The organism is Pantoea sp. RCC30.1 (assembly GCF_058148845.1).
The window spans coordinates 230,687-287,167 of record NZ_JBXUHX010000001.1; the positions used below are offsets into that span (position 1 = coordinate 230,687).

Consider the following 56,481-nt stretch of genomic DNA (forward strand, 5'->3'; position numbering starts at 1 on the left):
ATCAGGCCGCAACTCAGCCGAACTAAGGAACCGCTATGTCACGCTTTTTTATTGATCGGCCTGTATTCGCTTGGGTTATCGCCATTGTCATCATGTTTGCCGGTGCTCTGGCCATTTTCAAGTTACCTATTAATCAGTATCCGAACATTGCCGCGCCGGCTATTGCTATCAGTGGTAACTATCCCGGCGCCTCGGCGAACACAGTGCAGGACACAGTAGTTCAGGTTATTGAACAGCAACTGAACGGGATGGATAACCTTCGCTATCTGAAGTCTGAAAGCAATTCTGATGGTTCGTTTACGATTACCGTCACGTTTGATCAGGGAACTGATTCTGACATTGCTCAGGTTCAGGTTCAGAATAAGCTATCACTGGCTAATCCGCTTTTGCCAGACGAGGTTCAACAGCAGGGGATACGCGTAGCCAAGTATCAGATAAATTTTCTGCTGATAGTCGGACTGGTATCTAAAGACGCACGCCTGAGCAGTTTCGACCTGAGTGATTACATGGTTTCCAGGCTTCAGGACCCACTGTCACGCGTAAGCGGTGTCGGAGATTTCATGGTCATGGGGGCTCAGAATGCGATGCGTATCTGGATGGATCCCGCGAAGCTCAACAGCTATAAGCTGACGCCAAACGATGTCTCTTCGGCCATTCAGGCGCAAAACGTTCAGGTTTCATCCGGACAGCTTGGCGGACTGCCTACAGAAAGCAGCACCGAACTCAATGCCACTATTATCGGGAAAACAAGATTTACCACTGCAGAACAATTTGAAAATATTCTTTTGAAGGTGCAGCCAGACGGTTCGCGGGTGCTGTTGAAAGATGTGGCAAAAGTTGGACTGGGGGCTGAAAGTTACACGATACACTCGAAATATAATAAAAATCTTCCCAGTACTGCGATCGCCCTGCGACTGGCTACCGGGGCTAATGCACTGGCGACGATAGAAGCTGTGCGCGCCAGGCTTGAGGATCTTAAAAGCACCTTACCGGCGGGAGTTGAAATTGTTTATCCTTACGACACCGCGCCTGTCATCAGTACCTCAATAAAGGGTGTGGTGCATACGCTGCTGGAAGCGATCGCACTGGTTTTCCTGGTCATGTTCCTGTTTCTGCAGAACTGGCGAGCAACGCTGATCCCGACCATGGCTGTACCCGTTGTATTACTGGGTACATTCGGCATCATGTCTGCCTTTGGCTTTACCATAAACATACTGACTATGTTCGGTCTGGTGCTTGCCATCGGCTTACTGGTTGATGACGCCATTGTCGTCGTCGAGAACGTTGAGCGAATAATGGAGGAAGAAGGCCTTTCACCGTTAGAAGCCACGCGAAAATCAATGGGGCAGATATCCGGAGCACTGATTGGGATCGGCCTGGTTTTGTCAGCAGTCTTTCTGCCGATGGCGTTTTTCAGTGGCTCAACCGGGGTTATTTACAGGCAGTTTTCAATCACCATTGTGTCAGCCATGGCACTCTCCGTGCTGGTAGCACTGATTTTCACCCCGGCGCTCTGTGTAACTCTTCTTCGTCCTGCAAAGAAAGGCCAGCATGAGAAAAAAGGATTTTTTGGCTGGTTTAACCGGAAGTTTGAGCGAGGAACGGTACTTTACCGTAATGGAGTGGCGCGAACGCTACGCGCACGAAAACGCGCACTGCTTATTTTCTTTGCAATTGTGGCGCTTCTGGTTGTGCTTTTTCCTCAACTGCCGACCGCTTTTCTGCCTGATGAAGATCAGGGTAACCTGTTTGTTCAGGTGCAGATGCCGGTGAACAGCAGCGCAGCCCAGACGCAGCAGGTGCTGACTAAAATTTCTGATTACTATATGGATCAAGAAAAGGACGTCGTTGCATCAACCCTGGCGATAAGCGGTTTCAGCTTTTCCGGGCGCGGACAGGGGACTGCGATGGTGTTTGTTCAGCTAAAACCCTGGAGCGAACGAAAGGGCAGTGTATTTGAGTTAGCGGGCAGATCAATGGGCTTTTTCAGCACGATAAAGGAAGCTACGGTAATTGCTTTTGCACCACCAGCGGTGATGGAGCTCGGTAATGCCACTGGTTTTAACCTTTTCCTTGAAGACAGAAGCGGCAGCGGGCATGAAAAGCTGATGCAGGCCAGAAATCAGTTTCTGGGTATGGCAGCGAAAAATCCGGCGCTTTCCATGGTCCGGCCTAATGGAATGAACGATGAGCCGCAGTATCAGGTGATAATTGATGATGAAAAGGTGCGTGCGCTGAAGCTCAGTCTCTCTGATGTTAATAACACGATGTCGGCAGCATGGGGCTCAACCTATGTAAATGATTTCAACGATCATGGACGTGTGAAAAAAGTTTATATTCAGGGTGAACCCGACTCCCGGGTATCCCCTGATGATTTTAACAAGTGGTATGTGCGAAACAGTGACGGCAATATGGTTTCATTCTCGTCATTTGCTACCGGTAAATGGATTTACGGCTCTCCAAAACTGGAGCGGTATAACGGTCAGTCGGCTATTGAAATTTTAGGTTCACCAGCGCAAGGATATAGTTCAGGCGAGGCAATGAAAGCAGTGGAAGAGATTGCAAAGCAGCTTCCCGAAGGAATACATGTATCATGGACGGGACTCTCCTTTGAAGAAAGGTTATCTGGATCTCAGGCTCCCATGCTGTATGCCATTTCTTTGCTGTTTGTATTTCTGTGTCTTGCCGCGCTTTATGAAAGCTGGAGTATTCCGCTTTCAGTTCTTATGGTAATACCACTGGGTATTATTGGTGCGGTGGCTGCAACGCTGATGCGTGGCCTCGAAAATGATGTGTTTTTCCAGGTCGGCTTACTGACCACCATCGGTCTCTCTGCAAAGAATGCCATATTAATTGTGGAGTTTGCCCGTGATGAACATGAGAAAAATGGCACCCCTATTTATGAAGCTGCTATTGAGGCTGCCAGGGTCAGATTACGCCCTATTATCATGACATCTCTGGCGTTTATTGTGGGAGTCATTCCGCTGGCCATTGCAACAGGGGCTAGTTCAGGAAGTAAACATGCAATAGGGACCGGCGTGATAGGCGGAATGATTACGGCCACCGTACTGGCAATATTTTACATCCCATTATTTTATGTTTTAGTTTCGGGCTGGCTTGGCAATAGTAAAAAAGTCAGTAACAGTAAATCTGAGTAGCAAAATACTGGCAGGGGAACCCCTGTCAGTACTTTCTGGTTTGAATGCTGAGAATGAATAGTCTGAGGTGGTAAACTGTGGTCAGGACTACGAAGATAGTAACTGATGCTACACGCAGGAAAATACTGAATGCGGCAGAAGTATGCTTTTGTCACTCAGGCATATCCAGAACCACTCTTCAGGCAGTCGCGACCCAGGCCGGGGTCACGCGGGGTGCGGTATACTGGCATTTCGTTGATAAAGAAGATTTACTAAGAGGGGTAGTTGAAAGACTATCTTTTTCCCTTCTGAGTGAGCTGAAGAGAATTAATCATGTCCATAACCAGCCTGTAACTGCCCTGCGTGATGTTCTGCTTGAAAGCCTTGCCACGGTATTAAAAAACAATCAGTTAAAACGGCTTATCAGGATTGTTTATTTCAGTGATGAATATTTCAGATTATCAGCAAGTAATGGGGTGACAGTCAGGTTCGATGAGTATGAATTTATTGAGATAGTTACCACTATTATCAGAAGATCAAAGCAATTGAATCAGACAGCATGCTGCGTTGATGAAAAGAGACAATCGTGCCTCATTTTTTCAACATATATGTCGGTTCTGAAGTACGCAGTAATAATGCCCCGGGACCACTGGATTGTAAGGGAAGGCACAGAAAATCTGAGGTGGGTTTTAAAACAGGGAAATATTATCAGGGAATAATCTGACCAAGGGTTTTTATATTCATATGACTTAATTAAAGATATTAATTAATAGAATATTTCTTCTGTAACACGTTATTTTTTAATGACGCAGCGTCATCTGTTCAGTCGGCTGTAACCAGAACACTATCTTGCGGATGAAGTTTCTTATTGCTTTTTACGATCCGTCGCATATTCCCGGCAATTGCGCTGGGTGATGCACAATTAACCTTTACTGCTGTGAAGGCAGAGGAATAATAACTATGTATGCAAGACATTTAATGTTGTTTTTATCCTGCTCAATCACAGGGTGCGTTTCACTCGATCCGCATTACGATCGTCCCATCAATGTGAGTAGTATGACAACCCCAAATGGCGATGCCTACCGAACCTTAAAAGGTGCGCCGGCTAATTATCGTGACATCAGCTGGCAGGATTATATCCTTGATGCGAAGTTGAATCAGGTGGTAATGATGTCGTTCGACAGCAGCCGCGATCTTCGTGAAGCGGTGGCCAGTGTTAAATCCGCACATGCGCAGTATGGAGAGCAGCGAGCCGATCTGTTCCCTTCTGTCAGTGCCAGTGTGAGTGGTACCCGCTCACGTGCGCTGACGGGAGAGGGGAATCAGACTGCCCTGGGTAATAATTCTGCTGCTGAAGGGAGCATCAGCTCCTTCGAACTGGATCTTTTTGGTAAGAATCAAAGTCTGAGCCGTCAGCAATATGAAAAATACCTCAGTACTCTGGAGGGGGCCCGAAGCACGCGCCTGACCGTGTTGTATAACACAGTGAATTACTGGTTACAGCTTGCCGCTGACCGAAGCACTCTTATCATTGCGAAACAGACAGCAGAAAGTGCGCGTCAGTCACTGGAGGTGACTCGTAAACGTATGCAAAACGGTGTAGGTTCGATGGTAGATATTGCGTCAGCAGAAACCCTCTATCAAACCGCGCAGGCGGACGTCGCCAGTTACACCACCAGTGTGGCTCAGGACAAGAATGCCCTTGATTTGGTGGTGGGGAAAAACGTGCCTGAGAATCTGTTACCGCAGAATATTGAGTCGATCGGTAATGCGCTACGTGAAGTACCCGCTGGAGTTTCATCGGATGTGCTAAATAACCGTCCGGACGTACTACAGGCTGAGCATACTCTCAAAGCCGCGAACGCAAATATCGGTGCAGCCCGCGCTAACTTCTTCCCGAGTATTTCACTCACGGCCAGCGGCGGTATCGGCAGTTCTGAACTGTCCTCGCTTTTCAGGAACGGAGCCGGAATATGGTCTTTTGCGCCCGCTATTTCTTTGCCGATTTTCAGCGGAGGTTATAACACCGCTTACCTTAATTATACTAAGGCGCAGAAAGATTATTATGTAGCCGGGTATGAGAAGGCGGTGCAAACGGCCTTTCAGGAAGTCGCTGATGCACTGGGTCGACGGGGTACGATTCACGATCAGCTGTCCAGTCAGCGTAACAATGTTGCTGCATCGCAGAACTATTACAATCTGGCAGATCAGCGATATCAGAATGGCGTGGATAGTTATCTTAACGCGTTAACTGCGCAGCGTTCGCTCTATGCGGCACGTACCAGTCTGGTCAGCGTTGAGCAGGCTTACTATCAAAATCTCAATACTTTCTATAAAGTTATGGGTGGTGGCACCGCGCTGAAAGAAGCTGAACTGAAACTGTAATGCTCAGGGGCAAAGTTTCTTGTACCCCGGAGCAGCCTCTTTGATTAACACAGTTGTTTTAGTGATATCCGCTTTTGACTGTGAATTCAGCAGGGCGATACAACAATATCTTTAAACGAGGAGGACGTTGCCCTGGCGAAGACTCTCTGCTTATTAATCGTCCGTTCTCATCGCGGTTTTATTTTGTCAGCTTACATTCCCAGACTGGCCAGCAGGTCGTCCACATCATCCTGACTGGCAGGGGTCTCTGATGCGGAGGCGGGTGTAGACTGCGCAGTGCGCTCGGCGGTGCTATGTGAGCCGGTATTATCACGGATGACCTGTATCAGCTGCTGTTCAGCCTGATTCAGCACGGCCATCATAGCCTGCACAATCTGTCCTGTGAGATCCTGGAAGCCCTGAGACATCATGATCGCGTGCAACTGCTGTTGTGTCAGACCCGTGACACGGGGGACGTCATTCAGCAAGGCAACGGTATCTGCAGCTAATGCCTGGGTCTGTTCTTTGTCTGACAGCGTCCCGGAAGTGGCATCCCAGCGTTGTGTGAGTTTCTCCGCTTTTTCTCCCAGCTCTGTTTGCAGAGGCTGCGTGATTTCCACGCTGTTGATCACGCCCTCTGCTGCTTCGCGGGTCATTGTGACGACATAACCCAGCCTTTCGCGGGCATTCGGGATGCTTCCAGCCACATCGGCAATGGTTTTATCAAGCCCCAGCTGTTGCAGACTGTCGCGAAGCTGCCGCAGGATGTAGCCAGCACGTGCCGTAATTTCGCCAATTTCCTGATGATTACTATGGGTGTCGGATGGTGACATGGATATTGTTTCCTGCGTACAGAGTTTCGATACATGAGGTTATCGGCAGCTCGCGGCGGTTTTTTAAATTTCCCTGGAATTTTTCTTCAAGTCAAAAGTGACATGATGTAAACAAGACGGCACAGGCTGAACGTTATCAGGTGTTGGGAAGGCAGAAAGTGTTGTGGAAGAACCCTTTTTTCAGCCGGGGAAGGTTATCAGGCATCAGGCGGCAGTTTGAAAAAAGTACACTTTGATGGATTGATCGAAGGAAGCTAAATGATTAGCATCTTCACTTTCGGAGATAGAAAATGACTGTTAACGATTCCCTCCTCGCATTCTCTCTCGCGGCACTGTTACTTACCCTGGCTCCCGGCCTCGATACGGCACTTATTCTACGCACCGCTTGTGCTGAGGGCGGCAAAAAAGCTTTTCACGCTGCGCTTGGCATTGATGCTGGCTGTTTTATATGGGGCGCGCTGGTCGCGTTAGGGCTTGGTGCTCTGCTGGCGGTTTCAGAGATGGCTTACACGGTGCTTAAAGTTTGTGGCGCAGTCTACCTGAGCTGGCTGGGCTTACAATTGCTGATTCGTCCCCGGTCATCTTTCAGTGATGGCGATGAGAACAATGATTCTCAGGGAAATTGGTTTATCAGAGGAATGCTGGGGAATGTGCTCAATCCCAAAATAGGCATTTTCTATGTCTCTTTTTTGCCGCAGTTTATACCTGCCGGCCACTCTCCTTTAATATGGACTTTCATCCTTGTGAGCATCCACGTAATCATTGGGACGATGTGGTCAGTCACACTCATTTTAACCACGCATTTTGCGTCAGCCATATTGAAGAAAAGTCGCGTTGTCAAAATTATGGACAGAGCAACAGGTGGCTTATTTTTATGCTTCGCGGCTAAACTGGCTATCAGCACGAGATAGCGTTGGGCAGGCTGTAATGTCCCAACGAGCGGATATTTACCCTGGCCGTTGCGTTGTAGGCGAATGACTGGCTTGATTAGCGCTTACCCGATTTATTCCAATGAATAACATGTCGTCCAGTTGTAGTTGACCCTCGCCAGTTTTAATTCTCCAGCAACATCGCCAAAGTTAACAGCCTGACGTTCGATAATAAACTGTCGTACGGATGCTGGTAAAAAATCGGCGCCGTAGCGCAGAAGGGTGCTGTGCCAGAAGGGGGCGGGTAATGGGCTGCCGCTGTGACGCAACTGCAACTCATCTTTCCAGTGCGAATCCAGAATCTGTTCGCAGAATGACTGGCGCATGGCTAATGCGGGACTGTCAGGGATTCCCGCAAGCAACAACTGGCTGGGCAACGCAACCAACCGAAGATCTCGTATAACGATTTTCTTCGCATCAAATTCAATCCAGATCTTCGTCAATTCTTCCACTTTTTCTGGCAGTGGATCGTTTTCGTTAAACAGCGGCGGGGTCAGGGGCAGGAAGGTAAAATGTAAACCCTCTTTTGGCTGAACATCGGCAAGGGGATCATCTTTTGTGAGCTGCTGTAATTCGCCAATAAGTCGTGAGACATCAAAGGAAACCAGTGGTTGTATGCCTGAAGCAAGAGCCAGCCTGACAGGATCGTAGTAGTTTCCTTGTTTGATTTCACCGGTTCCTGCATTTTCCGCCCAGATGGAGGCAGTGTTTTCGTTTGTTGAACGATAGAGGTTTTGCAGACTCATCGATGACATGACAGACCTTATGTCGTTGGGATAAATACAGGCTTGTTCCATGTTATTCCTGGCCGGTATTTTACGCTATTCGATTAATCCTTAAGTGACCATCTGCCCTTAAGCGGACAACAAGGAGACAGATCAGGACAACAGAAGGCGGGCGTATAGAATCCATCCACTCTCTCTGATATTCATGACGCTAAAGCACGTCTGTTGATGGAGAAAAGATGAATTTTTATAGCAGCAAGGAATTTAATGGCTCAAGGGCCTGGGACTCACAGCATATTGCCAGCTTCGACAATGTCAGCGTGAAACTTCACTGGACCGATCAGCCTTATAAGTGGCACATCAACGACGGACAGGAGGTTTTTGCTGTCATGGATGGGTGTGTGGAAATGCAATATAAGGAGAAGGGCGAAGTTAAAAGCCGGGAACTCAAAGCCGGTGATATCTTTTACGCCAGTGAAGGGACAGAGCACATTGCCCGTCCACAGGGCATCGCTCGCGTGCTGGTGATTGAAAAAGAGGGTTCGGTTTAATCAGGGGGGAGTCATTGCCTGGCCTGATAACCCGTGACAAAACGGGATATCTCTTCTCCCAGAATGAGCAGAAGCGATTCGCGTGAAGGGTGGGTGTCTGTGATGTGCGGCGGCAGCGTATTCATAAAGGTAAAATGACCGGCATCTTTAACCACGCAAACATCGGTCACCGTTCGACTATCTAATTCTGATTGGATGAACAGCGCTTGCGATGGCGGTGTGAGCGTGTCCTTCTCGCCTGTCCAGATCTTCACCGGCACTTGCACGGAGGCGAGGGCCGCTGGTGCTCTGAAAAAATCCGCTGGTGGGGCTAACAGCATCAGTTGATTCAAATCCTGACTGCCGGAATAAGTCACTTTCTCTCCGGTACGGGTCCACGCCGTCGCCCCGGCATGCATCAGCAGAATCACGGTGCCGAGGGAATGTCCGACACCGGTAATCGACGCATAATGTTGACCAAACTTTTCCTGGGCCAGGGCAAGCCTCTGGCTACGTTCCAGCAAATCAGCCTTTGAAGGCATGGGTGAGATTAACCGCTCGAAATGCGGCGCGACCACTGAAATGCCATTCCGGCTAAAGGTCTGCAAAAGCTCCAGATGACGGAGTGGACTCCCGCCAGCACCGGCCGCGAAAAGGATGCAGTGCCTGGCCTCCTTCGCTCTCAATAGCGTGACCTCAAAATCCTTACCGGCATTCCTGATGATTGAGGTTTCCACCTTCGCGCTATTAATCATAAAGCCGACTCCCTGCTACAACGTCAGTCCGGAGATACTAACCCGTTGCGGGTTAAACGATAAGGTTTTGCCCACTTCATGATCCGGACTGCCAATCCTGCCGTGCTTACTGTGATGCTTCTGCCAGTAAGGCCGCCTGCACAGCAGGGCGCGCACTGATCCTCGCCCTGTACGCCACCAGCGCAGGCCAGCGATCCAGTTCAATGTTAAAGAACTTACACCAGCCCAGTACGGTAAACAGGTAGGCATCAGCAACGCAGAACAACGCCCCCATCAGGAAGGCCTTTTCAGCCAGCGTAGCCTGCAGATAGTCGAACCGCCGGAAAAGCTTCTCACGAAAAATAGCCAGGACAGCGTCGGGCAGTGCCTTGTTGAACAGTAGCGCGGACCCCGCATGGATCTCACTGGTAATAAAGTTCAGCCACTCTTGCAGTCGAACCCGCTCCCAACTCTTTGCTGGTGGTGCCAGCCTGCTTTCCGGTTTCAGATCGGCGAGGTACTGCACAATCGCAGGCCCTTCAGTCAGTATCTGCCCGTCGTCCAGTTCCAGCGCAGCGACATAGCCTTTGGGATTGATAAGGCGAAAGTCGCGTCCGTCCGCGGTGAGCTTGTTCCTGTTGTCCACTTTAACCAGCTCAAACGCCAGTGCCAGTTCACGCAGTACAATGTGAGGCGAAAGCGAACAGGTATCCGGGGCGTAGTAAAGTTTCATCTGTTCTCCTGAGAAATTGAAAGCGGTCTGAGATTGTCCTGTCTGAATACACTGTGCTTAATCTCCATTCCACTGTAAAATTAATGCTTCAATAATTAACTATTAGCTGGGCTACTGATAATCGTGATGAATCTTCAACACTGGCGTCTGCTGGTGGCGGTGGCTGATGCCAGCAATATTTCGCGTGGTGCTGAAGCGACAGGCATGACCCAGTCCGCTGCCAGCCAGGCAATTGCACAGCTGGAGTTGTCACTCGGGTTCCCGGTGTTCGTGCGTGAGCGTCGGCACATCGGCGTCACCGCGCTGGGTGAGCGGGTGATTGAACATGCCCGAACCATGCTGGCGCAGCTCATTGCGATTCGTGAGCTGGCTGATGAGAGTCGGGGGTTACAGGGAGGACGTATCCGGCTTGCCAGCTTTCCCTCTGTGACCTCCACACTCCTGCCTGGCCTGCTGCGGAGCTTTAAGCGTCTGCATCCCGGCATAGAGATTGTGGTGCTCGAAGGAACAGACGAAGAAGTTGAGGAGTGGCTGGCAGCAGACACTGTTGAGCTGGGGGTAGTGATGAATCCCGCCCCCGGGCGTGCTGATGTGATATTAGGACAGGACGCCTGGGTCACGGTTATGCCAGCCAGCTATCCGCAGAGTGGGGTGAAAGGCATAACCCTGCAGGAACTGGCAGACAAGCCCTTTGTGCTTGCGACAGGCGGGTGCGTGGTGAATGGCAAAAGCCTGATCGAACAGGCGGGATTTCAGCTCTCCGATGTGCAGGTAAAAGTCCGCGACTGGATCAGCGCCTGTCTGCTGGTGCGAGAGGGAATGGGTGTCGCGCTGGTGCCGGAATCTGCCTTGCCAACGGAGCTGCGCGGCCTGTCTGTGGTGCCGTTAAACCCTGCGATACACCGTGAGTTCGGGCTGGTCTGTTCGCCCTCAGGAAAGGGTTCTGATGTGACTCAGGCACTGCTGAAAGGCGTGCGAAAAACGTGACCCGCTGGAACAATCGATATCGCTCAGAATTCACGTAGCTGGTCGAAAAGCGGGTAAAGACGCGGCTGATCCACAAGTGAAGCGCCTTGCTCGCCCAGCTTCTGCTCCAGCGCATTCAGGACATCGAACAGCACACTGTATATCTCTTCACGTTCCACTGTCTCGATCGCCTTCGAACGCCGGTCGATGAGATTGAAGGCTTCGGTGTAGGCGGTTACGGCGGCGGACAACAAGGCTGCCACATCCATGCTGCTATTAATATTTTGTGTCGCATCCTGCAGGTTTTTGTAAGCCAGCGCCGCTTTTTTTGCATAAGTGGCCGAAATATGTTCGCGCCCATCCCAGTCCCGGAACGGATTATGCAGGTTCTCAGCCAGCCATTCCGGCTTACGGGCTTTACTCAATGAGAGATCCAGCCCCTGAGTTGTCGCCTTTTTATAAGCGGTTCTGACGAAACTGACCACATCAAACGGGACACTGGTCATCCACAGGCTGGCGATATTCGGCAACTGTTCTGGCCGGGGAAAGTCGGCCGCGCCAAAGCCAAAAATGTCAGAGAGAGTCAGCATCTGCAACTGTGGCAGCGCGGCAATGCTCTGCATATGGCTGACCACGCCGGGTTTTCCCCAGAGGCGCAGCTCAGTCAGACAGGGAAAACGCTCAACCACTGGTGCCAGATCGATCTCCTTAACGCCCGTCAGTGACAACGCCCCTAGCCGATCCAGACCCTGCAGTAACGGCAAACCCTGCGAACATTGCAGGCAGAGGTTACGTCCTTCCTGATGCGTCTCAACCCTAAAACCTGACGAGGGCATTGCGGTGAGTGACAGAAGGGAGAGATCAGGATTCAGCCGCACGCGGCTCACGCCTTCCGGGTGCAGAATCAAGCGCGACAGTCGGGTGGCTTCAACATCGATCTTGCTGACCACGGCGGACTGCCAGTGCAGCTCGTTAATGAAGTGATGCTGCTGGATATAAGCCATCAGTTCCGGGGTGCCATGGCGGGTTTCGATGGTCATCAGGCAAGGCAGCCGATCAAGTTCAGAGAGGTCAGTCAGGCTTTGCAGGAGGCTGTCATTGATACGGGTGGTGTTCTCACGAAGTGTCTGACCGCCGACGATGACGTTGCGCGCGCCAGAGGCGGCCTTAAACTGCGCACGTTTGACGGGATTGATTTTCTCCCAGCTGCGCTGACGCGCCAGACTATCTCCTACGTCCCAGCCAAATTTATAGGTGCTGACTTCGTGGTCTGTCAGCGGCGGCAGGTTAGCAATCAACACATGTCCCGGTGGCACGCTGGCGGGAACATAACCCTCATCGAAACTCTCTTTGAGAAAATAGTAGCTGCAGCACAAAGGCAGCATACGACTGGCTTCGGTTTTGTCAGGCAGACGATCACCCGCCCAGTCGAGTTGCAGAATGGCTGCAAGAGCTTTGCCTCTGGCATTAGCAGGCTGCTGGAGGTGTGTCACCTGACAGGCGACATACTGCTGCAATTGCGGGGAATACACGCTGTAGATATCGCCGACCTTTGCCTGCACTCTCACTCCTCTCAGGATAAAATTTACGGTCAGAAAATCCCGACGAGCACTCATCGGGCTGCGCTATCCCGCCCCGGCATCCTATGGGGCGGGCAGCCAGCTTACAGGCGGTTACCGGCCTCGACCAGTTCGTTATAGGATTTTAAAACGCGCATCGGTGAACCTGATACCATCCAGCCCGAATTGCCGCTTCCTTTCAGCAGACTCTGCTCACCCGTGCTGTACGGTGTTTTATCGCGTACCCGCCGCATGCGATCCTTGCAGTCTTTCAGGAAGGTTCCGGCATTTTCCTGGAAGATGGACCAGGTTAATGGCTTACCTGCTTCGCTATCCGTTGCCTTTCCTGCCTCAGCCAGCAACGCACTGTAAGCATCAATCGCTTTTGTCATCCCGGCCACGTCGGGAGCGGGGGAGGTAAACAGGGTGGCCAGCGGTTTGGCCTGAGTGACTAATGCCAGGCGGTAATAGCGACTATGGCGGCCCTCAGACTTTTCAATCTCAACGAGTTGCGCAGCAACGACCTCATTGTTCTCTTTTTCAACTTCGGCACCGAACTGGTCGCTGGATTTCATAAAGCGGTCAAACGCCTTCATGAGCGGTTGATGCATCTGTTTGCCTTTCGCGAAGCCATCATCCTTATAATCTTCCTGACTGTAGTAAAGATGAGCCTGCGAAACCAGCGGCTGCAGCGTCGTTAAATCCGCCAGATACTGTGTGGCTGCTGCATCCAGCGCTGGCATTTTGGGACTGGCCTGAGATGCTTCATTGATAGCTTTAGTACATTTTTCCAGTTCGTAAGGTGTGACCTCGCCCAGTACGTTGACGTTGCGCTCTTTGCCGGTTGGCCCCTTTTCAGCATTTGTCATCCAGCTCACATAGCGCAGGCCACTATCGCGAACCGATCCATCCGTCGTGTTAAAGCAACCCACATAGGCGTTTAATTTTGTGGTGAGTTGCGCAGCGCTATCCTCCGCAACAGCCTGGGGTTGACTCTGCGGGGCTGGCTTTGCATCCGCTTTGTCACTGTTGTCACATGCTGCCAGCGGCAGCACAAGGGCAGTCACCAGCATCCCGGGTATCATGGCCCTGCTTGCTCTTTTAAACACAATCGTTCCTTTATTTATGTGGTCAGAAATACAGACTGGAAATGGATGTTCGCATTGGCTCCCTTATCCGCTGCGATGAGGGAGCCGATGACTTACGGGTTATGCGCTTTGCGTCGCTTCCGCCGATTCTTCTTTCAGTAACGCCCTGACTGTCTGATGACGATGCCAGTAATAGCCGAGGGTGTTTTTAAAGGCTTCTATCTCTTTCTTCAGGCCAGGCAAGGGGATCTCACTGCGCTTTTTGCCTTTAGCGTTCGGCTGCTCATGCTGCACGTAGAGCTTATCCCGGCCGAAATTACGGATAACATTGATGTTTTTAACGTTATCCCAATCCAGCAGTTCGGCGGTTTTCGGTGAGACGATGCCCTGCCAGGTGATGACAATCTGTGAGTCATCTTTCAGCGTGTAAGGCACATTGGGGAAATGCTTCAGCACCAGCGCGGTTTCCATTTCACCTTCAGGCTGATAGCGCCAGGCCAGGCTTTCCTCATGCACTGAAGAGAAGTCGCGTTCATATTTCTGCCACAGTTGCTGTTCAATTTCGTTGGCAACGGGCATCAGATCGACCCAGCTCTCGGCCGGGAAATCGGCGGCGACCGATGCATAGTCGGCTTCATCGATGTTGTACCCGACATTGCGCATCCTTTCTGCCAGCGGCGGGTGTGAATCAAACGGGTGCGGCACATTCTGTTCGCGGACAATGCTGATAAAGTCCGGAGAGGCGACATGCTCAGGCAGACCGGCAGCGATAGCTTTACTGATCCCCAGTTCATTTTCATGCAGCGTCCGGTTATTAAAGAAGTTTCGCTCAACTTCACTGCGGTAGCTGGCATAGGCCGACACTTTGATCAGCGATTCGATAATCGCGGCGGGGGAGACCAGCGTTGAGGCATTGCGATCCGCCACAAACTCGCGTTCACGGCTGTTGCGCTGCCATGCCAGCTCAAACAGCATGCGATAGAGATAGAGCGGATAGTAGACGATCAGCGTTGCCAGATTCTGACCCATCAGCTGCATGTAGAGGTCAAAGCGGTGCAGCTTCGGTCCCAGCAGTGCGCCGGAAGCGGTGTCGCCTTCATGCAGGTGTGTCAGTTCATGGACCATTACGCCATCAGCCTGCGCAACGGTGAGCTGACGCAGCAGCGGAATACTGACATAGAGCTTACGACCGGTGAGAGGATGCCCGTTTACGCTCAGCGGGGCTTCCGTCACGTAAAAGTTGGTATCGATACCCGCAACGATATGATCGGGTGGCGTGGTGCCCACTCTGGCGGCCAGCATATCAATCTGTGACCAGAGTGCCGGAGCCGCTTCGCGGGTCACAACTTCGCCTTCAATACTCTCTTCCGGTGGGAGTTTTTTGAAGATGCCTTTAATCATGTAATACATGCCAGCCAGCACCAGCAAGCCTACCGCCATAACCAGTTTTGGATAGTAGGTTTGCGTGAAGAAGGCGGTGCCCCAGAATGAGAGCCAGACCAGCATACCGCCCTGCACCATGACTTCCAGCGAACAGGCCAGCATCAGGAACTTGCGGGCCAGCGCCAGACTGATTACCTGTCCCTGGCGGCTTTTAAAGGCCAGCGCACTGAACAACAGCACCATCAGCAGAACAACGCCGCTGCCGATCAGCGTCCAGAATGCCACTTTATCCATCATGTAGAACTGCCACAGTTCGGATTGCGGTGCGCAGACGGCGTTTTTATAATCCTGCAGATTTTCATCGACCGGACCGCAGACGCTGGACGGCGGGTTTTGCTGTAAAAATGCCTGCAGTTTGCCGGTATCCTGATGTTGCTCTTGCGCATCGTTCATGAAGAACTGGGTGTACTGCTGATCGAGTTGCGCGTTGCCGTATTCAGCAAAAACCAGAGTAATAACGGGTACCAGAAACAGTGTGAACAGCAGCCAGAGAAATACCTTCAGATAACCCTTTTTCAATTCCGTTAATGATTTCAAAATAATAACATCCTATATGTCAGTGAAAGGGAGAAGCTGCTGACATCAGGAAATTCTTAAAAAGAACACCCTGGCCCCGTCTATGCTGTGGGGACACGTAAGCGAGCTTCAGCGATATTATAATTATTGCAGAGGGATTATAAGCCAGTCTCAACCCTTTTTGAAAAGGCCCGCAAAAATATTCCAGGATATTTTTTATCGCCAGTCAGCTATTCTGCGGGCGCCTCATTTTTGTTCAGGCATGACACCAGAAATTTGAGTTAATGTTCATTATTTATTTTGGACAGCCGCCTCAGGGGCGTTTAAAAAACTGCCTGTCTGCTGACGCTATACCACTTTTTATATTTCGGCAGCTGCGCTGAAAATATTACCAGCGCATCCCTTTAAAGGGATTCCAGCCGTTATCGCCTTTTCTCTCTTTCAGGTAATAACTGTAGTTCGTGCTCATGCCGTACAGGGCATTAAAGCCATAGCCCAGGCCAATCTGAAGGTATCGTGGAAATTCCATGCCCGCTATCGCTAAGGCGATGATCAAAATAGTATAAACAGCTATCATAATTAAAATAAGCATGATGTTCTTCTTCCACAGACCGAGTACAAACAGATAAATCGGACCGAAAAGGAAGGCAACTAAGTTCATGTTCACTCTCAGTTTTTGCCTGAAAGGCAATTGTTTCAATGCCTCTCTGAAGCCGGGTGTACTGGGAGCACCATGACGGTCAAAAAAATCAAAGCGGGCCTGCCACTTCGCACTGTACTTTTTAGAAGCACTGGCTTTATTAATACTTTCAAAGGGTTGATTCATATGTTCCTCTATGCCTTGCGAAAAAATCTGGCGATTCCGAAACGGTTTCATGCGGATGACAACAACTAAGTTTCTGCTTAACGCCTGCCGGAACCGCAGATGAGAATGTTCAAAGACAGTAGTGACACAGTCGCTATTCATTCGCATAGAAATAATATCGTAACGTAACAAATGGCTCTGCTGCACCCTGGGTGCAATATCAACGCTATAAGTGCGTGATTAAGCATAAGCAACAACATCAGGAAATAACCCTGGCAGCATCAGGCGCTTTATAATGAAACAGGTCGATATGCCCTGAGCGGGTCTGAGAGAATATTAGCACCAAAGAAAATATCGCCACAATGATAAAAATATGTTAATTTCCAGAAAATCATTCCTCGTTCCTAACCCATTTAAAGGATATAAAGATGATCGTCTGGAGCGGAGTCGGGTTTTTTGTCGCGCTATTAATTTGTGCCGCCTGGCTGCTGTGTAAATGGGCTCTGGATTTTTATTACTATGACGGTTTCTTTGTCGCGCATTTATGGGCAACAGGGGCGACCCTCATCATCGCGGCCCTTTTTTGTGCGGTCTTCGTCTGGGCGCTCCGGCAGGAAAAATGGCTGGATTCTATCGCAACGGCGACGAAAAGTGAGCCGATGATGGCCCCCGAAAAAACCCACAACTTCTTTTTTATCCCCGTTCTCTACTGGCCGATTATTCTGTTTCTGCTCGGCTCAGGGATCTGTATTTACGACCTGACCCGATAACACCTCTGCCTCGCTGACACCTGATGTGGTGTCAGTGGAATGGAAATATCCACTACACGAAGGAGTTCACGGTGAAATTACGTCAATCAATAAACATTATGGGTGCCCTCTGCCTGACCGCTGCTCTTGGCAGCGCCCCGATGATCGCATCAGCAGCCGAAGCGAAAACAGCACAGGCTGCAAACACGCAGACTCAGACGATCTCTTTGCTGGATGGCAAACAGACTTTCAAACTACAGGGCTATGAGAAGCAGCCTGTACCGGGCGGCGGACCAGGTACCATGTATGTGAACAAGCAGGAAAAACGCGTATTGATCATTGGCGAAGAAGAGATCCCGGTGATTGCGCGCGGTGGCAGTGACGCTGATTTTCTTGAGGGCGGGAAGTCTATCAAAGACAAGCAGAAGCAGGCTTCACCTTCCTATACGGTGATCAGTGAGAAAACTGAGAATGCCAATGGTCTGCCGGTCTATCACATTGAAGCTACTGACAAGATGGGTGGCAACGATGTGCAGCAAGCTACTCTGCTGGCGGCCGCCAACAAGAAATTCACCGTGATTCAGGTGGTTTCAAATCACAAAGATAAAGCTGGCCACCTGAAAGCGGTTAACAACATTCTTGGTAAATAAGCCGGGATAGCGGGTTAGTGAGGGAAGGGATTGCGGGTGAGTTCATGTTTTGCTCAGAACATGCCGGCAATGCCTTCTCTGTACCCACTATTATTCCAGGCCTGAAAACATAAAAGGCCGTTTCCGGCCTCTCGTTATCTCCCTCCAGACACTCACTTCAGGCCGCGCGCACCTGCGGCATCTCGATATCCGCGCTGATGCGTGCGCCATCGGCATCAAACACCATGCAGTGGTGTGGATGGAAGGTAGGACGCAGCGTCTGATAGGGACGGAAATGCACATCGCCAGGCAGCAGCATCTTGAAGCCGTCGTGGCCGTGGCTCTGACCAAAAAGATAGGTGTTGTTGCCGAGTCGCTCAACCACCTCGCAGTGGAAGTCGATGTTCAGTGGCGCATCGCCACTGATCTGCAACTGCTCCGGCCGGATGCCCAGCGTGATCTCATCACCTGGCTGCAACGGTCGGATGGGAAAGGGGAGTTGCAGCCGGTGTTCGCCGTCATTAATCACGGCGATCAGCCCGGCAGGGCCACACTGCTCAACGCGCGCGGGCAGGAAGTTCATCTTAGGTGAACCGATAAAGCCTGCGACAAAGCGGTTGATCGGATTGTAATAGAGTTCCATCGGTGAGCCGACCTGTTCCACCTTGCCGTAGTTCATCACTACAATCTTATCGGCCAGCGTCATCGCTTCTGTCTGATCGTGCGTGACATAAACCATGGTGGTTTTCAGCTCCTGATGCAGCTTAGCAATGTGCAGCCGCATATCGACACGCAGCTCTGCATCCAGGTTCGACAGTGGCTCATCAAACATAAACACCCGAGGATTACGGACAATCGCGCGGCCAATCGCAACACGCTGACGCTGCCCGCCGGAAAGTTGTTTAGGTTTACGATCCAGCAACTGCCCCAGCTGCAGCGTCTTCGCCACCATCTCTACCTGATGCTGAATCTGCGCCTTTGGCAGCCCGTTCACTTTCAGGCCGTAACCAATATTCTCCGCCACCGTCATATGGGGATAGAGTGCATAACTCTGGAACACCATCGCGACGCCTCGGTGCGAAGGCGCGACATCATTCATTACCTCATCGCCAATCAAAATCTCGCCTTCACTGATCTCTTCCAGCCCGGCAATCAGCCTCAGCAGCGTGGATTTACCGCAGCCTGATGGACCGACGAAAACCGCAAATTCACCGGCCTCGATATCGAGCGCAATATTTTTCAGCGTTTCTGTTTTACCAAAGCGTTTGGTGACGTTTCTCAATCTGATACTGGACATGCTGATCCTCACGGCAGGAGATTTGGCGGCTAAAATGTACGACGTATAACAGTTGGTCTTTTTTCACGTCAGCCCTGATGGTGCCTGCGCTGACTATAACGTTACGCCAGAGTGCGCCCTATCGCTGTTTTTGATTTCTGTAATACCGATCACACATTGGTGCAAACGGGCTGGAGCGCGACACCTGTTCCGCGTAGCGTATGGCATAAATGTGATACGTTATTCACGCTACACATGTCCGGTGATTCCCTGTTCAGCATGTGTCTGAAAAAAGAACAACAGCAAATGACAGCTTAAAATGTCATACCTTCACACGAGGCCAGCAATGAAAATTAAAATCAGCGTTACGCTACTCATGTCAGCATTGATGCTTAATCAATCCGTCTGGGCCGCTCAGCAACTCACCGTCTGGGAAGATATTAAGAAAGCAGAAGGCATCAAAACGGCGGTTGCCGATTTTCAGAAACAGTACGGCGTTGAAGTGAAAGTGCAGGAGATGCCGTTTGCACAGCAGATCGAAAAGCTGCGTCTGGATGGCCCGGCGGGAATCGGCCCTGATGTGCTGGTGATCCCCAACGACCAGCTCGGCAGCGCGGTGGTGCAGGGCTTGCTGGCACCGCTGAAAATCGACGCAGCAGAGCAGAGCGCTTATACCCCGTCGGCGATGGCGGCTTTCACACAGAACGCCGTGGTCTATGGCGTCCCCAAGGCAGTAGAAACCCTGGTGCTGATCTACAACAAAGATCTGCTGCCCGCGCCGCTGAAAACCCTGGATGAGTATCGCGCTTTCTCGCAAAAGCAGCGCGAGGCGAAAATGTATGGCCTGCTCGCCAAGTTTGATCAGATTTATTACAGCTGGGGTGTGATGGCTCCGATGGGGTCTTACATCTTTGGCAAAGACGCCAAAGGCGCGATTAACACCAAAGATATCGGACTGAACACACCGGGCAGCGTGGACGCGGTGACTTATCTCAAGCGTTTCTTCAGTGAAGGATTGCTGCCGGGCGGCATCATGGGCGACAACGGCCTTAACGCTATCGACTCGCTGTTTACCGAGAAGAAAGCGGCGGCTGTGATCAACGGGCCGTGGGCTTTCCAGCCTTATCAGGCTGCCGGGATCAACTACGGCGTGGCGCCCCTGCCATTGCTGCCAAACGGCAAGCCGATGAGCTCCTTCCTGGGCGTAAAAGGCTATGTGGTGTCCACCTGGAGTAAAGATCAGGCACTGGCGCAGAAATTCCTCACCTTTATCAACCAGCCGCAGTATGTGAAAGAGCGTTATCAGAAAACTCAGGAGATCCCACCGGTCACTGCGCTGATGAACGATCCGATTATCAAAAATGATGAGAAGGCCAATGCGGTCGCGGTGCAGGCGGCACGTGCGTCAGCCATGCCAGGCGTACCAGAGATGCAGGAAGTGTGGGGACCGGCCAATGCGGCGCTGGAGCTGAGCGTTTCCGGCAAGCAGGAGCCAAAAGCGGCGCTGGATAACGCAGTGAAGCAGATCACCATGCAAATTGAAGCAATGCAGGCCAGCAACCAGTAATGCCGGTTCGCGGGATAACCGTACAGGATAAGGATCAGGGTGTGGCGATATCTTCCGATGAACATCTGGTGACGGCTAAGCGACCGCGTCGTCATGCGACGACCGGTGCGCTGCTGGCACTGCTGCCTGGCTGCGGCCAGTTTTACCACCGTCAGTGGGCGAAAGGGTTGTGCTTTCTGATTCTTCTCAGCAGCTTTACCGGCGTCTTTCACGATTTTCTGCGTGAAGGATTCTGGGGGCTTTATACGCTGGGGGAATCGGTGCCGCGCGATAATTCCATTTTCCTGCTGGCAGAAGGGATTATCAGCGTGCTGATTGCCGCCTTCGGCGTGGCGGTCTGGGGCGTGTCAGTGCGCGACGCATGGGTCAACGGCGTTAAGCGCGATAAAGGCCAGCAGCTTAACAGCGTGCGTCAGCAGTACCAGTTACTGCTGCGCGACGGCTTCCCGTATCTGATGATTTCGCCGGGCTTTATTCTGCTGGTGTTCGTGGTGGTGTTTCCGATTCTGTTTGGTTTCGCCATCGCCTTTACCAACTACAACCTCTACCACACACCCCCGGCGAAGCTGGTGGACTGGGTGGGGTTTAAAAACTTCATCAACATTTTCACGCTGTCGATCTGGCGCTCCACTTTCTTTGACGTGCTGCAATGGACGGTGGTCTGGACGCTGCTGGCGACCACGCTGCAGTGCACCGTGGGCGTGATGCTGGCGATTCTGGTCAATCAGAAAGACCTGCGCTTTAAGCCGCTGATCCGCACCATCTTTATCCTGCCGTGGGCGGTGCCGGGCTTTGTGACCATTCTGGTATTTGCCGGGATGTTCAACGACAGCTTTGGGGTGATCAATAACGCGATTCTCGATTTCTTTGGCATCGCGCCTAAAGCCTGGATGACCGATCCGTTCTGGACCAAAACGGCGCTGATCATGATGCAGACCTGGCTCGGCTTCCCGTTTGTCTTTGCGATGACAACCGGTGTACTGCAGGCGATCCCGGATGACCTTTATGAGGCAGCCATTATGGATGGTGCCAGCGCCTGGACACGGCTGAAAACCATCACGCTACCGCTGGTGCTCTACGCCATTGCGCCGATCATCATCACGCAATACACCTTCAACTTTAATAATTTCAACATCATTTATCTGTTTAACAACGGCGGTCCGGCCGTGGCGGGATCGAATGCCGGAGGAACCGATATCCTGGTGTCGTGGATCTACAAGCTCACCATGTCGTCGTCGCAATATGCTATCGCGGCCACCATCACCATTCTGCTGTCGATTTTCGTGGTAGGTCTGGCGCTGTGGCAGTTCCGCGCGACCCGGTCGTTTAAACAAGATGAGATGGCGTAAGGGAGCAGTTATGGCGAAGTCCGGCAGTATTAAACGCGAAAGGTGGATACGCCTGTCGCTGACCTGGCTGGTAGTGCTGGTCGTCTCGACCATCATCATTTATCCGCTGGTCTGGACGGTAGGGGCATCACTGAATGCAGGCAACAGCCTGCTCAGCAGCTCAATCATTCCGGAGAATGCGTCGCTGCAGCACTACCGCGACCTGTTCAACGGCACGGTGCCTTATATGACGTGGTACTGGAACTCGATGAAAATCAGTTTCCTGACCATGGTGCTGACGCTCATCAGCGTCAGCTGTACCGCCTATGCCTTTTCCCGTTTTCGGTTTAAGGGACGGCAGAACGGCCTGATGCTGTTTCTGCTGCTGCAGATGATCCCGCAGTTTTCGGCGCTAATCGCGATTTTCGTGCTGTCGCAGTTGCTGGGATTAATCAACAGCCATCTGGCGCTGGTGTTGATCTACGTCGGCGGAATGATCCCGATGAACACCTATCTGATGAAGGGCTATCTCGACTCGATTCCCAAAGATCTGGATGAGTCTGCGCGCATGGACGGGGCAGGCAATTTCCGTATCTTCGTGGAGATCATCATGCCGCTGTCAAAGCCGATTCTGGCGGTGGTGGCGCTGTTCTCCTTCACCGGGCCGCTGGGCGATTTCATTCTCTCCAGCACCATTTTGCGTACGCCTGAGCAGTTCACGCTGCCAATTGGCCTCTATAACCTGGTGTCGCAAAAAATGGGTGCCAGCTATACCACCTATGCAGCCGGTGCTGTGCTGATTGCCGTGCCGGTCGCGGTGTTCTATCTGGCCCTGCAGAAATACTTCGTTTCCGGCCTGGCCTCAGGCAGTACTAAAGGATAAATCATGACGCCAAAAACATTGATTCTCGCCCTGGCGCTGGCCTGGGCGACACAGCTGCTCGCCGCCGATCAGCCTGCCATCCCTTCTGCCGGGCCGTGGCCAGCCGATTTTATCAAGGGTGCGGATATCTCTTCGCTGGCTGAGCTGGAGAAGCAGGGCGCGAAATTCTATAACGCGGACAACCAGCAGCAGGATGCCATCGCCATCCTTAAAGCCAATGGTATCAACACCATCCGTCTACGGCTGTGGGTCGATCCCACCGACAGCAGCGGCCACACCTACGGCGGTGGCGGCAACGATCTGGCGACCACGCTCGCGCTGGCGAAGCGTGTAAAAGCGGCGGGACTGAAGCTGCTGCTGGATATTCATTACAGCGATTTCTGGACCGATCCTGGCAAGCAGTTCAAGCCCAAAGCCTGGCAATCGCTGACCTTTCCTCAGCTGGAAACGCAGGTGCATGACTATACGCGTGACACCATCGCCCGCTTTAAAGCAGAAGGTGTGATGCCGGATATCGTGCAGATTGGCAACGAGCTTAATGGCGGCATGCTCTGGCCGGAAGGCAAGAGCTGGGGCCAGAACGGCGGCGAGTTCGATCGGCTGGCCGGTCTGCTGAAGGCAGGCATCAGCGGTTTGCGCGAGAACCTTAGCGATCCGCATCAGGTGAAGATCATGCTGCATCTGGCCGAGGGCACGAAAAATGACACTTTCCGCTGGTGGTTCGACGAAATCGTTAAGCGTGATGTCCCGTTCGATGTGATTGGCCTGTCGATGTACACCTACTGGAACGGTCCCATCAGCGCCCTGAAAGCCAACATGGATGATATCTCGCGACGCTATAACAAGGACGTGATGGTGGTGGAAGCCGCTTACGGCTACACGCTGGAAAACTGCGACAACGCTGAGAACAGTTTCCAGGCCAAAGAGGAGCAGGCGGGCGGCTATCCCGGCAGCGTAGCAGGCCAGGCGGCCTATCTGCATGACCTGATTAAAGCGGTGCTGGCAGTGCCGGACCATCGCGGCAAGGGCGTGGTCTATTGGGAGCCAGCATGGATCCCCGCGCCCGGCAATACCTGGGCCACACCCGCAGGCATGAAATATATCCACGACGAATGGAAACAGGGCAACGCCCGCGAAAACCAGGCGCTGTTTGACTGTCACGGCAAGGCTCTGCCTTCGCTGCAGGTTTTTCATTAACTATTAGCGCTAACGCTGATGTCTTCCTCTGAGGAACAGGTATGAATAAATTTCCCCCGCTCAGCGCCCGGGTTAACCGGCTGCTGCATGGTGCTGACTACAATCCGGAACAGTGGGCGCATCAGCCGGGCATTATTGATGACGACGTAGCAATGATGACGCAGGCGAACTGTAACGTCATGTCGGTGGGTATTTTCAGCTGGGCGAAGCTGGAGCCGGAAGAGGGACGCTATGAATTTGGCTGGCTGGATGAGGTGATTGATACCCTCTGGCTGCAGGGAATTTCTGTGTTTCTTGCTACACCGAGTGGCGCACGTCCGGCCTGGATGTCGCAGGCATATCCGGAAGTGTTGCGCGTGGGACGCGATCGCGTGCCGGCCCTGCATGGCGGCCGTCATAATCACTGTATGTCCTCACCGGTCTATCGCCAGAAAGTGCAGGCGATGAACAGCAGGCTGGCGGCGCGTTATGCGCATCATCCGGCGGTGATCGGCTGGCATATTTCCAATGAGTATGGCGGCGAGTGTCACTGCGATCGCTGTCAGGAGGCGTTTCGCGGCTGGTTGCAGCGCCGCTATGAGACGCTGGAGAAGCTGAATCTCGCCTGGTGGAGCGATTTCTGGAGTCACACTTACAGCGACTGGTCACAGATTGTGTCGCCTGCGCCACAGGGTGAGATGTCGATTCATGGCCTGAATCTGGACTGGCGGCGGTTTATGACCGATCAGGTGACTGACTTCTGTCGTGAGGAGATTAAACCGCTGAAGCAGGCCAATCCCGATCTGCCTGCCACCACTAATTTCATGGAGTACTTCTACGACTACGATTACTGGAAGCTGGCATCGGAACTGGATTTTATCTCGTGGGATAGCTACCCGATGTGGCACAACGAGAAGGATGAGACCACGCTCGCCTGTTATACCGCGATGTATCACGATTTGATGCGCACCCTGAAGCAGGGCAAGCCATTTGTGCTGATGGAATCGACGCCGGGCGCGACGAACTGGCAGCCGACCAGCAAGTTAAAGAAGCCGGGAATGCATATTCTGTCATCGTTACAGGCGGTGGCGCACGGTGCGGACGCGGTGCAATATTTCCAGTGGCGCAAGAGTCGGGGTTCGGTCGAGAAGTTTCATGGCGCAGTCGTCGATCATGTCGGTCATCTGGATACGCGTACTGGTCGTGAAGTGAGCGAACTGGGCCGGATGCTTGCCGCGATGACGCCAGTGATGGGCAGTCGGGTTGAGGCACGGGTGGCGATTATTTTCGACTGGGAGAGTCGTTGGGCGATGGATAACGCGCAGGGTCCGCGCAATCTCGGTCTGCATTATGAGCGCACGGTGAACGAGCACTATCGGGCTTTCTGGGAGCAGGGTGTTGCGGTAGATGTGATTAATGGCGACAGCGATTTGAGTGGTTACGATCTGGTGATTGCGCCGATGCTCTATATGGTGCGCGACGGTTTCGCGGCGCGTGTAGAGGAGCATGTTGAGCGGGGCGGGCATTTTGTGGCCAGTTACTGGAGCGGCGTCGTGAATGAAAGCGATCTTTGTTACCTCGGCGGGTTCCCTGGGCCATTGCGGTCACTGCTAGGCATCTGGTCAGAAGAGATAGATAGTCTGACCGATGAGGAGTTTAACGGCGTGCGCGGGGTGCGAGGCAATGAGCTGGGGTTGAGCGGGCCGTATCAGGCGCGGGAGCTTTGCGAGCATATTCATCTGGAGGGTGCGACTGCGCTGGCCAGTTACGAGAGTGATTTTTATGCCGGAACACCGGCAGTGACGGTGAATCGAGTGGGGCTGGGCAAAGCCTGGTATATCGCGTCACGTAATGATCTGTCGTTCCATCGGGATTTTTATGGTGCGCTGATTAAGCAGCTTGGGTTACCGCGTGCGCTGGAGAGCGAGTTGCCCCCTGGCGTGGTGGTTCAGCGCCGTACCGACGGTGAGCAGGCGTTTCTGTTTGTGCAGAATTTTACGGCGCAGGTGCAGCAGGTGTCGTTGCCTGCCGGCCTGAGTGATTTGATTGATGGCTCGGGTGTGGGGGAATCGCTGACACTGGGGCCGTGGGGATGTCGGGTTTTGAGTGCAATGCTAATTGAAGGCGCAAGCCTGTAACGCTAGTTGAATGCCGCTTGATGGCAGGGTGATCGCAGGCTCAGGGGGCATATGCCCCCATCGCTTTTGATTTGGGCGTTGTCTGTGGGAAGTGCTGGGTTTTGCTTTTGATAGAGGGCAGGTTTTTAGAGGCTGATTGCAGGGTAGATGCAGGAAGAGTGTATATTCTGTGAGCGGTCCCGCGCCTATCCCCCCTCGTTTTCGTTTATCAGTCGTGAGTGGCGGGCAGCAGCCCGCCTTTTTGTTATCTGAAGGAGACCAACATGGTGAGTCTGAAATCATTTAAGCAATATTTCAGTCGGCAGCCGCTGACGGTGGAAGAGCTTGAGGTAGACAGCGAGCTTCTGGAGCGTCTGGTGAACTGCTTTGGCGGGCGTGAGAATATTCAGCAGGTGGACGCCTGTTTAACGCGGCTGCGCGTGAAGGTGACGTCGCTGAAGGCGGTGGATACGGCGGGATTGCAGAAGGCGGGGGCGATTGGCGTGGTGATTCTGGGGCATGAGGTTCATGCGATCTTTGGAACGCAGTCCGACCAGTTGCGTCAGTTGCTGGAAGCCCGTTTCTTTAAGCCGGAATAAAAAGCCGCTGTAAAAATATGAAGTAAAAAAAAATGGATAACCGTCGCCGGTTATCCAAATAAGCCCCTGCATAAGAGCTTAACAATGATCACAATGAGGAGACTGCGCGGTTACCACCAGGCTTCGACCTGTACACCGAAGTTCCAGGTGTTGTTACTGGTGTTGTCTTTGAAGCTGTGCCCGTCTTCTGAGTCATTCAGGTAAGAAGCAAACAGACGCAGCTCCGGACGTGACATAAATTCGGGACCGGCTGCCAGGCCCAGCGCCAGCGTATATTTCTGACCCGCCTGTTTATAGTCGCTGCCTACTTTGTTCTCATCTTTCTGCCAGAAGCTACCAACTTCGCCGATGCCGCGGACATACTGCGTGAATTGATACTGACCACGACCCACCAGCGACAGCAAGGTGCTTTTGCTGGTCTGCGCGGTGACATCATCGGCAGAACCCCAGGTAAAGACCTGATTCAGGGAGAACTTGTCGGTAATCGGCAGCAGGCCGGTATTGATCACGCGATAGCCGGTGGCGTTTTGGGTATCGTTCCACATGTCATACCAGCCGCCGCCCTGCGAAATCATGTTCTGCGCCAGACCTTTGTTGGCGTACTGGAAGACCAGTTTCTGATAGCCGCCCCACACGTCCTGACTGATTTCACTGGTAACCATAACGCCATTATCTGCGTCATACAGGCCACCATATTCTTTCTGTTTGTTGGTGGTGTTCGGCATAGCGTAATCAATACCAAACTCAGTCCAGGCGCCGCTCCAGGGTTTCCAGCCGGCATAGCGAAGATCAAGGTAGTTGATATTGACGTCGTTATCGCCATCGACGCGGTAATCGACGTCATTGGCATCGCCACGGATCCAGGCAAAGGAGATAGCGCCCGGACCCAGCGTATAGTTCTCGATACCGGCACCCGAGCCGGAGATATTCCAGTACTTAGTATCAATAATGTGCAGATCGTGACGTTGGTAGTAACGTTTACCGCCCCAGATCACTGCATTCTTATCACCCGGCACCAGCCCTTTGATCTGCAGATTGAGCTGACGCAAACCAAACTGCGCATCGTCGCCGAAGGTGGTTTCGTTATCATTAGAACCGTCGGAGAACATGCTGACCATGGTGTCGACGTAAAAACTGACGTCATCCTTTTTGTAGACTTCGCTGCCCAGCTCAACCTCGCCATAGGTGTCGGCTTCATTGCCAAGACGGCCAATCTTGTTTTTTTGATACTCTTCAATACCGCCATCCTGCGATACGCCAACGCCACCACGCAGATAGCCATGGAAATCAATGTTGTCGATAGCGGCATAGAGCGTCGGGGAGGTCAGGGCCGCAGCAAGCGCCACAGCAGCAGTACATAACCTTGTTTCCATGTTATCCTCAATTTTCTTTGTAATACGTTCACATGACAGCGGCAGTAAACGCCTTTTGTCAGATGAGTGACAAACAAAATCGGGATAATGTGTGATGAACTGCAAATAAATTGGCGCTATTTGTAACGATTAGTGAATCAGATCACCAAATTTGACTATGTGAAGGTATTACTTTTACTTTTTATTCGCGCAATGTGACTGCAGCAGTCTGGCTTAACTTCCGCCTGTGATACCATTCCGTTATCGGTCATCAGGGATGCGGATTATGAAATCAAAAAATGCCACCTTAGAGGATGTCGCCCGTCACGCTGGCGTGTCGTATCAGACGGTTTCGCGCGTTTTGAATAAGTCGGCGAACGTCTCGGAATCAACGCGGCGCAAGGTAGAACAGTCAATTGAGACCCTGCGTTACGTGCCTAACCGACTGGCGCAGCAGTTGGTGGGGAAGCAGAGTACGACGCTGGGTCTGGTGACCACATCGCTGGCTTTACATGCGCCATCACAGGTGGCCGCTGCGGTTAAGCGTTATGCCAACGCAGCGGATTATCAGGTGCTGATCGCTATGATTGATGAGAACGTCAATCAAAGTCTGCAGAATTGTATCAATGAGCTGAAGTCTCAGCGGGTGGACAAGGTGATTATTAACGTCCCGCTGGAGAGCAGCGATGCCGAGAAGATCGTGCAAGAGAACGAAGATATCCTCTGTCTTTTCCTGGATGTCGATCCCTACAGTTCGGTGTTTAACGTTTCGTTTAATCCGGCTGATGGCACCCGCGCCAGCGTCAAATATCTTTATGAGCAGGGGCATCGTGAATTCGCGCTGCTGGCCGGGCCAAAGGAGTCGGTCTCCGCTAATCTGCGGTTAAAGAGCTGGCTGGATACGCTGGAGAGTTATCGTCTGAAGCCGGTCAGCGTCAGCCACGGTAACTGGGATGCGCAGAGTGGTTACAGCGGGGTGCTGCAACTGCTGCGGGAAGCGCCGGATTTCAGCGCGCTGCTGGTGGGCAACGACCAGATGGCGCTGGGTGTACTGAGTGCGTTGCATCAGCGCGGCGTGGCGGTGCCGGGTCAGATTTCGGTGATTGGCTACGATGACACCTATGAAAGCGCCTTCTTCCATCCGGCACTGACGACGGTGTCGCTGGATCTGGATTTGCAGGGCAAAGAGGCGGTCGCGCGTCTGCTGTTAGCCAGCGAGCAGGATGAGCAGCGCTCCTCTTCGATTCTGCCAGCAAAACTGGTGGTGCGCAGTTCGACCGGAAGCGCCGGGCAGCAGCAGCGGGATTTAAAGCAAATTGCCGAACAACTGCGGCTGATCGCCAGTCGACTGGAGTAGCTCTGCCTGGGTTCATATTTTAAAGAGTAAGAAGCTACCGCTGCTATGCTGAGATCAGGATAACTATTCATAACGTCGGTGAAATCAGCCGATGATGAAATCGCGGTCTGTGAACTGACGTTATGAATCGTGAGTCTGCAGGTACTTTCTGCCGCACATGATGGTCATATCATATCCTGTTAGCGTTCAGCCCGATTTTAACGTCTGGGGGCTGTGACGCTTCAGATAATAAAAAAAGCCACCATCGCTGGCGGCCCTGATGAATTTTAATGTGAGCGTTGCCGGTAAATCTGCCGGTGACGCTTTTTAATTTGCAGCGACAGTTTTCATTGCCGGACGCTGTGGCAGCACCACCAGTAAAGCGATAATGATCAGAGCCAGCGTCAGCGAAGCACCGTAGCGACTCAGCGCAAGTCCGCCTGCAGCAAGGGGTTTATCCAGAAAATCGCCGACAACGGCACCCAGTGGTCGGGTCAGGATAAAGGCTGCCCAGAAGAGCGCAGTGCGCGAAAGTGACGTAAAGCGGCTGACCGCCCAGATGATAGCCAGCGCGCCAACAAACAGCAGGATCCCGCCATCGTAGCCCAGCCCTTCAGTGTCTGCCGTCCAGTCACCTAATGCCGTGCCCAGCGTTTGTGAAAACATGATGGTGACCCAGTAAAAACTCTCGGTAACCGCGTTGTTCACCGAACTCACCGCGACTGTGCCGCAGGTAATTTTCCAGAGGAAGAGCGAGAGGATTAGCAGTGTGCTCAGCAGCAGGGTGCCGCCCAGATAACCAATGTTCAGTGAGCGATCGGCAAAATCTGCCATCGTTGTGCCGACAGTTGTTGTCGCGACAACGGTGAACCAGTATATCCACTTGTTAAAGCTGTGGCGGTTGATCTGCACCACTACCGCCACCAGAAAGATGATGGCGAAAATCAGTGTACCGGTCAGGTAACCAAGATTCATCGACATGGTCACCGCATCGCCACCGGTTTCACCCAGGGTAGTCGCAGCGATTTTGGTTAACCAGAAAGCTGCGGTAATAGCCGGAACTTTACTCAGAGAATGAGGAGCTGTGTTGTTATTTTGCATAGGATGATACTCCGGAAAAGCCCAATATGGGCTAAGACAGCGGAGAGGTTATAGGATTAATCTTAAGAAAAGATTAAGCTGAGGGAAACAATAGGAGCGATTCCTGACACAGCCTGCAGTCACTAATGTGGTGTTTAGTAACTGATTTTAAATGATATATTTGCTTAACGAACGTCACGTTCGAGCCGTAATTCGGATAAACAGATAAGAAAAAATTCTTAGTGACTCCGTTTTCTTCTTAATGATAACGCCATGCGAGTCGCGATAGCCTGCCAGCTTGGTAAGTTAAGAATGGCTGACCGTGCAGCAGCAGGGCACGCGGGTCATGCCTGATTAGTGGTGCCCTGATAAACAGCATCAGGGCAAGGCGAATGGCAGGGTAACTTCAACGCTGCCCTCTGAAGATCACCAGTTTTGTCGGGTGGGAGAGACGATCAGGTCGTTGACAGTGACGTTCTGCGGCTGATTGAGGGCATAGACCACCGCATTAGCCACATCCTGTGGGCTGATGGCGATTTTATTAAGTTCCTGCGCCACTTTACGGCCCTGAGGATCGGCGACTTTATCGGCCCAGCCAGTATTAATCACCCCGGGGCTGACGGTGCTAACACGTATCCCGTTATTGACGCCTAAATCCTTACGCATGGATTCGGTCATGGCATGGACAAAGAATTTGGTTGCGCTGTATACCCCCGCACCCGCATCAACCTGATGGCCCGCAACCGACGCCATATTCAGGATCTGCCCATCATTTTTTTTCAGCATAACGGGTAACACCGAGGCAATGGCATTCAGGTAGCCTTTAATGTTGACGTCTATCATCCTGTTCCACTCTTCCCAGGCAATGTCACTCCAGCCTGAGAAAAGCATCAGGCCTGCGTTGTTAATCAGGATGTCTGCCGAGCCGAACGTGTCACAGGCAGTCTTCACCAGCGCCTGGGTATCTTCCAGCCGCGTCACATCGGTAATCAGGCTGACAGCGCGCCCTCCTTGCGCTTCTATCTGACGCACCAGCTCATCCAGGCCGCTCTTATCCAGCGCGGCGGCCACAATATTTACGCCATGACGGGCAAGTTCCAGCGCAGCCGCTGCACCAATCCCGGAGGAGGCTCCCGTAATAATGGCTGTTTTGTTTTGCAGATAATTCATTGTCATTTTTCCTTCGGTAAAACGTGGCGGGGCGAGCGCCCGCCAAAACAGTGATCAGAAAGTGCCTTCCGGCCAGTCGGTGTAACCCTTTGCACCACCGCCGTAATAGGCTTCTTTCGGCGCAATGGTCAGTTCAGCACCGTAACGCAGACGTTTCACCAGGTCCGGGTTGGAGATAAACAGGCGCCCAAAGGCAACCGCATCTATGATCCTCGCGTTACGGCGGCTGATGGCCATTTCAAGGTCATAGTTGTTGTTGCCAATGAATGGACCGTCGAACTGAGCGCTGAGCGCGTCCATGTCCACGTCGGCAGGCACCTCGCGGGAGGTGGCCGTCGCGCCTTCAACGAAGTGCAGATAAGCCAGATTGAACCGGTTAAGTTGCTGAATGAGGTAGCCGTACATCGCCATGACGTTGCTGTCTGGCGGGGTATTTCCGGCGTCAGGCGTGACCGGAGAAAGGCGGATACCCACTTTGTCACTGCCCCAGATATTGACGATGGCTTCTGTGACTTCAAGCGTCAGGCGGGCGCGATTTTCGATGGAGCCACCCCAGGCATCGGTACGGTGATTGGTCGAATCCCGCAGGAACTGATCGAGCAGATAACTGTTGGCTGAGTGAACCTCTACGCCATCAAATCCTGCACGCAGGGCATTTTCCGCTGCACGTTTGTACTGTTCAATAATGCCTGGGATCTCTCTGGTTTCCAGCGCACGCGGCGTCGAAACCGGTACAAAACCGTTTACGGTATAAGTCTGGCCCTCCGCTTTGATGGCAGAGGGTGCTACCGGACGCTCACCACCAGGCTGAAGTTCCACGCTTGAAAAGCGGCCGACGTGCCATAGCTGGCAGACAATTTTGCCTCCTTCGGCATGGACTGCCTCGGTGACCTTTTTCCAGCCAGCTACCTGCTCTTCGCTCCATATCCCGGGCGTTGCGGCATAGCCGCGTCCCTGCGGAGAGATGTTGGTGGCTTCAGAAATAATCAGGCCAGCCCCGGCACGTTGTGCATAGTAAGTGGCATGGAGTTCATCCGGTACGCCATCTTCACCGTAACGGCTGCGGGTAACCGGAGCCATGACAATGCGATTGGCCAGCTCAAGGCTGCCCATTACAAAGGGTGAGAATAAATCGGTGCGGCTGCTGTTGTCAGTCATATAAACCCCTTAATAGTTGACCGGTCGTCTAGTAAATGGGTAAAAAAATACGGCTACCCAAGTAGCCGCGTTGTTGCGTTCATCGCCTGACCAAAGGCTTTGTCAGGATCGTGAATTTTTGCCATCAGTGAGGCACCGAGCCAGAGCTGATAGAGTTCTTCTGCCGTTTCAGTCGCATTCTTCACGGCGGGCAGGGAGCCATCTTCCTGACCCAATCGGATACAGGCGGCGATTTTCTGCACGATATCGTGCGTGCCGGTTGCCAGAACATGGCGCATATTATCGAACTGGTCGCAGACTTCTGCGCCCAGTTTCACTACCAGACATTTGCTTTCAGGCAGGTCTGCACCCTGAGTCGTTTTCCAGAAAGTGAAATAGCGAATCAGTCGCTCTCTTGCCGTGCCGGTCCCGCCTAACTGATGCTCAACTTCCTGCAGATAGTGACTGAAATAGTGATTCAGCAACGCTTCAGCAAACGCTTCCTTTGACGGGAAATAGTAATAAAACGAGCCTTTCGGAATACCGGCCGCTTTGACAATCTCGGAAATCCCGACGGCGCTGTAGCCTTTGTGAGTAATAATCGCCCTTGCTACATCAATGATGTGCTGGCGCATATCGGTTGTTTGTTTTTTCATGATTGGCACACCTTAACGAAAAACTGACCGGTCGTCTAGTAACTTCTTTTCTGTTTTGTGCTGTCAGCGTCGGATGGGGAGCAGGCGGGGGGCGTGCTCAGCGATCAGTTTGAGGCTCTCAAGCGTTGCACCATCTTTTGCCTCAATAGACATGCCTTCCAGCAGTGTATTAAGCACGGTTGCCAGCGCGACGGTATTGGTATCCGCTGGCAGTTGATTCTCCTGAACCGCTCTGCTCAGCCTTTTTTCAAACAGATCCTTTCCCTCCTGCCGCAGCACGCTGACCGCCCTGACCACATCCGTCGATTCTGCAGAGACATTGATGGCTGCCAGCACCACCATGCAACCGCAGGGCGCTGAAGGGGAGAGCAGGATATCTGCGGCTTCGCTAAAGAAGCTGTCAATCGCCTCACCTATGTCATCCCTTTCTTCCAGCCTTAACCAGGTGGTTTTCCAGTACTTCGTTTCGTAGTAATTCACCGCCTCCAGGAAGAGCTTTGCCTTGTTGCCAAAGGCGGAATAGAGGCTGGGTGGATTGATTTCCATAGCGGCACAAAGCTCGGCAACCGATGCAGGCTCAAAACCTTTGCGCCAGAAAAGATCCAGCGCCTTCAGCAACGCTTTATCACGGTCGAAGCTTCGCGGCCTGCCTTTTGGCTTTTCAGGAAGGGATGGCTGGTCAGGCATATACATAGGTGGCCTCAATCAATGTCTTGACACATTACATAGTGATCACTATACAATAATAACATTATGTAGTGTTCACTACAAAAAATGTGACTGACTTCTGAATAAGAGGTTATTCCTCAAGACGTTTCGATTATCGCTGCGCTGACGCAAAAGAGCGGTATCCGAATGGATACCGGATGAATCATAACGGAGAAGAAACCGATGAATAACACAACCTATGTGCAGGACTATGACGCTATCGTGGCGGTACTGAATCAGTACAATGAGGGCGGTAAGCAGGCGAAAAGCGTGCTGATGAAGCCTGCTTTCAGCGATAGTGCGACCATTTTTGGCGTCGACAGCGATGGCAATCTCAGCGGCGGTCCGATTCAGGGACTGTTTGACACCATCGATACGGCTTTCCGTCCCTCACCTGAGGCGAAAGCGGCTATCGTGCGCGTGGATATTGTCGGGTCAGCCGCCAGCGCGCGCATCGACACCGACGACATTTCGGGCTTCCGCTTTACCGACTTTTTCAATCTTCTGAAAGTGAACGATCGCTGGACCGTGGTCAGCAAAATCTATCACACACATACTGCCGCCTGATCACGATCAGTTGACCGTTGCAGCCTGCGATTCCTGCGGGCTGCATAAAATGATAGTGAGGCCAATAAAAGATCTGTGCCATTTTAGGGTGGGTGAGACGGTGGTAACCAAACGGCAGGAATCTCAGGAGCAAAAGGAATGAATACCTTTATTAACGCGGTAGAGCTGGCAAAGGCCTACAGGCTCATCAATCACGGTCCGGTCACGCTAGTGTCTGCGCGGCATAATGATACTGATGATGTCATGGCGGCTTCATGGGTATGCGCGCTGGACTACGAGCCAGCAAGGCTGACCGTCGTGCTGGACAAGATGGCCTATACCCGCCAGCTCATTGAACAGAGTCAGTCGTTTGTGATACAGGTGCCAGTGGCGTCGCAGGCGACGCTGGTTCATCACCTGGGTTCGCACACCCGTTTCAGTGAGGAAGATAAACTCGACCAGTCAGGCGTATCCCTTTTCAGCCTGCCCGGTATCAACGTTCCGCTGGTAGCAGGCTGCGCCGCATGGTTGTACTGTGAGCTTATCCCCGAAGCGCAAAATCAGCAGCGTTACGATCTGTTTATCGGAGAGATCAAAGCCGCGTGGGCTGATAGCCGTATCTTTCAGGAGGGTCACTGGCAGTTTGAACATTTACCCGCTGATCAGCGCAGCCTGCACTACGTTGCTGGTGGCCACTTCTACACCACCGGCGACGCCATCGATGTGGCCGATGCTTCAGCACCAACACCTGGAGCACATCTGGCATGATTAAAGATTCCGGCCCGATGAGCCGATATACTCAGGCTCATACTTCTGATACTGCATGCTGTCATAGACATTTTGCGTAAAACCATAGGGAAATGGTAACTCAGAAACTGCAGCTGCAGAGGCTCCGGTTTCAGCCAGCGTTTAATGGCGGGTATTTTTGCAATGATGAACCTGTCCCCGGAGCCTCCTTCAGCTTCCGGCGGGTAATAACGGTTATAATCAGGTCTGTAGCGACGAGTATTGAGCTTATTTAATATCGTCAGCAACATCGGAGTCGGCCGCCATGAACACCATGATCAAACCCTCTTTTACCGCCGTTTGGTCTACAGACGCCCAGGGTATCTGCGTCGCCAGTCAGGAAAGCCCGTCGGGTCTGATGCCTGAACTGAAGGGCGTAACCCTGAGTTCCTGGTTAAGGCTGGCGCAGGCTGACGACGATGCCAGGGTCGCGCTGAAACTGACCGCAGCACTGGAAATGCTGACCCCTTTTCATATTGAAGTGCCTATCCACTGTCTGGATGGAAAGACGCGGCGTGTTCTTTTGTCTGGCCTGCCGGATTCCCAGCCTGGGACATCTCATCTGCAATATAACGGCTTCATTCTTGATGTGACCGGACAGCGTAAAGCGCTGGAGGATGCGTTGCGGACGGCGGCAGAATATCGTCTGTTAATTGAAAACAGCACCGATCTGATTGCCCATTGCGACGCGGAAGGCCGGTACGTTTCAATCTCGCCATCTTATAGCGAAATGATCGGCTGGACCGCCGAAGAGGTCTTAGGCAGGTTAGTGCTGGATTTCCTGCATCCCGATGATCACGAAACGGCTACTGAAGCACTGACATGCATCTTCAGCGGGGGAGTGCTGCCGGATGTGGTTGAGGTGCGCAAGCTGCATCGTGACGGTCATTACATCAATCTGGGCACCAAAGCCTGTGGCGTCACCAACCCCAATACAGGAAAAAACATCGGTGCCGTACTGGTGTCGCGCGATATCACGCGAGACAAAGAACGGATGCGTGATCTTGAGAAGCTGGCGACCCTGGACACGCTGACCGGCCTGCATAATCGTGCCTGGATCATCGAGAAAGTGGGCTGCATGCTGTCGCAGGTAGACGATCAGGCCTTTACCACCGTGATGTTTATCGATCTGAACGGCTTTAAGGCGGTGAATGATCTGATGGGGCACGCGAGTGGCGATGATTTATTGCAACAGGTCAGCGAACGGCTGCAACGCTGCATACGTCCGGGCGACTCGGTGGCGCGACTGGGCGGAGATGAGTTTGTCGTGGCCGCTAAGTGCAGCAACCGCGAAACCGCATCCGCCATCGCCCAGCGGATTATTGACAGTCTGCAGGAGCCGTTCGCCATTAATAATATAGATGTGCGCATCGGCGCGGCGATTGGTATCAGCCTGGCCAACTTCGGGATGGCATCGGCCAAAATGCTGTTCGAAAACGCAGACAGGGCGATGTACCAGGCCAAAGCACGCCGCGATGGTTCTTATCAGTTTTTTGAGTCGGCAGCGGATTAATTGACGCATGTGCTTGCGGGTCTACGCTTTCGGCCCTGTTTATCCTGAACTTACCCGCTTATCACCCTGACGCTATGGATATGCCGGAAGGCCGCCCGGGCTAAGTTCATGCAGATTCTTTGACATCCCGCCCCTCATCATAAACCACCTGCGCCTGTTCCATTGCTCCCCCATGTTGCTTCGCCCAGCTCACCAGCGCGATAAAAGGATCCTGCAACGTCCTGCCCAGCGGCGTGATCGAATACTCAACCGCCACAGGGGAGGAGGCAATCACGCGACGGCTCACCAGTCCATTGCGTTCCAGTCGCCGTAATGCCTCTGTCAGGGACTTGTGGGTGATGGGATCGAGTCTGCGCTTGATGGCGTTAAAGCGTGACGGCTGAGAGCACAATACGGTCAGAATCAAAACTGACCACTTATTTGCCACCTGTTCCAGGATAGGGCGCGTGCTGTTGATCTCGGCCAGTACTGCGGTGATATCTGTGGTCATGAGGTTTCCTTGAGGATATCTGGTGTACATCAGGTGCGTAATTGACACTAAATATAATAAATATACCATCGGGTGTCTAACCTCTATCCGGAGTCGTAATGATGAAACTAAGTGGAAAGATCGCCCTGGTCACGGGGGGTAGCAGCGGTATTGGCCTTGCTGTAGCCCGGCGTTTTGTTCAGGAAGGTGCACGGGTTTTTATAACGGGCCGACGTGAAGCTCAGCTGGCTGAGGCTGTTGCGCTGATTGGCGGTGACGTCGAGGCAATTGCAGGTGACATCACCCGCACAAGCGACCTTGAACGTCTGTTTGACACTCTCAATGCGCGGGCTGGCCGACTCGACATCCTCGTCAACTCGTCTGGCGTGTCAGAACCGGCGAGCCTGGAAGAGACAACAGAGGAGCACCTTGATCGCATCTTTAATCTGAATGTGCGTGCCATGGTGTTGACGGTGCATCACGCGGTGCGACTCATGAGTGAGGGCAGCAGCATTGTGCTGGTGGGTTCGATTGCGGGAAACATCGCGAATCCCGGCTATGCTGCCTATTCCGCCAGCAAGGCCGCAGTACGATCCTATGCCCGCACCTGGAACAGTGAGCTGGCACCGCGGGGTATCAGAGTGAACACACTCAGCCCGGGTCCCACCGACACACCGATGTTTAGCCAGGCCAGCGATGAAGTCAGGCAGACGTTAAGCGCACGGATCCCGGCAAAGCGGCTGGGTAATCCTGATGAAGTGGCGGCGGCTGCCCTGTTTCTGGCGTCCGATGAAAGCAGTTACATCAGCGGCACCGAACTGGTGATTGATGGCGGCATGACGGCATAGAGGTTAGCGGCTGGCGATGTGGGATGGCTCGATGGCATGGCGGGGAGGGTTTTGACTCATTGAGACGCTCTCGCCATGCTCTCCCACCAAGAACACTTCTCAGAGTGATATTTACCTGCCTTAGATGTGTTCTGGTTTGAGTGTATTCATTGTGAGGCAGAACGCCGGTCCATGATCTCTTTCACGTAATGCTCAATAACTATCTGATGTTGATGGTTTATTTCCAAAATGAATGTCTGCAGGAAATCAGGTGTGGAGTGAAGTGTGTTCACAATCAGTTTATCGAAGTCTTTCTGAGTAAATCGGTCATAGCCTTTTAGCGTCGATCGCTGAAGCAGGGTATGCGCAGTAATTTCGAGAACGGCACGTCTGTAATCATCGGAAAGCAGGATATCAAGATCGTCACGGCTCATCTCAAAAGCAAAGCTGTAGCTGATAAAACCCGAATCAACAGGCAAGGAGTAGGTTAGCTTCCCATCCTCCTGTGTCACATGAGGTTCATATCCCTCACCCATGAGGTGAACTGACTGCATATTAATCTCCTTCTTTTTCAGCTCAGGGTTATTACTGCAACAGTTAAAACCACAGAAATCGATGTATTTCAGCTTATGACGACGAGCGCGCATGCGCACAACCTCAGATCGTTTAAGAGCGGAAGTTCCCGGTTGTTCACCTGTTCGCGAACGGCAAAACTGACTAAGTGGTATGCCTGTCAAGGAGGGTCACGTCAACCGTGCTCAGTGAGCTACAGGTATCCAGGCGACTTTATAAGGCTGTCGCTTCTCCCCGCTATTTTAAAGACAAAAAACAGCAGGGAGGAAGGCGTCGCTTTCATCTTTTGGAAAAAACATCAGAGAATGCTTCTGAACGGGCTTTAGCGCCCAGCCCATACCACCGGTTTCCTTGCCTGCCACGGACAGGCGTTTTCAAGCTGACCCGCCAGTGCCAGCAATACATTCTCCTGATTGGATCCTGCACAGAACTGCATGCCAATCGGCAGATTCAGGGAAGAATGGAAGCCCAGAGGAACTGACATTGCTGGCGTTCCGCAAACGTTCGCCAGCGCAGTAAACGGTGACCGATTGAAAACGTGATGCATCCAGCCGCGCCCATCCACGTCGTGCTGATGATGATTGTACTCACCGAGCAGACCTGGCAGGGCGGGGAGAGTGGGTGTCAGCAGAATATCGTAAGCCTGATAAAATTGCCCCATCGCTTGTGTGACGGCGTTTCGCATATGCATTGCACCGACCAGTTCAGTAGCCGTAAGAGAATGACCAAGTTTCCAGAGTGCGAGGCTTGCCGGTTCCAGCGTCTCTTCATTAACGGGATTGTTGGTTGCTGACGCCAGCGCATCGATCCAGGCTGCGGTATTGGCTGACCAGAAGCGGGTATTCAGTTCAACAAAGTTGTCCCAACTGCCGATTCGGGGCGTCGCGTCCTCTACCTGATGACCCAGCGCGATGAGCTGTCCGATCGTTTTATTGAGCGCTTCGACGACTTCTGGCTGGCTGCGCTGACCGTTCAGCGGATGCGTCATTACACCAATTTTCAATGACCCCGGATTCTGAGATACGCAGTCATTCAGATTTGGATGGGATGCGGCGATGATAAAAGGATCACCTGCCTGATTACCCTGAACGGCGTTCAGTAGCGCAGCAGTGTCACGAACGGTTCGGCTGACGAATCCATGCACGGCAAGGCCAGACCAGACTTCGTCGACATCAGGTCCCATGCTGATACGTCCGCGGCCAGGCTTCAGCCCGAACAAACCATTCGCGGAAGCGGGCACTCGGATTGATCCGCCGCCATCGGTAGCATGCGCGGCAGGTACCATGCCTGACGCTACAGCGGCAGCTGAACCTCCACTGGAACCTCCGGCACTATGATCTGTATTCCACGGATTGCGCGTGCCGCCGTTAAAGCGTGGCTCCGTGGTCGTGCTTGCAGCCAGTTCGGGGGTTGTCGTTCGTCCCAGAAGCACAAGCCCAGCCTCTCGCATTTTGCAGGTCAGATTTGAATCCTGCGGCGAAACGTATCCGGCTGCCAGTCGGCTTCCCAGTTCATTCCGACGGTTTTTTACCGATACTCCCAGGTCCTTGACCAGCATGGGTACGCCCTGAAGCATGCCTGAATTAAGGCTGCACTCATCATCCCAGACCTCAATGACAGCGTTAATTTCATCGTTCACTTTTTTGATGGCGTTGATGGCAGCATCTTTGACTTCCTGCGCTGTGACTTCGCCCCGGGAGATGAGTTCAGCCAGGCCGGTGCCGTCGAATGAGGTATATTCTGTCAGTTTCATGGTTTCCGCTTAGGGTTGCTTGTGCTTTGAAGGCACGCTTAAAGTATACTGAATAGTATCTTTTGATACTGATCGGTATCGTACGATACTAATTAGTATCGTTGCAACAGGAGAAACTCATGCACAGAACATCGCAACCCCGGCTGCCACCTCGTGAACGCATCCTGCAGGCGGCGGAAAGTCTGTTTTATCAGGAAGGGATTACCCGGATCACCGTGGATGCAATCGCAGCGAAAGCGGAGTCGACCAAAATGACCCTTTATCGTCATTTCGCGTCCAAAGAGGCTCTGGTGCAGGCGTGGATCACGTTACTGGTTGAGGATTACAACCGGGTATGGGAGGCGCTGGCGGAACGATACGGACAGCAACCGGATGCGCAGATTATGGGTTTTGCCCGTTATCTGAAGGACAATCTTGCGGGAACCCTACAACGAGGATGTCCTTTCACAAACACCCTGGCAGAAACCACAGGTCAATTTCCTGAAATCAGGGGGCTGATCTTTGCTCACAAGAAAAAGCAGTTTAACAGGCTGGTTTCGCTCTGCGACGCAGCGGGCATTACCGATCCACAGAGGCTGGCGAAAGAGATAACGCTAATTCTGGAAGGCCTGCAGGTGGTGGCACAGAATGAAGCGTTTGATGGTGCTGCAGATTTCGTACTGCAGCACCTGGAAGCTAAACTCAGGCTGCCTATGTGAAGATGTAGCTTAGGAGGTGCCTCACGAGTTACGTTGAAAGAAGATATAATGATCCGCTTTGAGCGCAAAGCGGATAGATCTAAGTGACTTTGACGTCTAAGCGCCGCTCATCCCCGGAATCCCGTCCTGGCCTCCATGACTGCCTCCGCGACCACCCAGACCTCCCGTCCCGCCAGGTCCCGCGTTGCCCCCGTCGCCGCCTTTCCCACCTGGTGAGTTGTCGGACGAACCCCCGTTACCCCCATTGCCGCCGTTACCTCCATTCCCGCCGTTGCCGCCATTCAGACATCCGGTGCCAGAAACGCCATTCCTGCCATTCTGAACAGCTGGGGAATCACTTTGTCCATCCAGACCATTCTGGCTTTCGCAGGCAGCGAGTTGCGGAGTGAGTAGGATCTGAGTATTCGCTGATACCGGCAGGCAACCTATCCCGAGCGAGAAGGGTACGAGGGGTAATAAATGTCGGAGCCTGAACATCGTTAATTCATCCTCTTAGTCGATGGTTACCAACCACTGCCACACCTTCAAAGGGCAGCAAGAATGGTGGCTTCCATTTTCTCCGGCGTGGTGGTCGGTGCAAATCGTTTAAGTGGTATGCCATCGCGCCCGATCAGGAACTTAGTGAAGTTCCACTTAATACGACCACCCAGTACGCCGGGTAATTCATTTTTCAGGTAATGAAAAATCGGGTGCGTTGAGGTGCCATTGACTTCCACTTTACCAAACATCGGGAAACTCACCCCGTAGTTGATGTGGCATGTCTGCGCGATCTCGTCGGCCCCGCCGGGTTCCTGCTTACCGAACTGGTTGCAGGGGAAGCCCAGCACCACCAGACCCCGATCGGCATACTTTTTGTAAAGTGTTTCAAGACCGGCGTATTGAGGCGTGAACCCACAATGGCTGGCGGTGTTAACCACCAGCACTACCTTTCCAGCGTAGTCGGCCATCGGGATAATCTGACCATTCAGGCTGGAGGCAGTGAGTTGATAAAAGAGAGACATGTTGTAATCCTCAGAGCGGAACCAGTTTGATGTCAACATTAGCACAGCGCGGATAACGGAGGGGATCAGGCGAAGCAGGTGTTCTGCTGGCAGGACCGGTATCCCTGCTTCGAACTTTACCGCCAGCGTTATGGATTCTTTTCCACTTCTGATGTGAACTCTGGTTGTTATTCCTGATGAATTTTAACCACAACTTTCCCCTTTGCATGCCCGCGTTGCAGCCAGTCAAGCGCATTCTGAGTTTCTGCAAAGGGAAAAACCTTGTCGATTACCGGTTTGATTTTCCCAGCTTCGATAAGGTTACTTATCCGGGTAAGCTGTTCGCCATCAGGACGAACAAAGAGAAACGAATAATCCAGTCCGCGCTTTTTTGAAAGTCGCAAAATCCTGCGGCTCATCAGGCCAAAAATCATCCGCAGGAAGATATTCAGCTGTCTGGCTCGTGCGAAATTGACATCTAATGGACCAATGAGAGAGATTATCTTTCCGCCGGGTTTCAGGATATTCAGGGATTTTTCAATCGAATCTCCACGGAGAGTGCCGATTACGATATCGTAGCCACTCAGCACATGTTCAAACGCCTGCTTTGTATAATCAACCACCTCATCTGCACCCAGTTGACGCACCCATTCTTCATTGGCTGAACTGGTGGTCGTCGCGACATCTGCGCCCAGATGTTTCGCCAGCTGAATCGCAAAGCTGCCAATCCCGCCGGAACCTGCCGGAATAAACACCTTTTGCCCAGGCTGTAAATGCGCTTTTTCTGTGAACGCCTGCCATGACGTGAGGCTAACCATAGGCAGTGAAGCCGCCTGCACGTGATCCAGATTTTTAGGTTTCAGGGCTGCGAGACGTTCAGGGACCCGTGCAAACTCAGCCAGTGAACCCGTGCCTCTGTCGAAAATGCTGGCGAAAACTTCATCACCTGGAGTGAATCGCGTCACCCGACTCCCTGTCGCAATTACCACGCCTGATAAATCACTGCCGAGGGTACCGGGAAGCTTAAAATGCAAAACCGGTTTGAACATTCCTCCAGGTATCATGTTATCAATAGGATTCAGACCAGCAGCATAAACCTTCACGAGTATTTCATCTGCAGCGGGAGAGGGATAATCCACGTTTTCAAATCCCAGATCAGGCGATTTTCCGTAGCGCTTAAACGTAAAAGCTTTCATCGTTCTGGTTTTCATTTTTTAATTATCCTGTGATGTTCACTCTTTAAATATTTTTGGATTCCTCTGTTACTGAATAAAAAGGCGGTTCCCAGTAGCAGTTCAATAAATACCGCAATAAAGATTTGCCCGTTAACATGACCTTTCTGCCATTCGACGAAACCTGACGCGGCTGTAATAAAAGAGATTGTGCTGATACCAGCGGCAAGGGCATATCTGGCGTGTGACGGCGCTGAATTCCTCGCCAGCAGACACATCACTGCTGTGCCTGCAAAGAAAGCGGCAGAACGACGCGCGATCACCTCTGTACCGGTCGCCGGTTCAATTCCCCAAAGAGTCAGAAGTTGCTCTGGGAAAAACATCCATACCGTAGCCAGAATGAAAAACAACAGAGAAGTCAGTACAGCCAGTCGTGAAAATGTCATCTTTAATTTCTCGTATCAAGCTGAAGGCTGTTACGTACAACCCTATCCAGGATCCTGGGGGGCGCGAATCGGAGTATGAAATTCAGTTTCGCCGCGAGCTTACCTGCGGTATAGCGTACCTTTGGCCGTAAAGTCTGTGCTACTTTTAGCACCACCTCTGCCACGACCTCCGGGCTTTCCGCTTCAGCCATTGCCTTACTGACCACTTTCGTCAACCTAGCCCGGATAAGGTCGTACTCTTCAAGCTTCTCATCCGGTTCGATATTGTGGGCTTCAAACTGCGTTTTTATGTATGCCGGTTCAATAACAGAGACCCTTATGCCCAGTGTGCGCAGTTCATGGTCAAGTGCTCCGGTATACCCCTCGACCGCATGTTTACTGGCCGCATAAAGCGCTACATAGGGCAATGGCACAACCCCGAGAATCGAACCGATATTGATAATGCGTCCGTAGCCCTGACGACGCATGTGAGGCAGCACGGCGCGTGTCAGCCTGACAATCCCCATAAAATTGGTGTCGAAGATCTGCCGTGCCTGCTCGACAGAACTCTCTTCTGCCGCCGCCGGAGAGACTCCAAAACCTGCGTTGTTCACCAGGAGATCTATTCGCCCCTCCAGTTGCATCAACGCCTCAATGGCAGCCTCGACCGAGGTGTCGTCAGTGACATCCAGTGCCAGTAATGGAAAGGCGTGTTTACCTGCCTCTGGGCCACGCCGGCTTGTGCCGTAGACCCGGTAACCTGCTGCCTGAAGTTTATTCGCGGATGCTTTGCCAATACCTGAAGATGCGCCGGTCACCAGGGCTACACGTTTTTGGCTCATTCTGAGTACGCTCATGTGGTTGGGTTCAGATTTCCGTTCATTGAAGTGATACGGAATAACAGAGTAGTCATCAGTTCCCCTCAGCAGAACCACGCAGGATGGTTCCGCTGAGAAGACCCTCACTAACGCGTTTTGTATCGCGCAGCAGCTTCTTCCTGTCTGATGTCCGACAGCAGGCCCTGACGGGATGCCTCAAGAACATCCCAGCGTTCGGCGTTTTGTAAGGGCGGAATCGTCACGAGCTCGCGGCGGTCAAAACCAGCCAGAGCGGCGTCAACCAGTTCGCCCACTTCCATCATTTTTGAAGCGTTACTGATGTCGATACCCGCACGTTCCCAGATTTCGGTGTAAGTCCCCGCCGGGAGCACCGCCTGGATATAAATGCCCTTTGATGACAGTTCAATATTCATTCCCTGAGACAGGAAAAGAACAAAGGCTTTGGTTGCGCCGTATACCGTCATTGCAAATTCCGGGGCCAGTCCGACGATTGAACTGATATTCACGATTGAACCCTTTCCGGCTTCAGCAAAACGGGGAGCCGCCGCACTGGCAAGTCTTGTCAGGGCAGTAACGTTAAGTGCGATAAGCCGTTCGATAGAGTCAGGCGTCTGCCCGGTAAAACTGCCGGTCTGGGCGATACCGGCGTTATTGATAAGAATCCCTATCTGCGCGTCTTCACGAAGGCGTGCTTCAACCGTGGCTAAATCACTTGCTTGCGTAAGGTCGGCAGGCAGAACATCGACAGAAATACTGTTTTCCTGTCGTAGCCGTGCTGCAAGTACTTCTAATTTCGTTTTGTCGCGAGCCACCAGAACAAGGTTATGTCCACGACGTGCAAATCGCTCAGCGTAAACCGCACCAATACCCGTTGAAGCGCCTGTGATAAGGACTGAATCATTCGTCATAATTTTATCTTCTTCATTTATTTAGTAAAAATCGCCTTCGGCGACATAGGTATAACCATGACTTGTGGTGATTAATCAGCGTGTATTGCTAAGCGACGGATAATCGATATAGCCCTCTGCACCACCGCCATAGAGTGTTTCGGGATTGAGGGGGGCCAGAGGCGCTCCCGTCTTAAGTCTTTCGACTAAATCGGGGTTAGAAATGAAGGGGCGACCGAACGCAAATAAATCGGCTTTATTCTGTGTAAGGTGGTCAGACGCCAGCGCCAGGTCATAGCCATTGTTGCCGATATACGTGTTTTTGAAGCGGCGACGCAGTGAAGCGTAATCGAATGGTGATACATCACGGGGACCGCCCGTCGCGCCTTCAACAACGTGCAGATAAACGATACCTGCAGCATCCAGTTGCTCTGTCAGATAATCATATTGTGTCTGCGGATCGCTGCATGAAATCGCATTTGCTGGTGAGACGGGTGAGATGCGAACGCCCGTACGTTCTGCGCCGATCTCATCTTTAACGGCCTCCACGACTTCCAGCAGCAGGCGCGCACGATTCTCCACGGAGCCGCCATATTCATCAGTTCGATGATTAGCACCATCCTTCAGAAACTGTTCCAGCAGGTAGCCATTCGCACCATGTATTTCAACACCATCAAACCCGGCGGCAATCGCATTGGCTGCAGCCTTTCTGAAATCGGCGATAATCCCTTTTATTTCGTGCAATTCGAGGGCGCGGGGCTCAGAGACGTCAGCAAATCCGTTATTCACAAAGGTTTTAGTCCCGGCACGGATGGGCGACGGGGCGACGGGTGCAGCGCCACCGGGCTGTAAATCGACGTGCGAAATCCGTCCCACGTGCCACAGCTGTACAAATATGCGCCCACCTTTGGCATGCACGGCGTCAGTGACTTTCCGCCAGCCCTCAATCTGATCCTGCGTGTAGATTCCCGGCGTATCCTGATATCCCTGCGCCTGTTCAGAGATCTGCGTGGCCTCGGTAATCAGCAATCCTGCTGTGGCACGCTGAGCGTAATAGGTCGCAGCCAGTTCACCGGGAACCAGGCCTGCTCCAGCGCGGTTGCGCGTCAGCGGTGCCATCACAATACGATTCGCAAGCGTGACAGACCCCAGTTCATAAGGTTGAAATAAAGATTCATTGGTCATGGTTATTCCTCAGCGGATGAGCAGGTAAAAGCACTGGCTTAATGATGATGATCATAATCATTAAGGTCAATTGGTTTGATTATGGTCATCATCAATGTATAATCAGGGTCTGTTGCAGGAGAAATAAAATGAAAGTGTCTAAAGAGCAGGTACGCGAAAACCGGTTGCGGGTCGTTGAAACGGCGTCAGAGCTTTTTCGTCAGCGTGGTTACGATGGGGTAGGCGTCGCTGAACTGATGTCAGCCGCTGGGTTAACACATGGCGGGTTCTATAAGCATTTTGGGTCAAAAGCGGATTTGTTAGCTGAAGCGATGAACTGCGGTTTTGCGCAGTCGGCCGAAAAAACCAAAGGTGCGAGTCGGGAAGCGTTTATTGAGTACTACCTTTCCCGGCAGCATCGCGATGACATGGGAAAGGGTTGCGTGATGTCGGCCCTGGGCACCGATGCAGCCCGACAGTCTGAATCAATCCGGGAGGCGTTTGCGGCCGGGATTGAACGTCAAATTGCCCTCTTAGAATCCGAAAATGTAACGCGTGAAGAGCTGATAACGACTATTGCGCAGCTTGTTGGTGCACTGATGCTTTCGCGCGCCTGTCCGGAAAGTTCCGGACTTGCTGATGAAATTCTTGAGGTCTGCCGTGCGCGTTTGCTCAATCCGGATTCCGGTAAAAAATGAATCAATGCGCTTACCGTTCAACTGGAATAAAGTCAGTTTGGCACTGACTGAAATGTCCAGCCTGCTGGCGTTTTATTAATAGCTGCGGTAATGCGTAATCCGGACTTCCCGTTCCGGATACAGTTCCCGCCAAAAGGTTATCAACCCGTCGGCTACCAACCCGTTTCAGTGACGCCTTGCTCAGCCATTATCGCGAAAGCCGGGATAAAGGCTCATTCCGCCATCAATGAAAAGCGTGGTGCCATGAACGTAGTCAGAAAGATCACTGGCGAGCCACACGACAGCATTCGCCACGTCTTCAGCCGCCCCGATGCGCCCGTAAGGGATGAGCTTTAACAACTCTTTACCCGCCTGGCCTGAGGTACTTTCCTTGTTGATGGCGGTTGCGATAGCGCCAGGTGCCACAGCATTAACACGAATCCGATCTTCGCCCACCTCCTGAGCAAGACTTTTCATCAGCATATCGACGCCGCCTTTAGATGCCGCATAGTTGACGTGTCCTGCCCAGGGAATGAGCTGATGAACCGAGCTCATATGAATAATCTTACCCACGGCTCTGCTGATTTCCGGGCGATGCGCCTGGCTACGGAACTGACGCAACGCAGCACGCGCGCAAAGGAACTGTCCGGTCAGGTTCACGTTAATAACGGTATTCCAGTCCTCTATCATCATATCAATGGATGCGGCATCTTTCTGCAGTCCTGAGTTCGCCACCAGGATATCCAGTCTGCCAAATTCAGCAATCGTTTGATCAAAGAGATTCTCAACATCCGCCTCTTTCGAGACGTCTCCCTTCACTGCGATGGCACGGCCACCGTCTGCGTGGATTTTTTCAACCAGTTCTTCTGCGGGTTCCGCCTGGCTGTGGTAGTTGACCACCACACAGGCACCTTCTTTAGCGAGTGCTTCTGCGCAGGCATAGCCGAGACCCGAGCTGGCACCGGTAACCAGCGCAACCTGATTTTTGAGAGACAAGATCATGAGGCTTCCTTAGTTCTGTAAATGATGAGCTTCTTAATCCGGCAGGCATCATCCTGGGATTGAATATCGCTGACACTGCGAAGTCCAGACACCTGGACTCTGATCGATTGGCTAATCAGATCGAGCGCATGGGCCTGGGTCACTGAATTATAGATGCGAAGTTCGGGATTGGCCGTGGTTGCGCCTGAGAGGCAGGGTCAGGATGGCTCCGGCTGAACGGAAAAGGAGTCGCTGCACTATTGCACTGGTCAGAAGTTGGCGAATCCTGAGCACGGCAATAATAAAAACCGCACCAACACGGTAAGTGGAACCAGAATCCTTCCCTATATCTATAGCGAGACATTATTCAGAGAGATAACCCCAGGCAGTATCGCCAGATAGAAAGCGATGGTTTTAAGGTTTTCAGGCGTTACCGCGCCCTGACAATCTTTCTGGCAGAGAGATGCGTTCTGATAGCCGCGACGGGTTAAGGTGTCTCATCAGAAAATCGTGCGCTAATGGCATCGCGTTCATAGCCCTGCGGTTGTGTCAGAATCTGGTATAAATCAGGACGTCGGCCATGGATCCAGCGCCGTCCAGTACTCATTGCGAGCAGACTTAAATCCAGTTCAGCACTCACCATAATATCTTCAGGTGCCCAGGTTTCATTAATGATTCTTCCATAAGGATCCAGGATCATTGCATTGCCTGTGCGCACCTCGTCATCATCTGCACCTACGCCATTACTGAAGAGAATAAATAATCCGTTGTCATGTGCACGGGCAGGTAGCCATCTCATCAGCCATTCCCGGCCGTTTGGCCCTTTGAACGCAGCAGTAATTTCTTCCTTCCGCATTTCCCGCTCCGCCCAGAGTGCTAACGGAATGGGTTTCATCGCGTAAGGGCTGCGGGAATCAGTACCGCCTGTCTGATGAGGTGCAAGAAGAATATCTGCACCCAGCAATGCGGTAGCCCGCACGTTTTCTACCAGATTATTGTCCCAGCAAATCAGGATGCCTGCTTTCACTCCCCAGGGAGTATCAAAAACGGTAAAGCTGTCACCACTGCTGATTGAAGGATGTTCAAAAGCATGGAGTTTGCGATGAGTCTGCATTGAGCCGTCCGGCATACAGGCAACATACGCATTGTAGAGGCGGCCATCGTCGGCTCTTTCAATCAGTCCGGCGCCAATCAGCATTTGATGTTTTACCGCCAGAGAACCAATGAGTTTAAGTGAAGGGCTCCCCACGATCGGTTCTGCGAGAGCAGACACGTCCGCTGAGGAGAGTTTGGGTACATGCCAGTAGCCGGTGATACACATTTCAGGGAAAGTGAGGATCTTTACCTGCTGAATCGCCGCCTGCTCAATAAACTTCTCCATTATCAGCAGATTGTATTTTTTGTTATTTGCCTGGTGCTGAAACTGGACGGTTGCAGCCTTCAGGGATGTGATTTTGCTCATGGGGTATCTCCAGTAATAAGCCAGACTGGATTACATAACGATTTTCAATAACGGTATAATCAAATCATTTCTAATTTTGATAACCTTCTGGAATGTAATAATGAACATCCGTTTGCTCAAAGCATTTTTGATACTGGCTGAAAAAGGAAATTATGCTGACGCGGCAAGGGCGTTGTTTATTTCGCAACCTGCATTGACCAAACAGATTAATCTTCTTGAATCCATGGTGGAGATGTCGCTCTTCACGCGGGGTCGTCATGGAGCAACACTGACGGCCAGTGGCCGACGTTTGCTGCCAGATGCGGAGAAGGTGGTCAGGCAAACCCGGCTATTTATGCATCATGCAGAGCGGGTTTCAAAAGGGATAGAAGGGCATGTAGCCGTCGGGTTCGGTCTCTCAAGCTTTTATCTGGCACCACGCTGTATTGCTGAATTTCGCCGTGATTATCCGGGAATAGAGATGTCACTGACTGATCTTCCTTCATTTAAGCAGTATGAGCTTTTGCAGAATGATGAGCTTCAGGTCGGCTTTGTCAGAGTGCCACCCCCCGTCGCGCTTGATTACCTGCCATTGTTTACCGATCGGCTGGTTCTTATTGCACCTGCAACGTCAACCTCCATGCTTGCTGCTGAATGGCTGAAAAAACGGCCTCTGCTGCGACTCTATGCTGAGCGAGGACGGGGTTTAAATGCGCAAATCGATCGCTTTCTGCATGACAATGGTCTTTTCATCTCATCGACTCAATTGAGTGATGATATACAGACTATTGTTGCGCTGGTCATCGCGGGTATAGGTGTCTCCCTGGTGCCCTACAGTGTTATGCATATTGCGCCGCCGGAACTGGTTATCATTCCGTTAACGGGTGAGTCATTAAGCTGGGAGGTTGGCATCGCCTGGAACGCGAGCCATGAGGATGTTATCCGTGACAATTTTATTGCCAGTATAAGAAAGGGCATAACTCACGAACGCGGGTAATTCGCATTGTTGTTCCGGTGCCAGCAGGAGAGTTTCAATGTAATCCTGGCCGGAATGATGGCCAGGTCTGGACCTCTTTTCTGTCCGATCCGCTTCTTACACGAATACTTTAGAGGGATCAGTAATGCTCCAGCGGATCCGCAAACAAACAGCCTGTAAGGTCTTCAGCAAATTTCCCCTCAGCGATATCCGCTTCTATCAAAAAGTGTTTCTCGTTACAGGCCCGCAATGACAGAACGCTGTCCTGCATGACTTCCGGTAATGCATTGAGGTAAATGCCTTGTCGGGAGCATCCCTCTCAGATGCAAATCGCATGAGTGCCAAAATAGGGCGGGGCTGCTGGCTGATAGATGTGATTGATTAGCAGAGCGGTTTCACCGACGGGGATATCGCCGATGCGTTGCTGGCGGATCCCGCGACACCAGCAACGTGAGCCTGCTCTTCTGCGCGTCCGCTTTTGCTGATGCGCCAGCGGAGGTGAAAAGATGTTATACAGGGTCGGGGCTGAAGCTTTTGGATCTGCAATCTGTTGCGTACTACCCCGTTAGCTGAAAGGGGGCGGATCGAATGCGTGTTTACTGGCAGAGCGGAGCCACACGCTGGCGGGAAACGCACATTGAATAACGATCAGAAGCGATATGTCACCAGCAGGCTTCCGGTGGGCGATGTTTTTCGTTGCACAATCGGGCTATTGCGCGCATCCCCCGTCAACTGCGTAACGCCTGCTGCGGCAACCACGCTCCAGTCCTCATCGAACTTATGTGTCCAGTCAAGATTCATTGACCAGGCATAAATTCCCGACCCGGCTTCATATCGGGTAAACCGTGATGCGGCCGATTGGGATGCATTGACTCCGTAGTAAGTCTGCATGTATTTCTCCGTCCCCCAACTGCCGGTCAGCGCCAGCGTCACGGTATTGTTCGGTGAGGTATAGAGCGGGCTATTAATGCCAAAATGCAGTGCCGCGCCATTGTTCCGCTCAGAAAATGGCACTTCAGCCTGGAATTGCAAATTAAGCCAGTCTGTCACCCCATATCCCAGGCCAACCGCACCGAGAGCCGAGCCTTTGACGTCGCCCATACCACGCAAATAGTCGCTGCCATCGCTCAGCGAGTCGCTGTCCACGTCGTGATCTTTCCGGCCTGAGCGATAGCTCAGCGCAGCGTTGTAATCGAATTTGCCGATGTTATTGCCATAACCGATGCCCCGTGTGGAGCTGACGAAAAAACCATTTGTCATCGTGTAATCAAGCACCAGGGCAGTCGTGACGCTGCTTTTATCCGAACCAGAATAGCGTGGCGTAACGTTCGCGCCGCCTCCCAGAGTCAACGCGTTGCCCTCATTTTGTGCTGCCGACAGTATCGGGGTGGCCAGTAACGCCAGGACTGCGCCCTGCAACATTTTTTTCAGGCTGCGCCCCGGGATTGAAAGGGGGAATTTATGACGCAGTGTGTTATTTCTCATTAAAGAAGTCCTTTTGGATTCAAATGATTACGATACAAGCGGTTTGTAAACGCCAGAACGCTCATCTTGCATGCGCCTGCTAAAGTTCTCATGAGCCAAAAATGAAGAAAGGGTGAAGCAATCACTGATGCAGCAAAGCTGATAGATTTCCTGATACCGTTTTTTTCTTCAGACGATCTTCATTCACTGTTGATACCGTAACCATTGTGAAAATACTCCTGATCGAAGACGACCTGGATCTCGGCAACGGCGTACGTATTGCCCTTTCAGATCAAGGACTTGATGTTATATGGGTTCGCCGCAAAGAGGATGCGCTGCATCAGCTTCATGTCTGCGTGCCTGAACTTGTATTGCTCGATCTCGGATTACCCGACGGCGATGGCATGAGCCTGATGGCGTGCCTGCGTCAGCAGCTCAAGGGGATTCCCGTCATCATCCTGACGGCGCGAGGCACACTGCAAGATCGCCTTTCCGGGCTGGACGCTGGAGCAGACGACTATCTCGTCAAACCGTTTGTTCTCGCCGAGTTGTTGGCGAGGGTGAGAGCGCTTGCGCGTCGCAGTTATGGTTTTCAGAACGAGGCGATAGAACTTCGCGGATTATCACTTTATGTGCCCACACGACGCGTGACCGTGAATGCACGGCATATCGAGTTGACGGCAAGTGAATACGCGCTGCTTGAAACGTTGATGTTGCGCACTGACCGCGTGCTTACTCGCAGTTTTCTGGAAGAAAGGATCTTCGGCGCAAAAGAAAATATGAGTAATGCGCTCGATGTGCATATGGGGAATTTGCGTCGCAAAATTGGCGACGGCTATGTGCGAACGGTGAGGGGAGTTGGGTATGTCATTGATACCGTACCCATTCAGAAGGGGGCAGGTTGATGCGAAATGTCTGGCGCCACCTGAGAACCCCAACGTTCGTACGGCGAATTATGGTAGCGCAAATGCTACTGCTCACCCTGCTCTGGTGTCTTTTTCTGACTTACGTTTTGTGGGAGGACTTGCGTAGCCCGCCGATATTAACCGGCAGCAAGACGTACGAAACGATTTTTACTGTGGTTAAGAGTATGGACGATCACCCGCAGGAGCGAACGCAGGTGCTGGCTGCATTAAGTAAGGCAGTGCGGGAAAATTATGGCGGCGGTGAAGATCCAGAACTCTCAATCAGCCTTATCGTGCGCAAGAACAAAGAGATAATTTATGCCTCTGATGGTGCGCCAGCCGGAGTGATAAACAGCCGTTATGGAAAAATTGAGCGTGTTGAGAGTGATGGCCGCACCTGGACCAGCCGTACCTTAAAGTCCAGGAACGCCGATACAGAGGTTACGCTTATCACCCCTGCTGGAGGCTGGAATTTCTTTATCTACCTGAACTCGCGCGGCTACTACGTGATGCCGCTGCTGGTATGCATTCCTTTTCTTTTGTTTCCTGCGTGGCTGTCAATCCGCATTGCAATGCGCCCATGGAATAAGGTGGTAAATGAAGTGTCCTTACGCACGCCGGACGATCTCTCGCCCTTAAAAGCAGTGCCAAAGCACAGCGAGCTTCGCCAGATGGTTGACGCTGTTAATGGATTTCTTGCCAGGGTGCGGGAAAGCACTGAACGGGAACGCGTTTTCATTGCCGATGCCGCTCACGAGCTGCGTACCCCCCTGGCGGCGATGCGAATCAATGTTGAGGCGTTGCAGTCTTATGTGAGCAGTGACAGCCAAAAAGAGTTGCTTGCAGGCATTATTCGCAGCAACAGCCGTGCGGCTCGTCTGGTCAATCAGTTGCTGCTGATGATGCACAGCGAAGCGCGCATTGACACGGTTATGGAGCCTTTGCAGCTGACAACGCTTATACAAGAACGCATGGCCGGGCTGGCACCGCTCGCGGCGGAACGCAGGATTGAACTTGAATTCTACGCCGAAGAGGAAATCTGGGTGACTGGCGTCAGGGAACGGTTGATGTCGCTTATCGATAACGTAGTTGAAAATGCCGTGAAGTACAGCCCTGGGGGCGGAAGGGTTGAGGTGGAGTTACGATCCTTAAATCAATCCACGCAGTTACGTGTTTCAGATACAGGGCCTGGCATTCCCGTTGAATTGAGGGAGCGCGTGTTCGACAGATTTTTTCGTGATCCCAATCAAATGCAAAGCGGGAGTGGGCTGGGGCTTGCCATCGTCAAAGCAGTTGCGCAGCAACACCACAGCAGCGTAAGCCTCAGTACGTCGGCAGAAGGTGGGCTGGTGGTTTCGGTCGATTTCCCAAATCACAAGTCCGCCTGAAAGCAAAAACAACGTTGATCCGCTCCGGCGGAGGGCATTTACCTGAATGATGGAGTTAAAAGTGAAATACGTTGCTCTGGCAAGCCTGTTATTTTCGGTCTCACTCAGCGGGTGCGCTATTACCGTCAGCGAACTAAAAAGCAGCCAATCCTCTTTTGACGGCAGTTTCTTGAGCAAGGCAGGGTCTTCTGATACTTATCGAACCCTAAGGTACATGGCAAGGCAGTGCCTCGAATATGAGGCATATTCAGGAAATCCGGTCATCGTATTAAGCGAGTTTGATGGTGAGCGCAAAAAAGGTGAGATTAATCAAAAGTTCCTTTCACAGGGATTGTTGATTAACAACACGCTGATTGAGATCGAAAGCCCTGATGGTGACAATGCGCAGGTCAGCCTGTATACAACCAAGAACCTCCTGAGCACGGGTATCCGATCGCCAAAGATAAGTGATATCAAGCGCTGGGCTGACGGCAATAAAACGTGCTAGCGCGACACCGCGAAGCATCCCAGTCATATGACTTGCGCCACATTGATTAACACACCGCAATTTTAAGTAATACTCATCAGAGGTGAGAGCCACTGCGAACTTCCACTTCTCGCTCAAAGCGGACATCCGCCTGACTTCAGTCCGCTTCGTGCCAGAAGCGGACGTTTTAGCCGTAATACCATTTTTGCGTGATGTAAAAGATGGCTGTATGCGTATAATTTCGTAAGGTAAAAAAACTGACCAGGAATTTATTAACCTGCAAGGATAATTGCCCATGCGAATCCCCACGCTTACAACAGATCGGTTGTTATTAAAACAGTTAGTCGCCGATGATGCTCATCAGATCCAGAAGCTTTATCCCCGCTGGGAAATAGTCCGTTATATGGTGGCATCGGTCCCCTGGCCTTATCCAGAGAATGGTGCAGAGAATTACGTCAATAATGTTGCTCTGCCTGACATGGCGAAAGGAATTGCATGGTTCTGGACTATCAGAAATCGTGAGATACCAGACAAAGTCATGGGCTTGATCAGCCTTTACGATGAAGAAGATAACAACCGCGGATTCTGGCTCGCTCCGGAATATCAGGGGCAAGGCTTTATGCGTGAGGCTAGTATTGCGGCTACAGATTACTGGTTCAATGTGTTGAATAAGCCGGTATTGCGCGCACCTAAAGCAGCCGTTAACATCCGCTCTCAGCGTATTTCAGTCAGTAGCGGAATGCGGCTTATCAAAACTGTTAAGAAAGAGCATGTCAGCGGTCTTCTGGATTCTGAGCTTTGGGAAATCACCCGGGAGGAGTGGAACGCTCGAAGAGTTCAATGATACCAGTAATACAACGTCCGCTCTTCGCTCAAAGCGGACTGACATGCCTCAACAGCTTACCACTGCTTTTACCAGGCTGGACGACGTTGCCTGAACTCGTTTCGGGTAACGTCGTCAGCAGGCAAGCCGCGCAGCAGTGCGACAGCAGAATTTAATAGTTACAATATACTAATGCGATTTAATAACAGGCGCAGGATCAGGCCGGCGAACCGGCCTGAGGCATTATCAGATGGCGCAATAAACACGCGCTTCACGTGGCGTGTAGATACCAAACGTCACCACGCTCAGTAAGCCATTAACAAACGTCTGCTGCACTTCAACCCGACTAACTTTTTCCTGGCCGCCGCACACCTGTGCCGCATCAATGCTCTTACGCTGACCGATACCTGAAACAAAGAACGGCTGGCTGGTAGTTTTCGTCGCCGCGCCAACTTGATTCTGTTTCATTACGAAAGTCTGCTGCGCACAGCCGGTTAAACTCAGAGCCAACAACGCCGCAACACAAAGCTTGTTCATAAATATCCTTATCGCTTGAAATGAAAAAATAAATGCTGAGTGAAATCATCACTCAGCCAGCAATCA

At 52.1% G+C, this 56,481-nt stretch carries 55 protein-coding genes (1 of these 55 running past the window's edge); 27 read left to right on the plus strand and 28 right to left on the minus strand.

The genetic code is table 11. The annotated features are described in order from the left end of the window. The 4 genes from AC2LB6_RS01095 to AC2LB6_RS01110 form a co-directional block, all read left to right on the plus strand. A protein-coding gene (locus tag AC2LB6_RS01095) for an efflux RND transporter periplasmic adaptor subunit (protein ID WP_490092052.1) crosses the window boundary here: on the plus strand, positions 1 to 26 show its 3' portion. Its footprint begins 1,117 nt before the window's first position; only the last 26 of its 1,143 coding nucleotides appear in the window; its start codon lies beyond the left edge, outside the window; it ends in the stop codon at positions 24 to 26. Positions 27 to 35: 9 nt separating this feature from the next. Next, on the plus strand, positions 36 to 3,158 hold the full coding sequence (locus AC2LB6_RS01100) for an efflux RND transporter permease subunit (RefSeq protein ID WP_490092053.1): 3,123 nt from the start codon (positions 36 to 38) through the stop codon (positions 3,156 to 3,158). A 77-nt stretch (positions 3,159 to 3,235) separates the two neighbouring features. Continuing rightward, positions 3,236 to 3,856: a TetR/AcrR family transcriptional regulator gene (locus tag AC2LB6_RS01105; protein WP_490092054.1), complete on the plus strand. Its 621-nt coding sequence runs from the start codon at positions 3,236 to 3,238 to the stop codon at positions 3,854 to 3,856. A 241-nt stretch (positions 3,857 to 4,097) separates the two neighbouring features. Continuing rightward, on the plus strand, positions 4,098 to 5,522 hold the full coding sequence (locus AC2LB6_RS01110) for an efflux transporter outer membrane subunit (protein ID WP_490092055.1): 1,425 nt from the start codon (positions 4,098 to 4,100) through the stop codon (positions 5,520 to 5,522). A 191-nt stretch (positions 5,523 to 5,713) separates the two neighbouring features. Here AC2LB6_RS01110 and AC2LB6_RS01115 read toward each other — a convergent pair whose 3' ends face one another. Continuing rightward, positions 5,714 to 6,334 (minus strand): protein phosphatase CheZ, encoded by a 621-nt coding sequence (locus tag AC2LB6_RS01115; protein WP_490092056.1) that lies wholly within the window; start codon positions 6,332 to 6,334, stop codon positions 5,714 to 5,716. A gap of 290 nt (positions 6,335 to 6,624) precedes the next feature. Here AC2LB6_RS01115 and AC2LB6_RS01120 point away from each other — a divergent pair, with 290 nt between their 5' ends. Next, positions 6,625 to 7,245, plus strand: coding sequence for a LysE family translocator (locus tag AC2LB6_RS01120; RefSeq protein ID WP_490092057.1), 621 nt, complete (start codon positions 6,625 to 6,627; stop codon positions 7,243 to 7,245). Positions 7,246 to 7,337: 92 nt separating this feature from the next. On the opposite strand, the gene AC2LB6_RS01125 is transcribed toward AC2LB6_RS01120, so the two are convergent. After that, positions 7,338 to 8,018 (minus strand): hypothetical protein, encoded by a 681-nt coding sequence (locus AC2LB6_RS01125; protein ID WP_490092296.1) that lies wholly within the window; start codon positions 8,016 to 8,018, stop codon positions 7,338 to 7,340. A 209-nt stretch (positions 8,019 to 8,227) separates the two neighbouring features. Between AC2LB6_RS01125 and AC2LB6_RS01130 the strand changes: the two genes are divergently transcribed. Next, positions 8,228 to 8,539, plus strand: coding sequence for a cupin domain-containing protein (locus AC2LB6_RS01130; RefSeq protein WP_490092058.1), 312 nt, complete (start codon positions 8,228 to 8,230; stop codon positions 8,537 to 8,539). 11 nt (positions 8,540 to 8,550) lie between these two features. Here the strand turns inward: AC2LB6_RS01130 and AC2LB6_RS01135 are convergent, their stop codons facing one another. Beyond that, complete coding sequence (locus AC2LB6_RS01135) at positions 8,551 to 9,273, minus strand: alpha/beta hydrolase (RefSeq protein ID WP_490092059.1); 723 nt, start codon at positions 9,271 to 9,273, stop codon at positions 8,551 to 8,553. A gap of 106 nt (positions 9,274 to 9,379) precedes the next feature. Further along, positions 9,380 to 9,985, minus strand: a complete 606-nt coding sequence (gene gstA / locus AC2LB6_RS01140; RefSeq protein ID WP_490092060.1) for a glutathione transferase GstA — start codon at positions 9,983 to 9,985, stop codon at positions 9,380 to 9,382. A 126-nt stretch (positions 9,986 to 10,111) separates the two neighbouring features. Between gstA and AC2LB6_RS01145 the strand changes: the two genes are divergently transcribed. Next, positions 10,112 to 10,972 (plus strand): LysR family transcriptional regulator, encoded by an 861-nt coding sequence (locus tag AC2LB6_RS01145; RefSeq protein WP_490092061.1) that lies wholly within the window; start codon positions 10,112 to 10,114, stop codon positions 10,970 to 10,972. A 23-nt stretch (positions 10,973 to 10,995) separates the two neighbouring features. On the opposite strand, the gene AC2LB6_RS01150 is transcribed toward AC2LB6_RS01145, so the two are convergent. From AC2LB6_RS01150 to AC2LB6_RS01165, 4 genes are all read right to left on the minus strand, one after another. Then, positions 10,996 to 12,513: a hypothetical protein gene (locus AC2LB6_RS01150; protein WP_490092062.1), complete on the minus strand. Its 1,518-nt coding sequence runs from the start codon at positions 12,511 to 12,513 to the stop codon at positions 10,996 to 10,998. Between the two features lie 101 nt (positions 12,514 to 12,614). Next, positions 12,615 to 13,583 (minus strand): YiiG family protein, encoded by a 969-nt coding sequence (locus AC2LB6_RS01155; protein WP_490092297.1) that lies wholly within the window; start codon positions 13,581 to 13,583, stop codon positions 12,615 to 12,617. Between the two features lie 135 nt (positions 13,584 to 13,718). Continuing rightward, entirely contained in the window at positions 13,719 to 15,578 is a 1,860-nt protein-coding gene (locus tag AC2LB6_RS01160; protein ID WP_490092063.1) for a M48 family metallopeptidase, read from the minus strand. A 367-nt stretch (positions 15,579 to 15,945) separates the two neighbouring features. Beyond that, entirely contained in the window at positions 15,946 to 16,554 is a 609-nt protein-coding gene (locus tag AC2LB6_RS01165; RefSeq protein ID WP_490092064.1) for a DUF2628 domain-containing protein, read from the minus strand. 236 nt (positions 16,555 to 16,790) lie between these two features. On the opposite strand from AC2LB6_RS01165, the gene AC2LB6_RS01170 reads away from it, so the two are divergent. Further along, positions 16,791 to 17,132: a hypothetical protein gene (locus AC2LB6_RS01170; protein ID WP_490092065.1), complete on the plus strand. Its 342-nt coding sequence runs from the start codon at positions 16,791 to 16,793 to the stop codon at positions 17,130 to 17,132. A gap of 71 nt (positions 17,133 to 17,203) precedes the next feature. Further along, the gene (locus AC2LB6_RS01175; protein ID WP_490092066.1) at positions 17,204 to 17,761 is read left to right on the plus strand and encodes a hypothetical protein; all 558 of its coding nucleotides are present in this window, start codon (positions 17,204 to 17,206) and stop codon (positions 17,759 to 17,761) included. Between the two features lie 157 nt (positions 17,762 to 17,918). Here the strand turns inward: AC2LB6_RS01175 and AC2LB6_RS01180 are convergent, their stop codons facing one another. Then, the gene (locus AC2LB6_RS01180; protein WP_490092067.1) at positions 17,919 to 19,037 is read right to left on the minus strand and encodes an ABC transporter ATP-binding protein; all 1,119 of its coding nucleotides are present in this window, start codon (positions 19,035 to 19,037) and stop codon (positions 17,919 to 17,921) included. A 325-nt stretch (positions 19,038 to 19,362) separates the two neighbouring features. On the opposite strand from AC2LB6_RS01180, the gene AC2LB6_RS01185 reads away from it, so the two are divergent. The 6 genes from AC2LB6_RS01185 (at position 19,363) to AC2LB6_RS01210 (ending at position 26,686) form a co-directional block, all read left to right on the plus strand. Continuing rightward, the gene (locus tag AC2LB6_RS01185; RefSeq protein WP_490092068.1) at positions 19,363 to 20,583 is read left to right on the plus strand and encodes an extracellular solute-binding protein; all 1,221 of its coding nucleotides are present in this window, start codon (positions 19,363 to 19,365) and stop codon (positions 20,581 to 20,583) included. Continuing rightward, on the plus strand, positions 20,583 to 21,932 hold the full coding sequence (locus tag AC2LB6_RS01190) for a carbohydrate ABC transporter permease (RefSeq protein ID WP_490092069.1): 1,350 nt from the start codon (positions 20,583 to 20,585) through the stop codon (positions 21,930 to 21,932). Before AC2LB6_RS01185 ends, AC2LB6_RS01190 begins: the two co-directional genes overlap by 1 nt. A 10-nt stretch (positions 21,933 to 21,942) precedes the next feature. Continuing rightward, positions 21,943 to 22,794, plus strand: coding sequence for a sugar ABC transporter permease (locus AC2LB6_RS01195; RefSeq protein WP_140033818.1), 852 nt, complete (start codon positions 21,943 to 21,945; stop codon positions 22,792 to 22,794). Between the two features lie 3 nt (positions 22,795 to 22,797). Beyond that, positions 22,798 to 23,991 (plus strand): glycoside hydrolase family 53 protein, encoded by a 1,194-nt coding sequence (locus tag AC2LB6_RS01200; RefSeq protein ID WP_490092070.1) that lies wholly within the window; start codon positions 22,798 to 22,800, stop codon positions 23,989 to 23,991. Positions 23,992 to 24,032: 41 nt separating this feature from the next. Beyond that, positions 24,033 to 26,108 (plus strand): beta-galactosidase, encoded by a 2,076-nt coding sequence (locus tag AC2LB6_RS01205; protein WP_490092071.1) that lies wholly within the window; start codon positions 24,033 to 24,035, stop codon positions 26,106 to 26,108. 263 nt (positions 26,109 to 26,371) lie between these two features. Next, positions 26,372 to 26,686, plus strand: a complete 315-nt coding sequence (locus AC2LB6_RS01210) for a PTS sugar transporter subunit IIB (RefSeq protein ID WP_090964776.1) — start codon at positions 26,372 to 26,374, stop codon at positions 26,684 to 26,686. A gap of 110 nt (positions 26,687 to 26,796) precedes the next feature. On the opposite strand, the gene AC2LB6_RS01215 is transcribed toward AC2LB6_RS01210, so the two are convergent. Continuing rightward, entirely contained in the window at positions 26,797 to 28,059 is a 1,263-nt protein-coding gene (locus AC2LB6_RS01215; RefSeq protein ID WP_490092072.1) for a maltoporin, read from the minus strand. A 265-nt stretch (positions 28,060 to 28,324) separates the two neighbouring features. On the opposite strand from AC2LB6_RS01215, the gene AC2LB6_RS01220 reads away from it, so the two are divergent. Next, positions 28,325 to 29,395 (plus strand): LacI family DNA-binding transcriptional regulator, encoded by a 1,071-nt coding sequence (locus tag AC2LB6_RS01220; RefSeq protein ID WP_490092073.1) that lies wholly within the window; start codon positions 28,325 to 28,327, stop codon positions 29,393 to 29,395. A 306-nt stretch (positions 29,396 to 29,701) separates the two neighbouring features. Here the strand turns inward: AC2LB6_RS01220 and AC2LB6_RS01225 are convergent, their stop codons facing one another. The 5 genes from AC2LB6_RS01225 to AC2LB6_RS01245 form a co-directional block, all read right to left on the minus strand. Then, entirely contained in the window at positions 29,702 to 30,475 is a 774-nt protein-coding gene (locus AC2LB6_RS01225) for a COG4705 family protein (protein ID WP_490092074.1), read from the minus strand. 405 nt (positions 30,476 to 30,880) lie between these two features. Then, positions 30,881 to 31,624, minus strand: coding sequence for an SDR family oxidoreductase (locus AC2LB6_RS01230; protein ID WP_490092075.1), 744 nt, complete (start codon positions 31,622 to 31,624; stop codon positions 30,881 to 30,883). 54 nt (positions 31,625 to 31,678) lie between these two features. Then, positions 31,679 to 32,782: an alkene reductase gene (locus AC2LB6_RS01235; RefSeq protein WP_490092076.1), complete on the minus strand. Its 1,104-nt coding sequence runs from the start codon at positions 32,780 to 32,782 to the stop codon at positions 31,679 to 31,681. A 53-nt stretch (positions 32,783 to 32,835) separates the two neighbouring features. After that, on the minus strand, positions 32,836 to 33,417 hold the full coding sequence (locus tag AC2LB6_RS01240; protein WP_490092077.1) for a TetR/AcrR family transcriptional regulator: 582 nt from the start codon (positions 33,415 to 33,417) through the stop codon (positions 32,836 to 32,838). A 63-nt stretch (positions 33,418 to 33,480) separates the two neighbouring features. Then, entirely contained in the window at positions 33,481 to 34,110 is a 630-nt protein-coding gene (locus tag AC2LB6_RS01245) for a TetR/AcrR family transcriptional regulator (RefSeq protein ID WP_490092078.1), read from the minus strand. 198 nt (positions 34,111 to 34,308) lie between these two features. On the opposite strand from AC2LB6_RS01245, the gene AC2LB6_RS01250 reads away from it, so the two are divergent. From AC2LB6_RS01250 to AC2LB6_RS01260, 3 genes are all read left to right on the plus strand, one after another. Then, on the plus strand, positions 34,309 to 34,692 hold the full coding sequence (locus tag AC2LB6_RS01250) for a nuclear transport factor 2 family protein (protein WP_490092079.1): 384 nt from the start codon (positions 34,309 to 34,311) through the stop codon (positions 34,690 to 34,692). A 138-nt stretch (positions 34,693 to 34,830) separates the two neighbouring features. Next, a complete protein-coding gene (locus AC2LB6_RS01255) occupies positions 34,831 to 35,439 on the plus strand; it encodes a flavin reductase family protein (RefSeq protein WP_490092080.1) in 609 nt (202 codons plus the stop codon). Positions 35,440 to 35,722: 283 nt separating this feature from the next. Further along, positions 35,723 to 36,970 carry a diguanylate cyclase domain-containing protein gene (locus AC2LB6_RS01260; protein ID WP_490092081.1) on the plus strand — a complete coding sequence of 416 codons (1,248 nt, stop codon included), beginning with the start codon at positions 35,723 to 35,725 and terminating at the stop codon, positions 36,968 to 36,970. A 106-nt stretch (positions 36,971 to 37,076) separates the two neighbouring features. Here AC2LB6_RS01260 and AC2LB6_RS01265 read toward each other — a convergent pair whose 3' ends face one another. Further along, the gene (locus AC2LB6_RS01265) at positions 37,077 to 37,460 is read right to left on the minus strand and encodes a winged helix-turn-helix transcriptional regulator (protein WP_490092082.1); all 384 of its coding nucleotides are present in this window, start codon (positions 37,458 to 37,460) and stop codon (positions 37,077 to 37,079) included. 98 nt (positions 37,461 to 37,558) lie between these two features. Here AC2LB6_RS01265 and AC2LB6_RS01270 point away from each other — a divergent pair, with 98 nt between their 5' ends. Beyond that, positions 37,559 to 38,287 carry an SDR family NAD(P)-dependent oxidoreductase gene (locus tag AC2LB6_RS01270; protein ID WP_490092083.1) on the plus strand — a complete coding sequence of 243 codons (729 nt, stop codon included), beginning with the start codon at positions 37,559 to 37,561 and terminating at the stop codon, positions 38,285 to 38,287. 146 nt (positions 38,288 to 38,433) lie between these two features. On the opposite strand, the gene AC2LB6_RS01275 is transcribed toward AC2LB6_RS01270, so the two are convergent. Both AC2LB6_RS01275 and AC2LB6_RS01280 read right to left on the minus strand, forming a co-directional pair. After that, complete coding sequence (locus AC2LB6_RS01275; RefSeq protein ID WP_490092298.1) at positions 38,434 to 38,820, minus strand: hypothetical protein; 387 nt, start codon at positions 38,818 to 38,820, stop codon at positions 38,434 to 38,436. A 341-nt stretch (positions 38,821 to 39,161) separates the two neighbouring features. Next, a complete protein-coding gene (locus AC2LB6_RS01280) occupies positions 39,162 to 40,592 on the minus strand; it encodes an amidase (protein WP_490092084.1) in 1,431 nt (476 codons plus the stop codon). 119 nt (positions 40,593 to 40,711) lie between these two features. Here AC2LB6_RS01280 and AC2LB6_RS01285 point away from each other — a divergent pair, with 119 nt between their 5' ends. Beyond that, positions 40,712 to 41,290: a TetR/AcrR family transcriptional regulator gene (locus AC2LB6_RS01285; RefSeq protein WP_490092085.1), complete on the plus strand. Its 579-nt coding sequence runs from the start codon at positions 40,712 to 40,714 to the stop codon at positions 41,288 to 41,290. A gap of 524 nt (positions 41,291 to 41,814) precedes the next feature. Here the strand turns inward: AC2LB6_RS01285 and AC2LB6_RS01290 are convergent. The 6 genes from AC2LB6_RS01290 to AC2LB6_RS01315 all read right to left on the minus strand — a co-directional run bounded on the left by AC2LB6_RS01290 (position 41,815) and on the right by AC2LB6_RS01315 (position 46,778). Next, positions 41,815 to 42,291 (minus strand): glutathione peroxidase, encoded by a 477-nt coding sequence (locus tag AC2LB6_RS01290; protein WP_490092086.1) that lies wholly within the window; start codon positions 42,289 to 42,291, stop codon positions 41,815 to 41,817. A 167-nt stretch (positions 42,292 to 42,458) separates the two neighbouring features. Beyond that, positions 42,459 to 43,481, minus strand: coding sequence for an NADP-dependent oxidoreductase (locus AC2LB6_RS01295; protein WP_490092087.1), 1,023 nt, complete (start codon positions 43,479 to 43,481; stop codon positions 42,459 to 42,461). Next, positions 43,478 to 43,888: a hypothetical protein gene (locus AC2LB6_RS01300; RefSeq protein WP_490092088.1), complete on the minus strand. Its 411-nt coding sequence runs from the start codon at positions 43,886 to 43,888 to the stop codon at positions 43,478 to 43,480. The genes AC2LB6_RS01295 and AC2LB6_RS01300 overlap by 4 nt, the downstream gene beginning before the upstream one ends. 2 nt (positions 43,889 to 43,890) lie before the next feature. Beyond that, entirely contained in the window at positions 43,891 to 44,709 is an 819-nt protein-coding gene (locus tag AC2LB6_RS01305) for an oxidoreductase (RefSeq protein WP_490092089.1), read from the minus strand. Between the two features lie 122 nt (positions 44,710 to 44,831). After that, complete coding sequence (locus AC2LB6_RS01310; protein WP_490092090.1) at positions 44,832 to 45,614, minus strand: SDR family NAD(P)-dependent oxidoreductase; 783 nt, start codon at positions 45,612 to 45,614, stop codon at positions 44,832 to 44,834. Between the two features lie 75 nt (positions 45,615 to 45,689). Continuing rightward, positions 45,690 to 46,778, minus strand: coding sequence for an alkene reductase (locus tag AC2LB6_RS01315; RefSeq protein WP_490092091.1), 1,089 nt, complete (start codon positions 46,776 to 46,778; stop codon positions 45,690 to 45,692). 128 nt (positions 46,779 to 46,906) lie between these two features. Here AC2LB6_RS01315 and AC2LB6_RS01320 point away from each other — a divergent pair, with 128 nt between their 5' ends. Further along, positions 46,907 to 47,455 carry a TetR/AcrR family transcriptional regulator gene (locus AC2LB6_RS01320; protein ID WP_490092299.1) on the plus strand — a complete coding sequence of 183 codons (549 nt, stop codon included), beginning with the start codon at positions 46,907 to 46,909 and terminating at the stop codon, positions 47,453 to 47,455. A 180-nt stretch (positions 47,456 to 47,635) separates the two neighbouring features. Here the strand turns inward: AC2LB6_RS01320 and AC2LB6_RS01325 are convergent, their stop codons facing one another. Both AC2LB6_RS01325 and AC2LB6_RS01330 read right to left on the minus strand, forming a co-directional pair. Beyond that, positions 47,636 to 48,436: an SDR family oxidoreductase gene (locus AC2LB6_RS01325; protein WP_490092092.1), complete on the minus strand. Its 801-nt coding sequence runs from the start codon at positions 48,434 to 48,436 to the stop codon at positions 47,636 to 47,638. Positions 48,437 to 48,902: 466 nt separating this feature from the next. Further along, positions 48,903 to 49,877, minus strand: coding sequence for a nitrilase family protein (locus AC2LB6_RS01330; RefSeq protein WP_490092093.1), 975 nt, complete (start codon positions 49,875 to 49,877; stop codon positions 48,903 to 48,905). A gap of 100 nt (positions 49,878 to 49,977) precedes the next feature. Between AC2LB6_RS01330 and AC2LB6_RS01335 the strand changes: the two genes are divergently transcribed. After that, positions 49,978 to 50,853 (plus strand): LysR family transcriptional regulator, encoded by an 876-nt coding sequence (locus tag AC2LB6_RS01335; protein WP_490092094.1) that lies wholly within the window; start codon positions 49,978 to 49,980, stop codon positions 50,851 to 50,853. Positions 50,854 to 51,480: 627 nt separating this feature from the next. On the opposite strand, the gene AC2LB6_RS01340 is transcribed toward AC2LB6_RS01335, so the two are convergent. After that, a complete protein-coding gene (locus AC2LB6_RS01340; RefSeq protein WP_490092095.1) occupies positions 51,481 to 52,317 on the minus strand; it encodes a MipA/OmpV family protein in 837 nt (278 codons plus the stop codon). Positions 52,318 to 52,523: 206 nt separating this feature from the next. Here AC2LB6_RS01340 and AC2LB6_RS01345 point away from each other — a divergent pair, with 206 nt between their 5' ends. The 4 genes from AC2LB6_RS01345 (at position 52,524) to AC2LB6_RS01360 (ending at position 55,899) form a co-directional block, all read left to right on the plus strand. Beyond that, positions 52,524 to 53,201 (plus strand): response regulator transcription factor, encoded by a 678-nt coding sequence (locus tag AC2LB6_RS01345; protein ID WP_490092096.1) that lies wholly within the window; start codon positions 52,524 to 52,526, stop codon positions 53,199 to 53,201. Beyond that, positions 53,201 to 54,589 (plus strand): sensor histidine kinase, encoded by a 1,389-nt coding sequence (locus AC2LB6_RS01350; protein ID WP_490092097.1) that lies wholly within the window; start codon positions 53,201 to 53,203, stop codon positions 54,587 to 54,589. Before AC2LB6_RS01345 ends, AC2LB6_RS01350 begins: the two co-directional genes overlap by 1 nt. 49 nt (positions 54,590 to 54,638) lie before the next feature. Continuing rightward, on the plus strand, positions 54,639 to 55,076 hold the full coding sequence (locus AC2LB6_RS01355) for a hypothetical protein (protein WP_490092300.1): 438 nt from the start codon (positions 54,639 to 54,641) through the stop codon (positions 55,074 to 55,076). A gap of 274 nt (positions 55,077 to 55,350) precedes the next feature. After that, on the plus strand, positions 55,351 to 55,899 hold the full coding sequence (locus AC2LB6_RS01360; RefSeq protein ID WP_490092098.1) for a GNAT family N-acetyltransferase: 549 nt from the start codon (positions 55,351 to 55,353) through the stop codon (positions 55,897 to 55,899). Positions 55,900 to 56,124: 225 nt separating this feature from the next. On the opposite strand, the gene AC2LB6_RS01365 is transcribed toward AC2LB6_RS01360, so the two are convergent. Next, positions 56,125 to 56,415, minus strand: a complete 291-nt coding sequence (locus AC2LB6_RS01365; protein ID WP_009089453.1) for a Bor family protein — start codon at positions 56,413 to 56,415, stop codon at positions 56,125 to 56,127. Between the last annotated feature and the right edge of the window lie 66 nt (positions 56,416 to 56,481).

Excerpts from the sequence above, each read along its gene's own strand:
- AC2LB6_RS01260 (WP_490092081.1), top strand. The coding sequence starts at position 35,723 with ATGAACACCATGATCAAACCCTCTTTTACCGCCGTTTGGTCTACAGAC.
- AC2LB6_RS01275 (WP_490092298.1), bottom strand. The coding sequence starts at position 38,820 with ATGCAGTCAGTTCACCTCATGGGTGAGGGATATGAACCTCATGTGACA.
- AC2LB6_RS01350 (WP_490092097.1), top strand. The coding sequence starts at position 53,201 with ATGCGAAATGTCTGGCGCCACCTGAGAACCCCAACGTTCGTACGGCGA.
- AC2LB6_RS01335 (WP_490092094.1), top strand. The coding sequence starts at position 49,978 with ATGAACATCCGTTTGCTCAAAGCATTTTTGATACTGGCTGAAAAAGGA.
- AC2LB6_RS01310 (WP_490092090.1), bottom strand. The coding sequence starts at position 45,614 with ATGACGAATGATTCAGTCCTTATCACAGGCGCTTCAACGGGTATTGGT.
- AC2LB6_RS01325 (WP_490092092.1), bottom strand. The coding sequence starts at position 48,436 with ATGATCTTGTCTCTCAAAAATCAGGTTGCGCTGGTTACCGGTGCCAGC.
- AC2LB6_RS01270 (WP_490092083.1), top strand. The coding sequence starts at position 37,559 with ATGATGAAACTAAGTGGAAAGATCGCCCTGGTCACGGGGGGTAGCAGC.
- AC2LB6_RS01365 (WP_009089453.1), bottom strand. The coding sequence starts at position 56,415 with ATGAACAAGCTTTGTGTTGCGGCGTTGTTGGCTCTGAGTTTAACCGGC.
- AC2LB6_RS01285 (WP_490092085.1), top strand. The coding sequence starts at position 40,712 with ATGCACAGAACATCGCAACCCCGGCTGCCACCTCGTGAACGCATCCTG.
- AC2LB6_RS01235 (WP_490092076.1), bottom strand. The coding sequence starts at position 32,782 with ATGACTGACAACAGCAGCCGCACCGATTTATTCTCACCCTTTGTAATG.
- AC2LB6_RS01255 (WP_490092080.1), top strand. The coding sequence starts at position 34,831 with ATGAATACCTTTATTAACGCGGTAGAGCTGGCAAAGGCCTACAGGCTC.
- AC2LB6_RS01200 (WP_490092070.1), top strand. The coding sequence starts at position 22,798 with ATGACGCCAAAAACATTGATTCTCGCCCTGGCGCTGGCCTGGGCGACA.
- AC2LB6_RS01250 (WP_490092079.1), top strand. The coding sequence starts at position 34,309 with ATGAATAACACAACCTATGTGCAGGACTATGACGCTATCGTGGCGGTA.
- AC2LB6_RS01180 (WP_490092067.1), bottom strand. The coding sequence starts at position 19,037 with ATGTCCAGTATCAGATTGAGAAACGTCACCAAACGCTTTGGTAAAACA.
- AC2LB6_RS01145 (WP_490092061.1), top strand. The coding sequence starts at position 10,112 with ATGAATCTTCAACACTGGCGTCTGCTGGTGGCGGTGGCTGATGCCAGC.
- AC2LB6_RS01135 (WP_490092059.1), bottom strand. The coding sequence starts at position 9,273 with ATGATTAATAGCGCGAAGGTGGAAACCTCAATCATCAGGAATGCCGGT.
- AC2LB6_RS01355 (WP_490092300.1), top strand. The coding sequence starts at position 54,639 with ATGGAGTTAAAAGTGAAATACGTTGCTCTGGCAAGCCTGTTATTTTCG.
- AC2LB6_RS01240 (WP_490092077.1), bottom strand. The coding sequence starts at position 33,417 with ATGAAAAAACAAACAACCGATATGCGCCAGCACATCATTGATGTAGCA.
- AC2LB6_RS01110 (WP_490092055.1), top strand. The coding sequence starts at position 4,098 with ATGTATGCAAGACATTTAATGTTGTTTTTATCCTGCTCAATCACAGGG.
- AC2LB6_RS01100 (WP_490092053.1), top strand. The coding sequence starts at position 36 with ATGTCACGCTTTTTTATTGATCGGCCTGTATTCGCTTGGGTTATCGCC.
- AC2LB6_RS01340 (WP_490092095.1), bottom strand. The coding sequence starts at position 52,317 with ATGAGAAATAACACACTGCGTCATAAATTCCCCCTTTCAATCCCGGGG.
- AC2LB6_RS01170 (WP_490092065.1), top strand. The coding sequence starts at position 16,791 with ATGATCGTCTGGAGCGGAGTCGGGTTTTTTGTCGCGCTATTAATTTGT.
- AC2LB6_RS01120 (WP_490092057.1), top strand. The coding sequence starts at position 6,625 with ATGACTGTTAACGATTCCCTCCTCGCATTCTCTCTCGCGGCACTGTTA.
- AC2LB6_RS01225 (WP_490092074.1), bottom strand. The coding sequence starts at position 30,475 with ATGCAAAATAACAACACAGCTCCTCATTCTCTGAGTAAAGTTCCGGCT.
- AC2LB6_RS01360 (WP_490092098.1), top strand. The coding sequence starts at position 55,351 with ATGCGAATCCCCACGCTTACAACAGATCGGTTGTTATTAAAACAGTTA.
- AC2LB6_RS01220 (WP_490092073.1), top strand. The coding sequence starts at position 28,325 with ATGAAATCAAAAAATGCCACCTTAGAGGATGTCGCCCGTCACGCTGGC.
- AC2LB6_RS01155 (WP_490092297.1), bottom strand. The coding sequence starts at position 13,583 with ATGCTGGTGACTGCCCTTGTGCTGCCGCTGGCAGCATGTGACAACAGT.
- AC2LB6_RS01125 (WP_490092296.1), bottom strand. The coding sequence starts at position 8,018 with ATGTCATCGATGAGTCTGCAAAACCTCTATCGTTCAACAAACGAAAAC.
- AC2LB6_RS01305 (WP_490092089.1), bottom strand. The coding sequence starts at position 44,709 with ATGAGCCAAAAACGTGTAGCCCTGGTGACCGGCGCATCTTCAGGTATT.
- AC2LB6_RS01130 (WP_490092058.1), top strand. The coding sequence starts at position 8,228 with ATGAATTTTTATAGCAGCAAGGAATTTAATGGCTCAAGGGCCTGGGAC.
- AC2LB6_RS01280 (WP_490092084.1), bottom strand. The coding sequence starts at position 40,592 with ATGAAACTGACAGAATATACCTCATTCGACGGCACCGGCCTGGCTGAA.
- AC2LB6_RS01195 (WP_140033818.1), top strand. The coding sequence starts at position 21,943 with ATGGCGAAGTCCGGCAGTATTAAACGCGAAAGGTGGATACGCCTGTCG.
- AC2LB6_RS01330 (WP_490092093.1), bottom strand. The coding sequence starts at position 49,877 with ATGAGCAAAATCACATCCCTGAAGGCTGCAACCGTCCAGTTTCAGCAC.
- AC2LB6_RS01295 (WP_490092087.1), bottom strand. The coding sequence starts at position 43,481 with ATGAAAACCAGAACGATGAAAGCTTTTACGTTTAAGCGCTACGGAAAA.
- AC2LB6_RS01265 (WP_490092082.1), bottom strand. The coding sequence starts at position 37,460 with ATGACCACAGATATCACCGCAGTACTGGCCGAGATCAACAGCACGCGC.
- AC2LB6_RS01230 (WP_490092075.1), bottom strand. The coding sequence starts at position 31,624 with ATGAATTATCTGCAAAACAAAACAGCCATTATTACGGGAGCCTCCTCC.
- AC2LB6_RS01290 (WP_490092086.1), bottom strand. The coding sequence starts at position 42,291 with ATGTCTCTCTTTTATCAACTCACTGCCTCCAGCCTGAATGGTCAGATT.
- AC2LB6_RS01315 (WP_490092091.1), bottom strand. The coding sequence starts at position 46,778 with ATGACCAATGAATCTTTATTTCAACCTTATGAACTGGGGTCTGTCACG.
- AC2LB6_RS01245 (WP_490092078.1), bottom strand. The coding sequence starts at position 34,110 with ATGTATATGCCTGACCAGCCATCCCTTCCTGAAAAGCCAAAAGGCAGG.
- AC2LB6_RS01320 (WP_490092299.1), top strand. The coding sequence starts at position 46,907 with ATGAAAGTGTCTAAAGAGCAGGTACGCGAAAACCGGTTGCGGGTCGTT.
- gstA (WP_490092060.1), bottom strand. The coding sequence starts at position 9,985 with ATGAAACTTTACTACGCCCCGGATACCTGTTCGCTTTCGCCTCACATT.
- AC2LB6_RS01115 (WP_490092056.1), bottom strand. The coding sequence starts at position 6,334 with ATGTCACCATCCGACACCCATAGTAATCATCAGGAAATTGGCGAAATT.
- AC2LB6_RS01210 (WP_090964776.1), top strand. The coding sequence starts at position 26,372 with ATGGTGAGTCTGAAATCATTTAAGCAATATTTCAGTCGGCAGCCGCTG.
- AC2LB6_RS01215 (WP_490092072.1), bottom strand. The coding sequence starts at position 28,059 with ATGGAAACAAGGTTATGTACTGCTGCTGTGGCGCTTGCTGCGGCCCTG.
- AC2LB6_RS01300 (WP_490092088.1), bottom strand. The coding sequence starts at position 43,888 with ATGACATTTTCACGACTGGCTGTACTGACTTCTCTGTTGTTTTTCATT.
- AC2LB6_RS01190 (WP_490092069.1), top strand. The coding sequence starts at position 20,583 with ATGCCGGTTCGCGGGATAACCGTACAGGATAAGGATCAGGGTGTGGCG.
- AC2LB6_RS01205 (WP_490092071.1), top strand. The coding sequence starts at position 24,033 with ATGAATAAATTTCCCCCGCTCAGCGCCCGGGTTAACCGGCTGCTGCAT.
- AC2LB6_RS01185 (WP_490092068.1), top strand. The coding sequence starts at position 19,363 with ATGAAAATTAAAATCAGCGTTACGCTACTCATGTCAGCATTGATGCTT.